The following is a 55,617-nucleotide window of genomic DNA, read 5'->3' on the forward strand; positions in this document are numbered from 1 at the left end:
GGGCGCGGGCCGCGGCGCTGGGCGTTGAGATAGAGCTCGGCCTCGTGCCGGTCCCGCCTCGGCGTCCCGCACAGCTGCCACTCCTGGCCGGTCCACAGCTCGGGCAGCCAGCGCTGCTGGGGCTGGGGGCGGTCCTCCCGCACTCCGTACCGGGAAGGGGTGGGGCCGGTTGTCCTCGGGCGGGCACCGGGCCCGTTGATCTCGGCGCGGCGGGCCGCACGGCGGCGGGTCTCGCACAGCAGGCACAGGTCGGGGGCGTTCTCGTCGACCGGGCCGTTCGGGTGCTCGGCGCAGCGGGTGGTGGGGGCGGCGGCGCTGACGCTGTCCTCCAGCAGGTCCAGGGCCCGCTTCAGGTCGGCCTTCATCTCGTGCAGCTTGGCGTCCGGGGTGTCGCCGGTGAGTGCGTCGCCGTGCTCGCCGAGGAGGCGCAGGGCACGGCCCAGGGCGGTGAGCTGGGCGTGGTTCATGGCTCCAGGGTAGGCACCGGGACGGCACCTCGGAGGCCACGGGCCCTCTCGGACCGCGGGCCTGCTGGAATGAGCCCATGCGTGTCCTGGAGACCCTCGCCCGCCTGAACGCCGCCTATCCCTGGTCGCACAACGCCCACTACCACCCGTGGATCATGCGCCGGCTGCCCCCGCGCTTCGACCGCGCCCTCGACGTCGGCTGCGGTGCCGGGGATCTCGTGCGGCTGCTCGCCACCCGCGCGGCACAGGTGCACGGCATCGACAGCGACAGCCGGATCATCGGTGCGGCGAGGGAGGCGACCGCGGCGGACCTCCCCGTCACCTACGCCGTCGCGGACGGAGGGTCGTACGACCGGGGCGGTCCCTACGACGTCATCACCTGCGTCGCCGTGCTCCACCACCTGCCCCTGGCCGGGACGCTCAGCCACTTCCGGCGGCAGCTCGCGCCCGGGGGAACCCTCGTGGTGGTCGGGTGTGCGCGGGAGGACACCTGGGTGCAGCACCTGCTCGGGCTCGTCTCGGTCCTGCTCAACCCCCTGTTCGGATGGGCCAGGAACCGGGGCCGCAGGGCCGCCGCGCCTCCCCTCGCGATGACCGCCGTGACCCGGCAGCCGGACGTCCCGTACACCGAGCTGGCCCGGGAGGCCCGCCGCATCCTCCCCGGCGCCCGCCTCAGGCGCCGGCTGTTCTGGCGCTACACCCTGGTCTGGCGGGCCTGAGGAGAGGTCACCGGGACCTGGACCTGACGTAGGCGATCACCGAGAGCAGGACGGCGAACAGGACCGCGTCCTCGGCCAGGCCCCCCAGCGCGCGGGTGACGGGATGGGCGAAGACGAGGGCGGGAGTGGCCCCGCGATCCAGTGCGCCGACGAGCCCCGGAAAAAAGTGCGGGGTGGTGTCGATTCCGTCAGGGTTCGAACGACGCACAGGTGACAGGCGACAGGACGGCAGCACCACGAGAGGCGGCGATCATGCCCAAGGTTCGCGTACACAACGTCACGGTCTCCCTGGACGGCTTCATGGCCGGCCCGAACCAGCGGCTGGACGCCCCCTTCGGGGACGGTGTCGGATGGGGGGACGAGCTGCACGGCTGGTTCACCGGCGCCATGGAGGATCTCGCCGCCGGGAAGGGCGGCACCGACGTCGAGTACTTCGTCCGCGGGGACCGGAACATCGGGGCCACGATCATGGGGCGGAACATGTTCGGGCCACAGCGCGGGGCCTGGGAGGACGAGTCCTGGCAGGGCTGGTGGGGGGACAACCCGCCGTACCACCACGACGTCTTCGTGCACACCCACCACCCGCGTCCGACCCTGGAGATGGCCGGCGGGACCACCTTCCACTTCACCGACGAGTCGCCGGAGAAGGTCCTCGGACGTGCCTTCGAGGCCGCGGACGGCAAGGACGTCCGCATCGGCGGCGGTGCGGCGACCATCCGGCAGTACCTGCGCGCCGGCCTGATCGACGAACTCCACCTGGCCGTCGCGCCCATGCTCATCGGGAGAGGGGAGCGGCTCCTCGACGACCTGGGCGCCGGGATCGACGGCTACCGGGTGTCCGAACTGGTCGGCTCCCCGACGGTCACCCACGCCGTGCTGGTGCGCCGGTGAGTCAGAGGGCCGCCGCCAGCGCCGCCCGCAGACGGCCCCCCGACTCCTCCAGCAGACGGGCCGCCGTGGGCCCGTCGACATCGGCCAGGATCGTCAGGATCGCGTTCTTGACCTCGCCGTCCGTGGCGGTCAGGGCCCGCTCGATCTCCGCGTCCCCGGCGCCGGTGGCCAGCGCGACGATCCGGCGCGAGCGGGCGCGCAGCTTGTCGTTGGAGGCGCGGACGTCGACCATCAGGTTCCCGTAGGTCTTGCCGAGACGGATCATCGTGATCGTCGACAGCATGTTGAGGACCAGCTTCTGCGCGGTGCCGGCCTTCAGCCGGGTCGAGCCGGTGAGCAGCTCGGGACCCACGACCACCTCGATGCCGTGGTCGGCGGCCGCCGCGAGCGCGCTGCCCGCGTTGCAGGACAGGCCCACCGTCAACGCCCCCTGTGCGCGGGCGTGTTCCACCGCGCCCACGGCATAAGGGGTACGACCGGACGCCGACACCCCGACCACCGTGTCCAGGGACGTCACCGCGAGCCCGTCCAGGTCGGCCCGGGCCAGCTCGGCCGAGTCCTCGGCGCCCTCGACGGACGTGACCAGCGCCTGCGGGCCACCGGCGATCAGGCCCACGACCCGCGCCGGGTCCGTGTTGAAGGTCGGCGGGCACTCGGAGGCGTCCAGCACGCCGAGGCGTCCGGCGGTGCCCGCGCCGGCGTAGATCAGCCGTCCGCCCCGGGCCATCCGCTCGGCGACGGCGTCGATGGCCGCGGCGATCTGCGGGACCTGCCGGGCCACGGCGGCCGGTACGGAGGCGTCCTCGCCGTTCATCAGGCGGGCGATGTCGAGCGTCGGCAACCGGTCGACGTCGGCGAACTCGGGCCGGAACGCCTCGGTGGTCAGCGACTCCAACTGGGCTCGCAGGTCACGGGGGTGGGAGGGGGAGGTCATGGAGGAACGGTTCTTTCTTCGTGACGGACATCTGGGACGTCTGCCGGGCTCCGGGGTGTCTACCGGCGATGCCGATGCGCCAGCGCCTCGTACGACGCGGCCAGCGCCGGCGCCGCCGTCTCGTACGTCCGCTGGGCCACCCCGACGAACAGGCAGTCCACCACCAGCAGTTGACTCGTCCGGGACGACATCGCCGCCGGTCGCAGCTCGCTCTCGCGGGCCGTGGACGTGGTCAGCACATGGTCGGCGTACTGCGCCACCGCCCCGCCCGGCCGCCCGGTGATGGCGACGGTCGTGGCCCCGTGCTCGAAGGCGACCCGGAGCGGCTCGATGACGTCCCCGGTCGACCCGGAGTGCGTGATGGCGATCGCGACGTCCCCCGAGCGCAGCTGCACCGCGTTGGTCACCGCGAGGTGCGGGTCGCTGTGCGCCTGGGCTATCAGCCCTATCCGCAGCAGTTTCTGCGTGAGGTCCTGGGCGACGAGACCTGAGGCACCCACCCCGTACACGTCGATCCGCCGCGCCGTGGCGGTCGCGGCGACCGCCGCCCCCAGCTGCACGGTGTCGAGCCCCGCCGCCGTGTCCGCGAGGGTCTGCTGCTCGTCGTAGGCGAGCTTGGCGACCACGTCCGCGATCGGGTCGTCCACCGCGATGTCCGTGGTGATCGCGGGCGACCGGCCGGACTGCTGCAGGGCGGCCAGCCCGGCGAGGGCGAGCCGCAGGTCGCGGTAGCCCGGGTAGCCGAGGAGCCGGGCCGTGCGCACGACGGTCGCCTCGCTGGTCCCGGTCCGTTCCGCGAGGCCGGTGACGGTGAGCGCCGCGCAGCCCGCCGGGTCGTTCGCCACGGCCTCGGCGACCCGCTGCATGGAACGCGTCATCGACGGACCCAGCGTGCGCACCTTCGAGGCGAGCGCGCTGCCGAAAATTTCCTTCACTTCCTGGGGCACGTCTGAAAGGTATTTTCGGCGCCGGGTCGTGGTCAAGAGCGCGCACAATGGACGGATGGAGTCCATCGGTCCACTGGAACAGAGCCTGCACACGGCCCGTGCCCTCGTCCTCGCCGACCTCGCGGTGGATGACGTCGGCGCGCCGGACGTGGTGTCGATGGTCGAGGACTCCGTCGTGCAGCGGCGCTGGTGGGTGGAGCAGTGGCCCGAGGGCGCGGACTTCGTGGCGGGACTGGTCGCCCAGGACGTCCAGGACGCGATCCTCGAACGCCACGGCCGCTGGCCCCTGTGCCCGGTCTGCGGCGCGGGCGACCCGCACGCCCTGGAGGTCGAGCCGGAGCTGGGTGCCGACCCGCACTGGGTGTGCCACAAGGCGGGCGTGAAGGTCGCGGCGATCGGCTCGCTGGGTACCGCGACGGGCGGGGCCCCCTCCCCGTGACCGTCTACATCGACCCACCGACCTGGCCGGGCCACGGCCGCATGTGGTCCCACCTCATCAGCGACGTCTCCTTCGACGAACTGCACGCGTTCGCCGAGGCGTTGGGCGTCCCGTCCCGGGCCTTCGAACGTGACCACTACGACATCCCGTCGCACCGGTACGCCGACGTGGTCGCGGCCGGTGCGGTGGAGGTCAGGAGCCGGGACGTGGTGCGGCTGCTGACGGGGGCGGGGTTGCGGCGGCCGAAGGGGCGCAAGGCGGTCTGATCGGGCCGGCCGTACGGCACCACGTACTGCTTGAGAGGCCTCAGGCGGTCGGGCCGGTCAGCACGTACAGCCGAAGCCCCGCATCCTTCTCGCCGTACGCCTGCTCCTCCTCCACGCTCGCCCGCAGGAAGCCGGCGCGGGCGATGACGCGTTGCGAGGGGGCGTTGTCGGGTTCGATGGTGGCGCAGAGGCTGCGGACGTCGTCGCGGGCCAGGGCCCAGTCGCTCAGGGCACGCAGGGCCTCCGTGGCGTGGCCCATGCCGCGGGCGGAGGGGGCCAGGTCGTAGCCGACCTCGGCGCGGCCGTCCTCGTCGGGGGCGCCGTGGAAGCCCATGCCGCCGATCGCGCGGCCGTCCTCCCGCCGTACGAGGACGAAGAGGCCGAACTCCGGGCGGTGGACGCCCGCCTCGTACGCCTTGAGGGTCATGCCGGCGGCCTCGCGGGTGCCCTCGAAGGGGCCGTCCTCGACCCAGTCGAAGCCGCCGTCGCCGCCCGCGGCCAGGTCGGCGGCGGCGGCCGGGGTGACGCCCTGGAGGGTGAGGCGTTCGGCGGGCAGGACGAGGTTGTTGCTCCAGCGCCACTCGGTGCGCCGCGGGCGGCCCGGCAGGTCGCCACGGCCGGTGGCCCACAGGAGGGTGCGCCAGGGGTCGGGGCCCGGCTGGACCTCGGGGAAGATCCGGGTGAGGACGTACTCGGGGAGGTGGGCGGGCGGCTCGTAGGCGAGGTCCAGGCCCCGCGCGACGTCGTACGTGTGCAGCAGGACCTCGGCGATCCCCATCGCGGCGAAGCCCTCGCGGTTCGCGCTGCGGAAGGGGTACGGGTGGAAGGCGCGGGCCTCGCGGGGCGCGGTGCGGACCGCCGCGGCGAGCAGGGCGCCGCCGGTCGCCATGACGTGCAGCAGGCCCGTGTTGTCGGTGCCCTCGTCGAGGGTGATGTCGAAGGGGACGTAGTCGTCCCGGGCGCCTCCGGCAAGGTTCCCGGCGTAGGCGATCAGGCAGCCGCAGATGTGGAAGGCCGTCTCGTGGACGGTCCAGTCCATCCCGGTCGGCTTCACGGCCGTCCAGTCCCGGTCCGCCACCGTCCGCAGCACCGCGACCGCGCCCGCGACGGCCTCCGTCACCCGTTGTCCGCCCACGTCCCCGCCCATGTCTGTCATGGGTGCAGGCTATGACCCAGGACGCATCAGAGCGACAGCATTTCCAGCTCCGAGGTGAGGTTGTAGCGGGCCGTCGCCTCCCATTCCCGTGCCCCGTACGGAGTCCTGAACAGCCGGGGCAGGTCGAGCAGTTGACGCAGGATCGCGGACCGGCCCTCGCGGAAGGCGTCGGTGGGCACGAAGCCGTACTCCTCGCGTACGGCGGCCGTGTAGGCGGCGTACCCGGCGGGCGGGGCGGCGAGGATCGCGAGGTCGGCGTCGCACAGGACCTGGCCGTTGCGGTCGTCGTCGGCGGGGGCGTGGGTGGTGGTGAGGCGGACCAGGCGGGCCACCTCGGCCGTCGCGGCGCCCGGGACGCCGGCTTCGGGGAGCGCGCGTTCGGCGAGGCGGGCGGAGCGGTCCTCGTTCTCCGAACGGTCCGGGAGGTAGACGGCGTCATGGAACCAGGCGGCGAGACGGACCAGGTCCGGGTCGTCCGCGTGGGCTTCCAGCACGTCGACGTGGTCGAGGACCGCGGTGAGGTGCGCGAGCGTGTGGTACCGGCGCTGCGGTTCCTGCCAGCGGTCCAGGAGATTGTCGGCGTACGGCAGCGGGTCGGGGCCGTCGGTGCCCCTCACTGCGTCCAGGGCGGCGGTGAAACGGGCGCGGAGGTCGTCGGGATCGGCCATGGCCTCATTGTCCCCCGGGGCACCCCTGGCAGGTGGGCCGGCGAGATCGTCCGGAACGCACCGGTGAGCGGGATCGGGTGGCGGCGTATTCTTGAATTGGACTAGACCTGTAGCCGCCCAAGACCGTCGACGAATGGGGTCCCATGAGCAAGCGTGCAGTCCTGGAGGTGATCGCCCTCGACGTCGAGGACGCGCTCGCCGCCCGGGCCGGAGGCGCGGACCGGCTGGAACTCGTGACCGACATGGCGGCGGACGGGCTGACGCCGGCGGTCGCGACGGTCGCCGGGATCCGGGACGCGGTGGACCTTCCGCTGCGGGTGATGCTGCGGCTGTCGGACGGGTTCGGCGCCGGGGACGTCCCGCGGGTGGCGCGGTCGGCACGGGAGCTGCGGGACGCCGGGGCCCAGGAGTTCGTGCTGGGGTTCCTGGACGCGCACGGCGAGGTGGACCTGGGGGCCGTGGAGCAGGTCGTCGAGGCGCTGGACGGCTGCCGCTGGACCTTCCACCGGGCGATCGACCACGCCGCCGACCGGGACGCGCTGCGCAAACAGCTCGCCGACCTCCCGGGGCTTGACACCTACCTCACCGCGGGCTCGGCGGCGGGTGTGGACGCCGGGCTCGGCGTGCTGCTCGCGGAGGCGGCGCGGGCCGGGGAACCGGGGTACGAGCAGCAGCTGCTGGTCGGCGGCGGCCTGCGGCTGGAGCATGTGCCGCAGCTCCGGGCCGCCGGGATCGACGCCTTCCACATCGGCGGGGCGGCGCGGCCGCGCGGCTGGGAGACGCCGGTGTCGGCGGAGGCGGTCCGGGAGTGGCGGCGGGCGGTGGACGGGCGCTAGCCCTTCAGCGGGTGCAGGCACAGCGAGGTTCCGCCGTCCTCGCTGTACTCCGGGTAGGCGACGTGGTCCCCGGCCGGGCAGGAGCCGTCCGCCGGGGCGCTGACCCGCAGTTCCGCGTCGGAGGAGTCGCAGGACTCCGGTGCGAGGTCCTGTTCCGGCCAGGTCGCGTCGTTGCGGGCGCACGAGCCGGGCGTGAGCGTCGGGTGGCCGGCGCTCGCCCCGGTCACCAGCCCGACGGCCAGAAGCACCGTGAACGCGAACACCGCAAGGCCCAGCAGACCCATCGGGATCAGCGCCAGGATGCCCGCCGGGCGCCTGAACACCGGTCTGCCGGGGTCGAGCGGCGGCCGGAACCCCGGTGCGACCGGTTCCGGGATGCGGCGGATGCCGGACAGCGCGCCGAGGTTGGCCAGCAGCGTGAACGGCGTGATCAGCACGGACAGCGGGCCCCACCAGCCCAGCACCATGGTGTCCGCCTGCATGTCCCGGAAGCTCGCCAGCGCGCAGGTCCGGCAGAACACCCCCTCGCGCTTCAGGAACCGCATGATCACCAGCATCCCCTGGTGACCGCGGACGGTGACGGCCGCGGCGGGCACGGCCCCGCAGATCTGACAGCCGACCGCCCCCTGCCCACCCGCAGGCCCGGGACCGCCGTACGGCTGCTGGTAGGGCGCGGGGGCGGGTGCCTGGTGGTACGGCTGCGGATACGGCCCGGAGCCCGGCGCCTGCTGGTACGGCCCGGAGCCCGGCGCCTGTTGGTACGGCCCGGAGGGGGGCGCCTGCTGGTACGGATTCGGAGCCGGCGCCTGCGGATATGTCCCCGGAGCCGGCGCCTGCGGATACGCCCCCGGAGCCGGTGTCCCCTGATACGGCCCAGGCACCGGCCCCGGCGTCGGCGGGTACGCGGGATGCGGGGACTGTGGCGTGCTCAACGGGGGCCCTTCCAGGGGGACATGGCGGAACCAGCACCCTACCCGGCGAGCTGCTCCGGCAGCGGGGCCGAGTGCGTCACGATCAGGCCCGACACCGCTCGGGTCAGCGCGACGTACAGCCGTCGAAGGCCGGTCCGTTCGTCCGGTTCGCCGTCGACCACCGCCCGCGGCTCGTCCAGGACGACGTAGTCGTACTCGAGGCCCTTGGCGAGTGAGGCCGGGACCAGGGTCAGGCGGGTCTCGGCCGTGGTCTCCTCACCGGGGGCGAGGTACGGGATGCCGGCCGCCGTCAGCGCGTCCGCCAGCTCCGGGACGCGGGCGTCGGCGGCGATCAGGCCCGTGGAGCCCTCGTTGCGCAGCAACTCCTCGCACGCGGCCACCACTTCACCCGGGCCGGAGGTCTCGCGCAGGTCGAAGAAGCCCGGGTTCTCACGGACCGACGCGACCGGAGTGAGACCCGGCGCGATGTGCGGGAGCAGCCGGGAGGCGTACGTGATGACGTCCGTCGGCACGCGGAAACCCGCCGTCAGCTCCTCGATCACGCCGTCCGACTTGCCGAGGTGGGCCAGCGCCTCGTCCCAACTCCGCGTCGCCCAGGGCGTGGTGCCCTGCGCGAGGTCGCCGAGGACGGTCGCCGAACCCGTCGAGCAGCGGCGGCCGACCGCCCGGTACTGCATGGGGGAGAGGTCCTGCGCCTCGTCGAGGACCACATGCCCGAGCGAGTGCGTGCGCTCCACGATGTCCGTCGTCTCGTCGATCAACACCGCGTCCGCGGCGGACCACTTGGCCGACTTCACCGAGCGGACCGGCTTCGCCCACAGGATCGTCTTCTGCTCGTCCTCGTCGAGGATCCCCTCCGCGTGCGCGGCGAGGAAGTCCGCGTCCGTGAGCAGCCGCAGCACCAGCTTCGCCGGATCCACCGGCGGCCAGATCGCCTTCACCGCCGCCTTCACCGCGGAGTTGCGGGCTACCGCGTCCTGCACCCGGTCGTCCGGCGCCTCCCCCGACCGCTCCATCTGCACCAGCACGGCGTGCGCGATGCGCTGCGGAAGGGCCTCACGGGCGGCGCCGTAGCGGATGCCCCGGTCCAGCAACTCCCGCACGATCTCCTCGATCTCGTACGCCGGGACCCGCCACCTGCGTGAGCCGCGCACCACCATCACCGGCTCGGTGGGCATCGCCACGTGCGCGTACACGGCCCGCCGGAGCACCTCCGCCATCCGCGCGTCACCCTTGAGGACCGCGGCGGGCGCCTCGTCGTTGCCGCGCACCTCCACGCCCTTCGCCACGAGGTCGTCCACGGTCGCCTGCTGGACGCTCAGCTCGCCCAGCGCGGGCAGCACCTGCTCGATGTAGTGCAGGAAGGAGCGGTTCGGTCCGATGACGAGGGTGCCGGTGCGGGCGAGCCGCTCGCGGTGGGCGTAGAGCAGGTACGCGACCCGGTGCAGGCCGACGGCGGTCTTCCCGGTGCCCGGGCCTCCCTGCACACAGACCGTGCCGCCCAGACCGGACCGTACGATCTCGTCCTGTTCGGGCTGGATGGTCGCCACGATGTCGCGCATCGGGCCCACGCGCGGGCGCTCGATCTCCTGCTGGAGCAGCTTGCTGGTCCGGGCCGTCTCGGCCGGGTCGGAGAGGTGCTCGTCCTCGTACGCGGTGATGTCGCCGCGGGTGTAGCCGAAGCGGCGGCGCAGCCCGACGTCCATCGGGTCCTTCTTGGACGCCCGGTAGAACGGCTGCGAGACCGGCGCCCGCCAGTCGATGACCATCGGGTCGCCGTCGTGGTCGTGGACGTGCCGGCGCCCGATGTAGAAGCGCTCGCCTTCCGCGCCCTCGGCCTGCTCGGCACCGGGCGCGTGCAGGTAGTCGAGGCGGCCGAAGAACAGCGGGGTGTCGCTGAGGTCGGCCAGCGCCTTGATCCGCTCGTCGATCTGGCGGGCCAGGACCTCGGCGTTGACCCAGTTCGCGGTGACGTCCTTGATGTCGAGCGACTCGACGTCCTCGCGCATGGACCGCAGCGCGGCGCGGGATTCGGCGAGGTGGGAGCGTTCGCGGAAAAGGGGGTCGTCGGTGGGCAGGGGCGTGGACAAGGGGGTGCCTCCGAAGGGACCTGCGGGACGGGCGCGGGGGATGCCGACCGGTTTCCGTCCGGACGGCGGCACTCCGTGAGGGAGGCGGGCAAGAGCGGAGATTGTAGAGGGGCGGGGTGAGAGGGGGCCAATGAATTTCGCAGGGCCCCCGGCGGCTCCCTCGCGGCCCCTAGGGGACGGCCCCTCCCCACCCTGGGGGAGGCCGCACCCCCGGGCCGTCCTCAGGTAGCACAAGAAGGGGCTACCTGAGACCGATGCCCCCTTTATGCCTGATCGGCCACCATGGAGACATGAGTGCAGCGACCTTCACCCCAGCCCCCGGTCGCCCGTCCGGAGCGACCCCCGTATCGAGTGGCCACACCCACCGTCTCGGCGACGCCCTGCGCGCTGTCCGCGTCTTCGCCGGCGCCGCCTTCGACGTCGTCATACTCGGCCAGTACGGCCAGGAAGCCGGCGTCCGCCACAGGTAGCCGCCGGTCTCCCAGCAGGTAGCCGCCGGTCAGCTCTCCGTGAGCAGTTCGTCCGCGTCCACGATCCGGTAGGCGTACCCCTGCTCGGCCAGGAACCGCTGGCGGTGCGCGGCGAAGTCCTGGTCGATGGTGTCCCTCGCCACCACCGAGTAGAAGTGCGCCTGATGCCCGTCCGCCTTGGGACGCAGCACCCGCCCCAGCCGCTGCGCCTCCTCCTGCCGTGATCCGAACGTGCCCGACACCTGGATGGCGACCGTCGCCTCCGGCAGGTCGATGGAGAAGTTCGCCACCTTCGACACCACCAGCACGCTGATCTCGCCCTGCCGGAAGGCGTCGAAGAGCTTCTCGCGCTGGGCGTTGGAGGTCTCGCCCTTGATCACGGGGGCGTTCAGATGCTCACCGAGCTCGTCGAGCTGGTCGATGTACTGGCCGATCACCAGGATCTGCTGGCCCGCGAAGCGCTTCACGAGCGCCTCCGTGACCTTCCGCTTGGTCGCGGTGGTGGCGCAGAAGCGGTACTTCTCCTCCTGCTCGGCGGTGGCGTAGGCGAGCCGCTCGGAGTCGGTCAGGTTCACCCGTACCTCGACGCAGTCGGCGGGCGCGATGTACCCCTGCGCCTCGATCTCCTTCCACGGCGCGTCGAACCGCTTGGGCCCGATGAGCGAGAAGACGTCCGACTCCCGGCCGTCCTCGCGCACCAGGGTCGCGGTCAGACCCAGCCGCCGCCGGGCCTGGAGATCGGCGGTGAACTTGAAGACGGGCGCGGGCAGCAGGTGCACCTCGTCGTAGACGATCAGCCCCCAGTCCCGCGAGTCGAACAGCTCCAGGTGCGGGTAGACACCCTTCCGCCGGGTCGTCAGAACCTGGTAGGTGGCGATGGTGACGGGCCGGATCTCCTTCTTCGTCCCGCTGTACTCGCCGATCTCCTCCTCCGTCAGCGAGGTCCGCTTCACCAGCTCGTGCTTCCACTGCCGGGCCGAGACGGTGTTGGTGACGAGGATCAGCGTGGTCGACTTGGCCTGCGCCATGGACCCGGCGCCGACGAGGGTCTTGCCCGCACCGCACGGCAGGACGACCACGCCGCTGCCGCCGTGCCAGAAGTTCTCCACGGCCTGCTTCTGGTAGGGCCGCAGCGCCCACCCGTCCTCGGCCAGCTCGATGGGGTGCGCCTCGCCGTCGACGTACCCGGCGAGGTCCTCGGCGGGCCAGCCCAGCTTCAGCAGCGTCTGCTTGATCTGCCCGCGCTCCGAGGGGTGCACGACCACGGTGTCCGGGTCGAGCCGCGCCCCGACCAGCGGGGTGATCCGCTTCGAGCGCAGGATCTCCTCCAGCACCGGCCGGTCGGTCGTGGTGAGCACCAGTCCGTGCGCGGGGTGCTTGCTCAGCGTGAGACGCCCGTACCGGTCCATCGTCTCCGCGACGTCGACGAGCAGGGCGTGCGGCACCGGATAGCGGCTGTACTGCACCAGCGCGTCCACCACCTGCTCGGCGTCGTGCCCGGCGGCGCGCGCGTTCCACAGGCCCAGCGGGGTCACCCGGTAGGTGTGGATGTGCTCCGGCGCCCGCTCCAGCTCCGCGAACGGCGCGATGGCCCGACGGCATGCGTCGGCCTGCTCGTGGTCGACCTCGAGCAGCAGGGTTTTGTCGGACTGGACGATGAGAGGACCGTTCACGTACAGGCATCCTTCCGCACGGGCCAAACGTCCAGTGTGCCTCACCGCGGGACGATCAAGCAGGGGTGATCCTGTGCAACCTCGACCCCGCTTCGGCTGTCTTGCTGGGCGGGAGCGGTGCGGGGAGGGCGTATGGGGATGTCTGCGGGCAGGTGGGCGGCCGGCGGGGGAGCGGTCGTGGTGCTGGTGGCGACGGGGGCGTGGGCGCGGCTGCCCGGGGGCACGGGCGTCGACGCGGGCCTGTGGAGCCGGGTGCGGCCCGCGGTCGAGGCCCGGCTGCTGGAGCAGCCGCGCGGGACCGGTGTCGGGGAACCCGGGGCGCGGTGGTTCTGCCGGGCGGAGGCGGTGGATCTCGCCGAGCGGGACGGTCTGGTGCGGGCCGGTGTCAGCACGTTGTGCGTGGAGTACGGGGTGCGGTCGGGGCGGCTGGTGGAGTGCTCCGGGGCCGAGGTGCCGCAGGTGATACGGCTGCGCCGGGAGGCGGACGGCGACTACGGGGTGGTGTCCCAGGAGACGGCACCCGACGGCGAGGGCAACGCGCAGTGGATCACGTCCCGCTTCGGCCACGTCACGGCCGCCTCGCTCGACGACACGGTGTCGTCCACAGCACTGGAGTCCGCCGCCCGCACCCACTTCAACCTGCCGACCGACACCCCGGTCACCCCGTGCTGACGCCCCTCTAGGGCGTGTTGCGAAAGTCCCGTCGTTCGCCCGAAGGGCGGGCCGCGCGGCGTCAGGTGCGTGCTCTCGGCGTGCCGGGCGGAAGCCCTCGTACTGGATGTACTTGGGCTTTCGCCCGGTGCGGCGAGAGTGCGTGCATGGCGTCGCGAGGCAGGCGGGACTTTCGCAACACGCCCTAGTCCCCCGCCAGCTCCGCCACCCCCGTGATCCGGTGCAGGGGGTAGGTGCGGACCTCGTCCGCGGTGTGGTCGTAGGCCGTCACGAAGCCGCCCTCCACGCGGACGGGGGCGATGACGCGTTGACTGGCGGCGCCCTCGGCGTTGACGTAGCCGATCCACAGGGCCTCGCCGGTGAGGACGGCGGCCTGCATGGTGGCGAGGGTCTCGGCGGCGCCGGTGCGGGGGAGTTCGCCGGTGGACAGCGGCGGCCGGTCGCCCTGCTTGCGGGGCGTGGTGGAGGCGAGGTCGCCCGCACGGACGGCCCGGATCGCGGCCGCGAGGAGCGTCGCGTCGGGGACCGGGGGGCCGTCCGGGACCGGCTCGGGCGCGCTGCGGGGCGGGGTGCGGTGGGCGTGGGCACGGGTGATCAGGACGTCGCCCTCGGCGGACTCGGCGGCCGGGGCGAAGCCCATCGCGCGCAGGCCCTCCAGGAGCGAGGCCGGGTCGGCCTGGGCGGCCAGGACGGTCGGGGCGAGGCGGCGCAGCCGCAGGCCGGCGGCGCGCTTGTCGGCGAGGATCTCGTTCAGCAGGGCGTCGTCGTCGCAGCGGACGTAGGCCGAGGCGGCTCCCACCCGGAGGTGCCCGTGCCGCCGGGCCACGTCGTCGATGAGGTACGTCAGGGGCTGCGGGACCGGGGTCCGGGAGTGCGCGGCGAGAAAGGCGTGCAGGTCGGAGGCGGACTGCCCGGCGTCCAGGGCGCGGCGGACCGAGCCCGGAGTGAAGCGGTACACCGTCGCCCCGCCCTTCGACTCCACGTCCGCCAGGACGTCCAGCACCTCGGCCAGCGGCCGCCGCAGCGGACCGGGGGCCACCGCCGTCAGGTCGGCCTGGAGCAGGACGTGGTCGAGGGGCTCGGGCAGCAGCGGCGCGAGGAGCCGGGCCGCCGTGGCGGAGGCGGTGGCCTGTTCGGCGGGGGAGAGGGGCTCGGCGACGGGGGCGGGCCGGTGGTGCACGGGGAGCTTGTCCCCGGGGCCCTGCGACACGGCGTCCGGTGTCTTCGGCGCGGTGGCGCCCTGCGGCACCCGCCTGTGCCGCTTGTCCCCGGGCTCCTGCGGCACGGCGTCCGGCGACTTCGGGGCGGCCGTGCCCGGCAGCGCCTGCCCGTGCCGCTCGTCCCCGGGACCCCGCGACACGGCGTCCCGCGTCCTCGGCGCGGTCGCGCCCAGCAGCGCCCGGCCGTGGCCCGACAGCGCCCCCCGCCCGGTCACCCCCAGCAGCTCGGCCTCCTGCAGCGTCCACTCGGCGAGGCGCGAGCGCAGGTCCTCCTCACGGCGTTGCGGCCGCTCCCAGCGCAGCCGGGCGAGCACCGACCCGGCCGCCGGCGACGCACCCTCCGGCAGCCCCGCCAGCAGCGTCAGCACCCGGTGCCGTACCTCCGGCGCGGCACCGCGGTCCAGACCCGGGCCCAGCGCCGACAGGGTGCGGTCCTTCGCGTCCCGCCCGCCCACCAGCCCCGAGGTCCGGGTGGCCGTCAGCCAGGCCTCCGCCAGCCGGGCCCAGCGCCGGGCCGGCGGCTGCTCCAGCCACTCGTCGTGGGCCGGGGTCGCGGCATAGCGCTCGTCGGCCTCACCGTCGGAGGCCAGCAGGCCCGCCGCGTAGGCGAGTTCGACCCAGAACGCGGCGACGGGCTCCGAGACGTCCAGCGCGACCGCCGTGCGCTTGAGGTCGCGCACGCTCAGGCCGCCCGCCCGCAGCACCGCCGGCCCGCCCTCGTCCCAGTCCTTCAGCAGCTCCTCGACGGTCGCCAGCGCGGTGTACGCCTGCCCGGCCGCCGTCGCGTCCACAACCTGTGGACGGTGGGTCGCGGCGGGCTCCACCGCCGGCGGCAGCGGCTCCACCTCGCGGTGCGCCCGGCCGCCCCGCAGATGCAGGGCCACCTCGCGGGGGAGGACGACCGTCCCGGGCGCCGTCGGCACCAGCAGCCCGAGGTCCAGCAGACGGCGCAGATGAGCCGCGGGCTCGGAGGTGACCTGCCCGTACGGCGGCCCCCAGACCAGCCGGGACAGCACCGCCCGCGACTCCTCCGGGAGCCCGGCGAGCAGCGCCGACATCCGCTCGCGGTCCGTGAACAGGGCCGTCAGGGACGACACCGCCGACACCGCGTCGTGCGTCGAGTCGAGCCCCGCCGCCGTCACGATCTCCTGGATGCGGCCCGGCGACATCCCGGCCGTGGCCTCCTGCACGGTCGGCCCGAGCCCGGTCGGCGACGGATGCTGCGGCGAGGGCGCGAGCAGCTCACGGGCCGTGCGGACCAGGCGGAGCCGGTCGTCGTCGCCCCACACCAGGGCCTGCTCCCGCAGGGTGCCCAGCGAGCGGGGCAGCGCCGCCGAGACGGCCGGGTCGCCCGCGTCACCGGTCAGCAGCCGCTCCAGTTCGGCGTAGGGCGCCGGGTCCGCCGCCACCGCCAGCGCCTCCGCCGTCCGCAGCGCGAACAGGTCCAGCCGCTCCAGCGCCCGCACCACCGACGCGCGCGTCCCGGCCCGGGTCGCGAGCTGGGTGAGGTCGGTCGGCACGGGGGTGATGAGGTCGGGGCGGGCACGCAGAAGCGCGGCCAGGGAGTCGTCGTCCCTGGCCCGGAGCGCTTCCGCGAGGGAGCGCGGCGGTACGGCCGGGTTGCTCATCCGACCAACGGTAGCGGGTGGCCGGGCCGGGCAGGAGCGCCCACCGGGCCCGGCACGGGCGCCCACCGGGGCGGACCGGATATCGCTGACCTGCGGTCCCCGCTCGGGCCTACAGAGCCCGACCTGCGCTAGTTTCGTCCCACGGGGTATCCAACGCACCCGCCCCGGAGGGGACTTCGTGGGTATCGAGAGCGACCAGGTCGTCTACGAGTATCTGAGCCGCGTCGGCGACGTGGCGCAGCAGCGGCAGTTGCCGTCGTCGACCCGTATGCGGCTGGTCTCCGAGCTGCGCAACGAGATCGACCGGCGGCGCGCCAAGGCCCCGGTGGACTCGCCCGCCGCCGTCCGCCGGATCATCGCCCGGCTGGGCAGCCCCGACGAGGTGGTCACCGCCGCGGGCGGCTCCGCGGCCGCCGCCCCGCAGGCGCCGGCCGTCTCCATGCCCGTCCAGCGGGACCGGGAGTCCCACGATGACGGCGGACAGCGGCGGACCGGGCTGCGCAAGAACGTGCCCCCGCCGCGCCCCGCCGATTCCCCGCCCGCTGAACCGGCCGTCTCCCACGGGCCCCATCTGGCCGGTCTGGACGAGCTCGGCGATCCCGCGACGCAGCCCGACTGGTGGCGGGTGGACAGCAGCCCCTTCGGGGTCGGCGACAGCGTGCCGGGCTTCGTCGGCGGGGTCGAGATCCCGGAGCTGCTCAAGCCCCCGCCGCCCAAGGAGGAGAAGAAGCCCGAGCCAGCCGTCGAGCAGCCCGCGGCGGAGGTGCCCGCGCCCAGCAAACGCACGGCCTGGTGGCGGCCCCGCGGGAAGGCCGCCCCGCCCGTCGTCGAGGCGGCGCCGGTCGCTCGCCGCGGCTTCCTCGGGGCGGGCGCGGGCAGCTGGAGCAACCCGCTCCTGCTGCTGGCCGCCGCCCTCCTCGTCGCCGGCGCGGTGCTTGGCAACCTGCCCGTGCTGATCGTGGGCTGGCTCATCGCCTGGGCCTCGCGCCGCCTCACCGACGCCGAGACGAAGTGGGCCGTGGTGATCCTGCCCGGCCTCTCGCTGACCGCGGGCCTGGTCTGGCTCTGGGGGCGTGACCAGGGCCGTTGGGGCGAGCCCATCGCGCAGGGGCACATGAACGACGCGGTCGCCGAGACCTGGCCGTGGGTGGTGCGGGGCGCGGCCGTGGCGTCGGCACTGTTCCTGGTGTGGCGCTCGCAACGACGCCGCTAGGACCCGGAGACCGCGGTCGGTGGGCCGTGCTGCCGTGGGGGAGCGAGGTCGGTGGGCCGTGCCTCTGCGGGCGAGCGACGTCCGTGGACCGTACCGCCGCGAGCGGCGCCGTCGGGCCCCGCGCCCCGCGCCCCCGGCCTCCCGCGCGGTCGGGCCCCCGCGCCCCCGGGCCGCCCCGCGCCACCAGGCCCCCGGAAACCGCTGTCTCATCGCCCCAAGGTCCGTGGGGCGAACCGCGGCAAGCGGCGCCGTCGCGTCCCGCGCCCCGGCCTCCCGCGCGGTCGGGCCCCCCGCGCCCCCGGGCCCGTGCCCCGGGGCCGCCCCGCGCCACCAGGCCGCCGGAAACCGCTGTCTCAGCGCCCCACGGACGTCCGTGGACCGCACCGCCGCGAGCAGCGCAGTTGGACCCCGCGCCCCGCGCCTCCGGCCTCCCGCCCCGTCGGGCCTCCCGTGCCCCGCGCCCCCGGGCCCCGCGCCCCCGCGCCCCGTGCCCCCACGCCCCCGGCCCCCCCCCACGCCCCCAGGCCGCCGGAAACCCCTGTCTCAGCGCCCCGTCGCCCGGGCACAATGGCCCATATGGCCTCTGCAAGCATCTCCGCCCCCGGTCCCACCGTCGGCTTCGACCTCGACATGACGCTCATCGACTCCCGTCCCGGCATCCACGCCTGCTGGGTGGAGCTGTCCGAGCGGACGGGGACGTACGTCGACGCCGACCTGGTGGTCACGCGGCTCGGGCCTCCGCTGGCCGAGGAGATGGCGTACTGGTTCCCGACCGACCGGATCGCGGAGATGGCGGACCTCTACCGCGAGCTGTACCCGTCGTACGCGATCGCCGGAACCCTGGCGATGCCCGGCGCCCGCGAGGCCATCGGGGCCGTTCAGGCGGCCGGCGGGCGGGCGATCGTCGTGACCGCCAAGTGGGAGCCCAACGCCCTGCTGCACATGGAGCACCTGGGTCTGGAGCCGGACGCGGTGATCGGCAATCTGTGGGCCGAGCAGAAGGGCGAGGCGCTGCGCGACCACAGCGCGAGCGTGTACGTCGGCGACCACACCGGCGATGTGCGCGGGGCGCGGATCGCGAGGGCGACGTCGGTCGCGGTCGCCACCGGGCCGTGCAGCCCCGAGGAACTGACCGAGGCCGGCGCGGAAGTCGTCCTCGGCGATCTCACGGAGTTTCCTGGGTGGTTTTCGGACTACCGCGCGGACTGCCTTCCGGCCCGCGCCTGACGCCTTCCGGCGGCGACCGATTGCAGCACTCCCGCTCCGGCCACCACGAAACCGACGGCCATGAGCATGCTCAATCCGAACATGTACGTCGGAAAAGGCTTCGTTCCGAGCAGGAACGGGGCCACGGTGACGAGAGTGGCCACCGCACCGACGAAGAAGACGACGGCTCCGGTACGGATCAGTCGGTCACCGGGAGCGGCGGAATTCGTTTGGGTTTTGTCACGCACCGGACCAGGGTAGTTCCCAGCGCGAAGGAACAACCGGGCGACGTCTTGTCACCGGCCTGAAGACCATTAGCCTTGGTACCGGCGGGTCCCGACGACCCGCCCCAGTGCTATCAAGAGCCGTTTCAGAAGCAGTTTTCCGACGAGTACGAGGACGAGGACAGACGTGCCTACCGGCAAGGTCAAGTGGTTCAACAGTGAGAAGGGCTTCGGCTTTCTCTCCCGTGACGACGGCGGTGACGTCTTCGTCCATTCCTCGGTCCTCCCTGCCGGAGTCGAGACGCTGAAGCCCGGGCAGCGGGTGGAGTTCGGAGTGGTCGCCGGGCAGCGCGGTGACCAGGCTCTTTCGGTCGCCATCCTCGACCCCACGCCCTCGGTCGCGGCGGCCACCCGCAAGAAGCCCGACGAACTGGCCTCGATCGTCCAGGATTTGACGACCCTCCTGGAGAACATCACCCCGATGCTGGAGCGGGGCCGCTACCCCGACAAGGCGGCGGGCAAGAAGATCGCCGGCCTGCTGCGAGCGGTCGCCGACCAACTCGACGTGTAGTGCACGAGATACGGACCGAGCCGTCCGAGGAGCTGTGGGAGCGCATCCGACGGCAGCGGCGCCACGCCCTGGAGCTGCTGACCGTCTGCGCCGTCGGTCTCGTGCCGTGGACGATCCTGCTGTCCTTCACCCTGCCGAGCGGCTACACCGTCCGCCAGTGGCGGGTCACCTGGGTCGGCTTCGACGTCCTGCTGCTCCTCGCGATGTCTGCGACGGCCTTCCTCGGCTGGCGCCGCCACCGTGCGGTCGTCGTGGCGGCCGTGGCCACGGGTGCCCTGCTGGTCTGCGACGCGTGGTTCGACGTGTCGCTGGCCCTGGGCACCCCGGCCGTGTGGTGGTCGGTGGCGCTGGCGGTATTCGTGGAACTCCCCTTGGCGGCCTTTCTGCTGCGAAAGGTCCTGGCCATGATGTCGCTGGCCCAGTGGTCGATGCCGAGGTGACGCGTCAGCGGAACGACAACGCGTCGGGCCCCAATGCAGGCACAAGTCCCTCGGCCGCCGCCCGGGTCAACAGCCCGCGAATCGCCGCGTATCCGTCTTCTCCCAAGTCCGCGGTGAACTCGTTGACATACAAACCGATGTGCTGATCGGCGACCGCGGGATCCATCTCCTGCGCGTGCGCCATGACATAAGGCCGGGAAACCTCGGGATCGTCCCAAGCGGCCCGCACGGACGCGCGGATGGACTCGGCGAGCCGGGACAGCCGTTCCGTTCCCAGCGAGCGTTTCGCGATGATCGCGCCGAGGGGAATGGGCAGCCCGGTCGTCGACTCCCAGTGCTCGCCCATGTCCGCCAGTTTGTGCAGCCCGTAGTTCTGGTACGTGAACCGGGCCTCGTGGATCACCAGTCCGGCGTCGACCAGTCCGTCCCGGACGGCCGGCATGATCTCGTGGAACGGCATCACCAGGATCTCCCCGACCTTGCCGTCGAGGACGTCCGCCGCCCAGAGCCGGAACAGCAGATATGCCGTGGACCGCTCGGACGGCACCGCGACCCTGCGGCCGGTCAGCTCCAGCCCGGCCTCCCGGGTGAGCACCAGCGGCCCGCACCCCCGCCCCAGCGCACCCCCGCAGGGCAGCAGCGTGTACGCGTCGAGGACGTACGGCAGCACGGCGTACGACACCTTGAGCACATCGAACTCACCGCGCTCCGCCATGCCGTTGGTGACGTCGATGTCCGCGAAGGTCACGTCCAGCGCGGGCGCCCCCGGCACCCGCCCGTGGGCGAGGGCGTCGAAGACGAAGGTGTCGTTCGGGCAGGGCGAGTACGCGATCTGCAAAGGCTGCGAGGACTCAGTCATGCTGCTTCCAACTCTCCAGTACGGGCGCGAGCTTCCCGAACCCCTCCGTCAGGGCCGTGAGCGCGTCGCCGATGCGCCAGGCGGCCCGGTCGCGGGGTCCGACCGGGTTGGAGACGGCGCGGATCTCCAGCACCGGCACTCCGTGCGCCCCGGCCGCCTCGGCGACCCCGAAGCCCTCCATGGCCTCGGCGAGGGCGGAGGGGTGGCGGGCGCGCAGGGCCGCCGCACGCTCGGCCGTACCGGTGACCGTGGAGACGGTGAGCACCGCACCGGCCCGCCCCCCGGTCGCGGCCACGGCGTCCCGTACGAGAGCCGCGGGCGGCCGGTGGGTGACGGCGCCGAAGCCCAGGGCGGTCACCGGCACGAACCCGTCGGCGGTCTCGGCCCCGAGGTCGGCCGCGGTGATCTCGTCGGCGACGACCAGCGACCCGACCGGCGCCTCGGGCAGGAACCCGCCGGCGATCCCGGCGGACACGACGAGGCCGTAGGCGGCGCCCTCCAGGGCGGCCCTGGTGAGCGCGGTGGCGGTGGCGGCGGCGGCGAGCGCGGGCCCGACCCCCACTGCGAGGACGTCCACGGCGGCCGTCGTGCCCTCGAACGCAGGGGCCACCGCGTCCCGTTCGACCGGGACCGCGGTGGCCACGAGGATGCGCATCAGATACGGCTCCGACGGATCAGAAGTCGGCGTTCTCCAGCTTGAAGTTCCACACGCCCTTGTGTTCCTTGCTCTGGCCCGAGGCCGTCTTGTCCTGCTCGACGATGCTGATGTACAGCGTCTTCTGCGGGGCCTGGCCCTGCTGCTGGGCGAAGAGGTCCACGCCGTCGAAGGCGTAGTACGTCTTCTTGTACACGTACGTCATCTGCTGGCCGTTGATCCACAGCGCCCAGCCGGTGTCCGCGACCTTCGGGTCGACGCCGACGCGCAGGGTCTCGCTCTGGTTGACCTTGATCGTCTTGGCGTCGGACTTCTCCAGGGCGCACTTGGTGGCCTTCGCCTGGCCGAGGTCGTTGCCGTCGTCGTAGCAGGTGGCCTCGGAGCTCACCGAGGTCGAACCGACCGTGACGGTGACGCGCGGCGTCGGCTTGTCGCAGGCCGACAGGACGAGCAGTCCGGCGGAAACGAGGCCGGCGGCGGCGACGGCGCGGCGGCGTCGCACAACGGATTGCAGCGTGGTCATGGCGGAAGGCTATCGGGCGGGTACGGCGGTCCCTTTATCCGGGGTGCGGCGAGCCCTGTTCGTTACGCCACTCGCGCCCGGGGCGCGCTGCCGTGCCGGGCCGAGGCGATCAGCCCCTTCGCGGTGGCCAGCCAGCCCACGGCGACCACGGCGGCGGCCACCGAGAGACCGAGGTAGCCGTTCAGGGGCATCACGATGCCGACCGCGCCGCCGAACACCCACGACACCTGGAGCAGGGTTTCGGAGCGGGCGAACGCGGAGGTGCGGACCAGTTCCGGCACGTCCCGCTGGATCAGCGCGTCCAGGGACAGCTTGGACAGGGCCTGCGAGAAACCGGCGACGGCCGCCAGACACGCCACCAGGAACGCCCCGAAGAAGATCGCCGCGGTGATCGCCGCGCCCAGCACGACGGCCACCACCGTCACGATGATGATCTCCGGCGCCTTCGACTTCAGCCAGGCCCCGACCGCCGTACCGAGCGCGTTGCCCGAGCCCGCCGACACCGCCACCAGGCCCAGGGAGACCGCCGCGCTCTCGCCGGTCAGCGGGTGCTCGCGGAGCAGGAAGGCGAGGAAGAAGGTGAGGAAGCCGGAGAGCCAGCGCAGGGCGGCGTTCGCGCCGAGGGCGTGGGTGACGGCGGTGCCGACCGTGCGCAGCCCGGGCCGCTTCACCGGCTTGAGGTGCGGGCCGTGCAGATGCCCCTCGTCGGCGGCGAGCAGCGCCACGTCCTCGCCCTTGGCCGAGTCGACCTTCGGGGGCAGCGAGAACGACAGGAAGGTGCCGGCCACGAAGATCACGAAGGCGCCGTAGAGCGGCCAGCGCGGTCCGACGGCCTGGAGCCCCGCGCCGACGGGCGCCGCGATGCCGGTCGCCAGCAGGCCGCCGAGGGTGACGCGGGAGTTGGCCTTGACGAGGGAGAAGCGGGGCGGGAGCAGACGGGGCACCACCGCGCTTCTGACGACTCCGTACGCCTTCGAGGCCACCAGCACGCCGAGGGCCGCCGGATACAGCTCCAGGCTGCCCGTGGCGACCGCCCCGGAGATGATCAGCGCGAGCAGGGCGCGGGCCAGCATGGCGCCCGCCATGGCCGCGCGGCGGCCGTGCGGCAGGCGGTCCAGGAGGGGGCCGATCACCGGGGCGAGGACCGTGAAGGGGGCCATGGTGATGGCGAGGTAGAGCGCGACGCGACCGCGGGCCTCGTCGGTCGGCACGGAGAAGAACACCGTCGAGGCGAGCGCGACGGTGATCATCACGTCCCCCGCGCCGTTGACGGCGTGCAGTTCGATCAGCTTGCCGAGTCCGGACTCGCCCGCGCCGTGCGCGTGGGTCGCCTTGCGGATCCCGCGGGCCGTGCCGGTGAACGGGAAGTGCAGGGCACGGCCGACGGCACGGACGGACCCGGTCATCCGGCCCGACCCGCCACCGATCCCGGAGGCTCCCTGGGGTGTCCTCGTGGCTGCCACCCCGTCATAGTGCCCCGAGAAACCTGTGAGTAGTGCGGTTACCGCGCGTATGAACGCATATGAAGTGCCACCGCAGACCCACTGGAGGCAACGAACCCTCACGTCGGTGTAGGCCGAGCGGCGGCGAACAGGTAGCGTGCGTAGCGCGCCGTGGCGAATGTTCTCGGCCGCGCGCCTCTCTGACATCACGCAGAATGGATGCGAGCAGGTGCGCCCGAGCGCGTTCGGGCGCGGACGTCGACGCGGCCCTTCGGTCCGCTCCGTCCGCACCCACCGCCTTCAGGCCGGCGCACCCGAGTGACGGCGTAGGAGAGAAGCGATACCTGTGAGCGCAGCGACAACGCGAAGCCGCACCCCCGACCGCCTGTGCGCGGAGGCCGTCGACCTCGCCCGGGCCGCCGCCGAGGAGGCCGCCGCGCCCGGAGTGGTGGGCGAGCACTCGGGCCTGGTCTCCGAGGGCGACCGTGTCGTGACGCACTTCTTCGAGTGCAAGGAACTCGGCTACCGCGGCTGGCGCTGGGCCGTCACGGTGGCGCGGGCCTCCCGGGCGAAGATCGTCACCCTGGACGAGGTCGTCCTGCTGCCCGGCCCGGACGCGCTCCTCGCCCCCGAGTGGGTGCCCTGGAGCGAACGCCTGCGCCCCGGCGACATGGGCCCGGGCGACCTGCTCCCCACCGACGCCGAGGACCTGCGCCTCGAACCCGGCTACACCGGCGAGGACGAGCCGCTGCCGAACGCGCCGGTCTCGGAGGAGATGGCCGAACTGGTCGAGGCGGAGGACGCCGAGGTCACGGGAGGCTCCCCCGCGCACCTCCCGATGACGCCCTCCCGCGGTTCGATCGCCGCGGTCGCCGAGGAACTCGGCATGCGCCGGGCCCGGGTCCTTTCCCGCTACGGCCTCCATGTCGCCGCCGACCGCTGGGAGGACTCCTTCGGCGCGCAGACCCCCATGGCCCAGGCGGCCCCGGCGCCCTGCGTCAGCTGCGGCTTCCTGGTCCCGCTGGGCGGCTCGCTGGGCCAGGCCTTCGGTCTGTGCGCCAACGAGTTCGCCCCGGCGGACGGCCGTGTGGTCTCCCTGTCGTACGGCTGCGGTGGCCACTCGGAGGCCGCGGTCATGCCGAAGCCGCCCCAGCCGGCGGCCCCGGTGATCGACGAGACACGCGTGGACCCCTTCCCGCTGCGCCCCGCCCGCGACTCCGGCTCGGTGCCGGAGACCGCGGACGAGGCGTCGGCGGAACTGGGTCACTCGTAGGGCCTCACGGGCGCTGGAACACCCGGTCGACCACGGCCTGGGCTGTGAGGTGCGACCACTGTTCGTAGGTCTTGCCGCCCGCCGTGCGACGCTCACGTGTCCCGAGGTACTGGTACGACGTCGCGTCGAAGAGCAACATCCGCCCGCTGCCCTGCCAGGGAGTGCCGGACGGGCCCACGTACCGGATGGCGAGCGCCGCGCGCCCGTCGACCTCGGTCCGGCCGGGCAGCACCGTCACCCCGGGAACGGAGGCGAGCGCCTCGAACGCCGCGGAGCGCAGCCCCCTGGGCAGGACGGCGTCGCGGAGCAGACCGGAGAGGAAGAACTGGACCATCGGCCACTCGTCGGCCTTGGTCGGCCGGCCGTAGTCCGGCTTGCCGCCCATGTCGCGCAGGGTGGCCGTCAGCTTCGCCGGGTCGGTGGGCAGCTGCTTCAGCTCCGACCACCGGCTCGGCGGCCAGGTGGACTGCCCCTTCTGGAACGGCGGCACCCACTGCTTGGTGCCCAGTTCGCTGACGTACGACTTCTTGGACCCGTCGACCGAGTTCCAGCTCTCGTCGACGTACGTCTTCGTCGGGCCGCCCGAGACCGGGGTCTCCTCGATGACCTCCTTCGTGTAGATGAACTGGTCGTCGCGCGGGGCGACCGGCTTCTCGGTGCGCAGGGCCTCGGCCGCCGCCCCCCGCAGCACGGTCGTCGCGCTGACCGTGCGGGTGCGGGGTTCGGTCCCCGTGTCCTGGGTGACCACCACGGTCGCGGTGACGGCCGCCGCGGCGACACCGGCCACCGCGATCCGCAGCAGCGGACGGCGGCCGACGCCCGTTACGGCGACGGGGGCGGCGGGTGCCCGCATCGCCTGCTGGAGACGGAGGCGGGCACGGGCGCGGGCGGCGTCCGTGAGAGGGGGCGCGTCGGCGTCCCACTCCCTCAGGAGTTCGATCTCATTCATGGTCGGATTCCTCTCGAAGAGCGGTCGGATCGGATCCGCCCAATGCCTCACGAACCTTTCTGCGAGCCCTGTGCAGCCGTGACCGGACCGTCCCCACCGGCACCCCGAGGGCGGCCGCGGCCTCCTCGTAGCCGAGGTCGGCCCAGGCGACCAGCAGCAGTACGTCCCGGTGCCGGGCGGGCAACCGGGCGAGCGCACCGGCGAGTTCGCCGCGCACCGCCTGCGCGCTGACCCGCGCGGCCACCTGGTCCGCGACCGTCTCCTCGGCCGGCCCGCCGGCCGCGGGGGCGGGCAGCCGGCCCAGTGCCTTCAGGCGCCGGGCCTCGGCACGCCGGTGCCGGCCGATGAGGTTGGTCGCGATGCCGAACAGCCAGGGGCGGGCGTCCGCCGACTCCGTGCGGTACCGGAAGCGCTGCTGGAACGCGGTGGTGAAGGTCTCCGCCATGACGTCCTCGGCGGCCTCCCCGCCGAGCCGGCGGGCCGCGTAGCGGTGCACCGAGTCGGCATGGCGGTCGAAGAGCACGGCGAACGCCTCGGGCTCGTCCCACGACCGTTCGATCACCGAGGCGTCGCTGTCCTGCCCCGCTCTGACGCCCGGTTCCACGGTCATCGGGGCTCCTTTCGTCGCTGTAGCGCTGAAGCTCGGGCTTTCACCGGTACTTCGCCGCTCGCCGGAATCCGGTTCCCGTGCGGACGAGGTGTGAGGGCCAAGGGGACGGAGTCACCGTCCCGCCTCCTCGCGGTACCTTCGACGTCACGCCGATGAGGAGAGTCAACGTGAGCAAGTTCGTGCGGCCCGCCGCCGAGGGTGCCGACCCGTTCGGGACCGCTCGGCTCAGGCGAGGTGTGCTGGACGCCTGGGCCACCAGTCCCGCCCGGTTCCGGGAGGACGCCAACGCCGAGGAGGACCTCGTCCTCGGCGGGTACCGGGACCGGCTGGTCGTCGAGCTCGCGCAGAACGCCGCCGACGCGGCGGCCCGGGCCGGGGTGCCCGGACGGCTCCGGCTCACCCTCCGCGAGGGCGTGCTCTTCGCCGCCAACACCGGCGCCCCGCTGGACGCGGCAGGCGTCGAGTCCCTCTCCACCCTCCGCGCCTCCGCCAAGCGTGAGCCGCAGAACGGACCGGAGAACGGACCGGACGCGACGGACCCGACGGCCGGCGCGGTCGGCGCCGTCGGCCGCTTCGGCGTCGGCTTCGCCGCCGTCCTCGCCGTCACCGACGAGCCCGCCGTCGTCGGCCGGCACGGCGGGGTCCGCTGGTCGCTGGCCGAGGCCCGCGAGCACGCCGCCGAGACCGCCCGCCACAGCCCCGGCCTCGGCGACGAGATCCGCCGCCGCGACGGCCATGTCCCGCTGCTGCGGCTGCCGTTCGCCGCCGAGGGCACCGCGCCCGAGCCCTACGACACCGTCGTCATCCTCCCGCTGCGCGACACCGCCGCAGCCGACCTCGCCGAGCGGCTCCTGCACGCCGTCGACGACGCCCTCCTCCTCGCCCTGCCGGGTCTGGAGGAGGTCGTGATCGAGACGGACACGACCCGCACGATCAGCCGCCGCACCGACGGCGTCCTCACCGTCGTGGAGGACTCGCGCGACGGTACGACCCGGTGGCGCACGGCGTCCGCGCACGGCCCGCTCACCCCCGACCTGCTCGCCGACCGGCCGGTCGAGGAGCGGCTGCGCCCGCACTGGTCGCTGACCTGGGCCGTGCCCGCCGACACCGACGGCAGCCCCGCGCACCCGCGCACCAGCCCGGTCGTGCACGCCCCGACCCCCAGCGACGAGCCGCTCGGCGTGCCCGCGCTGCTCATCGCGTCGTTCCCGCTCGACACCACCCGCCGGCACGCGGCACCCGGCCCCCTCACCGACTTCCTGGTGCAGCGCGCGGCCGACACCTACGCCGAACTCCTCGCCGGCTGGCGGCCGGTGGGCGAGGGCATCATCGGCCTGGTGCCCGGCCCGCTCGCCAAGGGCGAACTGGACGGCGCCCTGCGCCAGGCGATCCTGGAGCGGCTGCCGAAGGTCTCCTTCCTGCCGCCCGCGCTCGAACCCACCGACGACCTCCCGGAGACCCTGCGCCCGCGCGAGGCCGAAGTCGTCGAGGGCGCCGGCGCCGACACCGTGCGGGTCCTCGCCGAGGTGCTGCCCACCCTGCTGCCCGCCGGCCTCGAACGGCGCGTGGAACTGCGCACGCTGGGCGTCGCCCGGGTCCCGCTGACCGACGCGATCGACCGGCTCGCGGGCCTGGAGAAGGAGCCGGAGTGGTGGCAGCGGCTCTACGACTCCCTCGCGGGCGTCGACCCCGACCGCCTCACCGGCCTTCCGGTACCGCTCGCCGACGGCCGTACGACCATCGGGCCCCGGCAGGTGCTGCTGCCCACCTCCGACGGGCCCCTGATCGACGCCGAGCTCCTCGCCCGGCTCGGCCTCAAGGTCGCCCACCCCAGCGCCGCCCACCCGCTCCTGGAGAAGCTGGGCGCGCTGCCCGCCACCCCGCGCGCGGTGCTCACCACGCCCCAGGTGCGGGCCGCGGTCGCCGCCTCCCTCGACGACGACGGCGGTGTGAGCTGGGAGGAGGACACCCCGGACGCCGAGGAGCTGGCCGACACCGTCCTCGCCCTGGTCCGGGACGCGGGCCTGGAGCCCGGTGACGAGCCGTGGCTGGGCGCGCTCGCCCTGCCCGACGAGGAGGGGGAGCTGGCCCCCGCCGGTGAACTCGTCCTCCCCGGCAGCGCGTTCGCGCAGGTCATCCGTGAGGACGAACTCGCCTTCGTGGACGCCGAGCTGGCGCGGAAGTGGGGCGAACAGCCGCTGGCCGCCTGCGGGGTGCTCGCCGACTTCGCCCTGGTCCGGGCCACCGACGTGGTCCTCGACCCCGACGAACTGGAGCCCCGTGAGGGCGACTTCGCCGAACCGGACGACGCCGGCCTGCTCGACGCCGTGGACGTGTGGTGCGAGGACATCCTCGACCGGTTCCCGGACACCCCGGTACCGCCGGTCGCCACCGAGCTGATCGCCGTACGCGATCTCGACCTGGTCGACGAGGACAAGTGGCCCGAGGCCCTGGCCCTGCTGGCGCAGCCCCCGCTGAGGGACGCGCTCACCCAGCAGGTCCGCATCCTGCTGCCGGACGGCACGCACGAGGTCGTACGGCCGTACACCGCCTGGTGGTTGCGCGGGAACCCGGTGCTCGACGGCCGCCGCCCGGCGGGTCTCCTCGCGACCGGCGGGGACCCGCTCCTGCGCGGCCTGTACGACGAGGCCGACGCGACCGGCTTCGACGACGAGCAGGTACTGCGGGCGCTGGGCGTGCGGACGTCGGTGGCCGCGCTGCTGGAGGAACCGGGAGGCGCGGCGGAACTCCTCGACCGCCTGGCCGACCCGTCCCGCCCGGTCACCGGGTCCCAACTGCACGCGCTCTACGGGGCGTTGGCCGATCTCGACCCCGACCAGGTCACCCTCCCCGACGAGCTGCGGGCCGTGACGGACGGCCGGGTGGAGGTCGTGGACGCGGCGGACGCGGTGGTCGTCGACTCGCCCGACCTGCTCCCCTTCACGCAGGGCGTCCCGTTGCTGCCGGTCCGCCCCTCCCGGGCGGCCGAGCTGGCCGAACTCTTCCAGGTCCGCCGCCTGAGCGAGTCCGTCACCGGGTCGGTGGACTCCGAGGGCACGGAACACGAGGTCCCGGAGCCGGTAAGGGTGCTGCTGGGCGCCCGCACCCCCTCCACCTACGTCGAGCACGAGGAACTCGTCGTGGACGGCGTGGAGATCGACTGGCGCCTCACCAACGACGGCGTCCTGCACGCGGCCACCCTGGAGGGCGTGGCAGCGGGCCTCGCCTGGGCGTCCCGCCAGTGGCCCCGCCGCTTCGAGGTGGCAGCCCTCCTGGAGGACCCGACCCGCACGGAGGAACTGGCGAGGGACCGCTGGTTCGACTGAGCGACGGGGGCCGCCCTGAGGGACGGCCCCTGTCTGTTGTGTCAGTCCGCCTCGGTCTCGAGGAAGTACTCGTACTTCTCCAGGTCGAGCGCGATACCGGTCAGCTCCTGTACCCGCTCGGCGTGCTCCTGCGTCAGCGGGTACACGTCGGTCAGCAGCTCGGGCGCCATGCCGAGGAGTTCTCCCCAGGCCTGAGCGCCGACGGCGCTGGTGTCGGTCGAGGAGAGCAACTGGTCGCCGTCCTTGGGATAGCGGGTGACCAGGTAGTACACCGTCACGGCGTCACCTTCCGGGTGGGATTCGCGGGCTTGGTCTGCGCCCCAGTATTGGGGTCGAACTCCCCGAGGTGCTTGCCGCGCTTGTTGTACTTCTCGACCGCACCGTGCTGGGAGTCCCACTCGTAGATCTCTCCCGACTTGGGGTCCTTCCAGCGCTTGCGGAGACCGCCGCCGCCCTGCACAGGCGTCTTGCCCTTGGCCGGAGCAGCCTTGGGGAAGCCCGGCAGGCCGCCCTTCGGCGCAGGCACCGGGCCGGTCTGCACCTTCTGCACGGCGCTGCTCTTGCTCTGCGCCTCGCGCAGCGCCTGGCCCAGGCCGTCGTTGAAGCGGCCGATGCCGTCAGCGCTGGTGAACCCGCCCCCGACGACCAGGGTCGTGCTCGCGGCGATCGCCGGTGCTCCGGCGAGGCAGCCGATGCCGGTGATGCACAGCGCACCGCCGGCGAAATCGCCGCCCGCGCCCGCGCCCATCATCAGGACGCCGGTGCCCGTCTCGGCGAGCCCGCCCCAGACGTCCGGGTTGGTGAGGATCGCCTCGCCGTAGACGAGGACGGTGTCCGCCTTGTCCTCGAGCCAGTCCGGGATCCAGCCGTCGTCCGGCTCCTGCGGGCCCTCCGGGTCCGGAGCGTTGCGCCAGGCCTCCTCCGTCCTGCGGAACTCGGCCTCTTCCTCCAACTGCTTGGAGACCGCGGTCTGGAAGGCCTCCAGCATGGCCTTGCCGGCCGCCGCGGAGTCCTTGCCCGCGGCTGTCGCCGACGCCCGCGCCTCACGGGCGGCGCTCCACGCCTCGTCGGCAGAGCCCTGGGCCCAGTTCGCGGAGAGCTGCGCCTCGGCGGCCGAGGAGATGGCCCGCGCCGCCGCCGCGTGAGCGTCGGCCTCCGCGGCACGCGCGGTACGGGCCGAGGCCGCGGCGTTTGCCGCGGAGGTCTCCGCCTCCTTGGCGGACTTGAGGGCGTCGTCGGCGTAGCCCTTGGCGGCCTTCGCCGAGGCGTCGGCCTGCTTGGCGTACTCGGTGGCCTCGGCCGCGGCCTTGCGGGCCGTGGCGGCGACCTTGCCTGCGTCCGCCGCGTTCTTCTGCGCGGTGGCGGCCACCGAGGCGGCCCCGGAGATCATCTGCTGAAGCAGGGCCACATGGCCGGCGGCGAGCTGGTCCTTGCGCAGCGCCTGGTACTGACCCCGCTGGATGAAGGAGTGCAGCAGCGGGGCCGGACCCTCCAGCGCGATCCGGGCGGCGGACCTGACCTCGGGGCCGCCGCTGTCGATGAGCTGCGCCGCCCGCACCCGCTCGTCCTCGGTGCGCGCCGTGTACTGACCGTCGATGACGAAGGTGCGGTACTTGTTCACTGAGCCGGAGCTCAGCGCCGAGCGCCCGGCGCTCTGGACGCTGGGGCCACCGCTGGAGATCACCTTCGAGACGTAGACGCGCAGGTCGTCGGCCATCGCCTCGTACTGACCGGTCTCCACGAAGGAGCTGACCTCGTCGGTACCGCCGCTCAGAGCCTGCTCGGCCCCGTTGCGGACTGCGGGCGCCGGAGAGTCCAGGGCCAGCGTCTCCACCCGCGACCGTTCGTCGTCCCGCACCGCCTCGACCCGGCCGGTGCGCAGGTACGACACCACGTCGGCGGTGTCACCGGAGAGCGCCTGCCCGGCCGCCGTACGGCTCCAGGGGCCACGGGTCTTCAGCGTGCGCAGGGCGACCTCGCGGCCTTCGACGGCCAGCTTCTGCTGGTCCGCGTCCGGAGCGGAGGCGGCCGTGCTCAGGCGCCGGGCGTCCGCTTCGAGGTCCGCGGAAGCCTGCGCCGCACGGTCCTGCGCCGCCTGCTGCCGCTCTTCCTGTGCTTTGAGCTGCCGGGCCAGCGCCACGGCCTCGTTCGTACGGGCGGTCAGTTCCTCCGCCTCGATCTGACGGGCCAGCGTGAAGACCGACTTGGCCCGGGCCACGGCCGAACTCGACGCATCCGCGGCTTCCTTGGCTGCCTTGGCGTGGGCCGTCGCCTCGGCGGCCGCCTTTCCCGCCTCCACGGCGTGGTCGGCCGCATCGTTGGCCGCCTTGGCGGCGTTCTCCGCGTGCGTGGCGGCCGAGTTGGCCGCGTCACGGGCCTCGTTCGCAGCCGTGGCCGCCTTGCGGGCCAGGCTCTCGGCGGCGTTCGCGGCGCGCGTGGCCTCCGCCGCCTGGGCGCGTGCCGCGGCAGCCGCGGCACTGGCCTCCGCGGAGCTCGCACCGGCCTGGTCGGCGTACCGGCTGGCGTCGCCGGCGGCATCGGCGGCGGCGTTGGCGTTGCTGCCGGCGCTGGTCGCGGCCCGTGCCGCGTCCCCGGCCGCGGTCGCGGCGATACCGGCCTGGTTGGCCGCGTCGGCCGCGAGCCGGGCGCCCTTGGCCGCGGCGTTGGCCTCGTCGGCCGCCTTGCGGGCGGCGCTCGCCTTGCTGTGGTCGGCCGCAGCGTCGGCGGCGGCTCCGCGTGCCCGGCTGGCGGCCTGGGCGGCGCCGGACGCGGCGGCCGCGGCCTGCGTGGCGGCACTGGCCGCCGTACGCGCCGAGTTGTTGGCGGCACGCGCCGCGTCGATGGCCTGCTGCGCTGCCCGGGCCGCCTGGTTGGCGGCGGTGGCCGCACGGGTGGCGGCGGACGCGGCACGCACCGAATCCTTGCGGGCGGCTTCCGTTTCGGCAGCCGCCTTCTGAGCGGCCTCCTTCGCGAGTGCCGAGGCCGCGACCGCTCGCGCCGAGGCGTCCTTGGCCGCCTCGGTCTCCGCACGTGCCTGCCGTCCGGCTTCCTTGGCCTGTGCGGCGAGCTGACCGATCGTCGCGCGTTCCTGGTCCCTGGTCCGCGCCACGAACTGGCCGACCTGGAGGAACTCGCGGATGTCGGCCGCCGTCCCCTCCAGGGCCACCCGGCCCGCTGCCCGGACGTTGGCTCCGCCCGTGCTCACGATCTGCACGAGCTGGACGCGCTCGTCCTCCTCGCGCTGGGTGTACTGGCCGTCGTTCAGGAAGTCGGCCATGTCCTCGGGCGTGCCGGCCAGCGCGGCGCGGCCTGCCGTCTGCACGCCGGGTCCGCCCGCGTCGACGATCTGAGCGATGCGGACGCGCTGGTCCTGCTCCAGCGGTGCCTTCCAGCCGTCCTTGAGGAAGGTGTCCAGGTCCCCCTGGCTGCCGCTCAGCGCCTTGCGGGCCGCCTCCTGGAGGCCACGTCCGCCGAGGCCCGCGATCTGCGCGGTCTGCACCCGGTCGTCCTGGTACGCCGTCTCGGTCGCGACGTCGTTCAGAAAGTGCCGCACGTCGTCGTCGGCACCCGTCAGGGCAGCCTCCGCCGCGGCCCGCAGGCCGGGCCCGCCTGCCTTCCACAGCTCCAGCACCCGGCCGCGGTCCGTGTACGCGCCACTCGCCGGACCGCCGTCGGCAGCGGGGGAATCCGGGGCGGCCACCGCAGGGAAGGCGCCGAGCAGGCCCGCCGCGAGTGCCATGGGCAGCACACCCAGCGCGGTTCCGCGGAGGAGGCGTTTTGATATTCCGGTGGCATCGAACTGGTCAGTTCTTCGATTCACTGGGTACCCGTCTGTAATCGGCGACGACCCCCGAAATGCGAGTCGCCGAATGGTCGACGGGTAAGCATAGCCGCCGTCCTACCGGGCGGTAGGGGATAATTCCAGGACCGGGCATATCGGGCAATGCGGATTTATTGTAAGTGTATTGACGTTGACCGTTGCTATGCATATGCTGTGCCTCGACTTTGCTCCGGGAATGCTCGGCCTGACCAGCTGAGGTTTCACCCGGGCTTGTATCTTCAGGGGGTAGAACGGGGACCGGTGCGCCTGTGCGCGACCGGCTTATCAGGGCATATCTGGCAGCCGTGGGTGGCTGCGGCCCAGTCATGCTTATTTTTCGAAGGGAATTCTCGGTGCCTTTTCGTGCCCGAAATCTCGCTCTTTCCGGAATCGCGATGGCGTGCGCCACGCTCGCCGGAATTTCCGTGGCTTCTGCCGATGACCCACCGCAGTCTCCGTCGACCGAAAAGCCGCCCGCAGCTGTCGAGGACTACGGTTATCCGGGAGCCGACCGAATCCTTGCCGAACAGGGAATCAAGCTGAAGAAGGGTGACGGTCGCATTCTGCTCGCCGAGTGTGCCCCGGCCGCCCAGCAGATTCGAGTGCTGACCCGTAAGGACGACTCCGTGGGCCGGGCCGGCACCTACTGCTTCCGCGCGATCGGGAAGAGCGGCCGTCTCACCCTGGAACTTCCCCAGGTCTTCGCCGTGGAGGCCGCCGACCACCCGATCAGCGCCGACCTGACGGCAGGCGGCAGGACCACCACGGTCGCCGTGCCCCAGGGAGGCTTCGAATCCGTCGGTGAGGCGGCAGGAGGTGCGCCCTCGGTGCTCGTCGAGCTCAGGGTGACGGGCTGACCTGCCCACATCCGCCCTGTACGCGCCCAGCTGACCGCAAAGACTCCGGGATTCGAGGAAACGTGAAAGACGTCCGTCCGCGCAGAACGCGCATGGTGTGGGCCACTGGACTCGCGGCCGCCGGTCTGACGACCGGTCTGCTCGCCGCGGCGCCGGCCCAGTCCGCCATCGGCGACCAGGTCGCCGACAACGCCGACCAGTACACGGTCAAGGTCCATGTAGCCGGCGGCACCGACACCGAACGAGCGTGCTCCGGCACCCTCGTCGACCAGCAGTGGGTTCTGACCGCCGCCAGTTGCTTCGCCGCCGACCCACAGCAGGCGACCGCGCTCACCAGGGGTGTGCCGCCACTGCCTGCCGTGGTGACGGCCGACGGCAACAAACCGACGGCCACCGCGCAGCGCAATCAGAAGGTCCAGGAGATCGTCCCCTACCCGGGCCGCGATCTCGTCCTCGCCCGCTTCAACCCGGTCACCGCCGACGACGCGCTGGGCGGCCCCTTCCCGGACATCCCGTCCGCTGAGGTCAGCGATGCCCCACCGGTCCAGGGCGACCAGCTGAGGGCAGTCGGTTACGGCCGGACCCAGATGGAGTGGACCCCGGAGCACGCCCACACCAGCTCGTTCGGCGTGGACCTGGTGAACCCGACTACCCTTGCGATCTCGCCCGCCGCCGCCGGCGCGGCCCTGTGCAAGGGCGACGCGGGCGGTCCCGTGCTCAACACCGCAGGTCACGTCGTCGGTGTGGTCAGTGCTTCATGGGACGGTGGCTGCCTCAACTCGTCGGAGACCCGTACGGGTGCCGTGGCCACTCGCGTCGACGACATCGCGGACTGGGTCGAGCAGGTCCGGCTGACGAGCCGCCAGAAGCACATCACCAACGCCCTCACCGCTGCCGACTTCGACGGTGACGGGCGTACGGATATCGCGGCGCTCCTCGACAACGGCACCGCGCAGCTCTTCCGGGGCCGCCAGGACGGGACGCTGCAGTTCGGTAACGTCATGGGCGCCCTGGGCCGGCCCACGCAGAAGCAACTCGTCGCGGGGGACTTCCTGGCCGACTCCAAAGGCATGGAAGTCGTCGCCGTCGGCAAGGACGGAAGCCTCTCCCTGGCGAAGCGGCGCCTCCTGTGGGGGCAAGTCCAGCTCCTGAGCTGGGTTCATTCCCCGCTCTGGACCGACGCCACGTGGAAGGACGCCCTTCCGGTCGCCGCCCTGAAGACCGGCACCGCCGGGCGCGACACCCTGCTGTTCCAGTGGCCCGACGGCTCCCTGTACACGTACAAGCGGGACGCGAACGGCGACCTGGTCAACCAGAAGAAATCGATGTGGCCGGACAAGACGTGGAAGAAGAAGCTCATCGCCACGGCCGACTTCACCGGTGACGGGCGGGACGACATCGCCGCGGTCGCCGCGGACGGGGCGCTGCACCTCTACGCGGGCAAAACCGACGGCACCTTCGACAAGGCCCGTTCGATGTGGCCCGACAAGACCTGGGGCAGCATGCGGGTCCTGCTCGGCGGCGACTTCGACGGTGACGGCAAGAGCGATCTCGCCGCCGTGACGACCGCCGGCGATCTGCGCCTGTACGCGGGCGACGGCAAGGGGGCGCTCGCCGCGAGCAAGAGCATGTGGCCGAAGGTCTGACCAAGGGGTCGCAAAAATCAGCCCCGTCTTCTGCAACGCTTCACCCCGGACGCGCATCTGACCCCACGAGCCGCCAGGCTCCACGACCAGCCCCTGGGGGAAGACATGCGCATCCGCACGACCGTGGCCGCCGTTTCCGGCGGTCTCGTCCTCTCCGCCCTCGCCGTCCCGGTCGCCCAGGCCGACGGCGGGGGCGTGCACAAACCCACGGCCGCGGAGCGGTTCGGTGTCTCCAGAGCCGCGATGAGCGCCGCCGACGAGGAGTTGCCCGTCGTCTCCAAGGTGACGGTCAACGGCGGCAAGAACATCGTGGCCGGTACGACGGGGGTGCAGACCTTCACCGTGTCGCTGACCGCCAGCCACTCCGCCGGTATCGAGGACGCGTACATCGACCTGTGGCACGGCAGGGACCGCGCGCACGTTGACGGTGTGTTCCCTCCGAACGAGCAGAACGCCACCTGCACGCCGGTCGACGCCACGACCTCGACCTGCAAGCTCACCGTCACGATCGACGCCTCCCGCGAGCTCTTCGTGAACGCGCTCGCCGGCACCTGGCACGTGACGGCCGCGGCGATCGCCGCAGACGAGGTCGGGAGCGAGTACTGGAACGACTTCTACGGCACCCACCGGCTCCAGCGTGCGTCGAAGCTCACCGCCAACGCCTCTCCCGAGCCGGTGAAGAAGGGCAAGACCATCACCGTCACCGGGAAGCTGACGCGGGCCAACTGGGAGACCAGGAAGTACGCCGGGTACTCGACCCAGCCGGTGAAGTTGCAGTTCCGGAAGAAGGACTCCGACACCTACACCACCGTGAAGACCGTCAAGACCAACAGCAAGGGCGACCTGAAGACCACGGTCAAGGCCACGGTCGACGGGTTCTACCGCTGGAGCTTCGCGGGCACCTCCACCACCCCGGCGGTCAACGCCGCGGGTGACTTCATCGACGTCAAGTAGGTCGAGCCGAGGTAAAGCGTTGCGCATGTGCGAGCCAAATCACGCCCCACGCGTACAACCCGCCCCATGAGTCAGCGATCTACGGAGTGAGTCAGCAGACTCCGAGATCCTTCTCTCCTCATGGGGAACGCACATGCGCATTCGCGCCCTCGTCCTCGCCGCCTCCGGCGCCGTGGCCCTCTCCGCCCTCGCCGTCCCGGCCGCGCAGGCCGCCACCCCGGCCGCCGGGCCCGCCGTCACCTTCTCCCAGCTGAAGGTCAACAGCGGCAAGAACATCGTGGTCGGTCCCACGACCCAGGTCACCGTCTCCGCGACCTACACCGTGACCAAGCCCGCGAGCCTGGACCCGAACTCCTTCGCCACCCTCCCGGTCCTCTACCGTGGCGACACCCTCGGGACGAACTCCGACGACCTGCTCGCCGGCGACGACGTGGGCACGTGCACGGCGTCCTCCTCAACCGTGCTCAAGTGCTCGGCGAAGATCCAGTTCCGCCCGAAGTCCTCCGACCAGGACCTCGATCTGTTCAGCAGCGAGGCGGGCACCTGGAAGCTGGGCGCACTCGCCGGCGACGCCGACGAAGCGACCACCTGGCAGGGCGGCCTCGGCACCACCCACCTCCAGCGCAAGGCCACCCTCACCACCGACGCCTCCCCGGAGCCGGTTGCGAAGGGCAAGACCATCACGGTCACGGGCAAGCTCTCCCGCGCCAACTGGGACACCAACAAGTACGCGGGCTACTCCACCCAGCCGGTGAAGCTCCAGTTCAAGAAGAAGGGCGCGACCACCTGGAGCACCCTGAAGACCATCAAGTCCAGCTCCACGGGCACCTTGAAGACCACGGTGAAGGCCTCGGCGGACGGCTACTTCCGCTACACCTTCGCCGGTACGACGACGACCTCCCCGGTCAACTCGTCGGCCGACTTCGTCGACGTCAGGTAGAACGCGCCCCATAGGGGCGCGGGGAACTGCGCGACCAGCCACGACGGCGCCGCAGACAACACACGACAGACGCGTCCCGGCTGAAGCCCAGCGCTAAGCGGCCCCGCGGCGGTCGACCACCTTCCACAGCACCTCCAGGACGGCCGCCGCCACCACCGCGATCCCCACCGCGATCCACGGCATCGTCACCCCGACCAGCTTCAGCGCGAAGAAGTGCTGGAGCCAGGGCACGGCGAGGACGAGCACGAAGCCGAGGCCCATCGCCGCGACCAGGGCGATCCGCCACCAGGTGTACGGGCGGGCGATGATCGCGAGGACCCACATCGAGATCAGGAACAGCGTCAGGGTCGCCGCGCTGGTCTCCGCGTCCAAGGCGTCCGCGCCCGTGTAGTGGTGACGGGCGATCAGGTACGTGACGAAGGTGGCGATCGCCGCCACCACCCCGCCCGGCACCGAGTACCGCATCACGCGCCGTACGAAGTGCGGTTTCGCGCGCTCCTTGTTGGGCGCGAGGGCCAGGAAGAACGCAGGGACACCGATCGTCAGCGTGGACAGCAGGGTCAGGTGCCGGGGCAGGAAGGGGTATTCGACCTGCCAGCACACCACGAGGACGGCGAGCAGCACCGAGTACACGGTCTTCACCAGGAACAGCGTCGCGACCCGGGTGATGTTGCCGATGACCCGCCGCCCCTCGGCGACCACGGACGGCAGGGTCGCGAAGCTGTTGTCCATCAGCACGATCTGGGCGACCGCCCGGGTGGCCTCGGAACCGGAGCCCATGGACACCCCGATGTCGGCGTCCTTCAGCGCGAGCACGTCGTTGACGCCGTCGCCGGTCATCGCGACCGTGTGTCCGCGGGACTGGAGCGCCCCCACCATGTCCCGCTTCTGCTGCGGGGTGACCCGCCCGAACACCGTGCCCTCGTCGAGCGCCTTCGCCATCCCGTCCTGCTCGGCGGGCAGCCGGCGCGCGTCCACGGTGCTGCCCTCGAGGCCCAGCTTGGCCGCGACCGCCCCGACCGACACCGCGTTGTCCCCGGAGATGACCTTGGCGCGGACGTCCTGTTCGGCGAAGTACCGCAGGGTGTCGGCCGCGTCGGGCCGCAGCCGCTGTTCCAGGACGACCAGGGCGGTCGGGCGCGCTCCCCGGGCCGGCTCGGGATCGTCGAGGTCACGGGTGGCCCGCGCCAGCAGCAGCACCCTGAGCCCCTGCTCGTTGAGGCGACCGGTCTCCCGCAGCGCGGGGTCGTCGTCGGCCAGGAGCACGTCCGGGGCCCCCAGCAGCCACGTACTGGACTCGCCGTCGCCCTCGCTGAACGAGGCCCCGCTGTACTTGCGGGCGGAGGAGAAGGGCAGCGACTCGGTGCAGCGCCACTCGTCGACGTCCGGGAAGGCGTCGATGATCGCCTGGAGGGAGGCGTTGGGCCGCGGGTCCGCCTCGCCCAGGGCGCCCAGCACCTTGCGTACGTACGACGCGTCGGCGCCCTGGAGCGGCCTGACCTCGGTGACGTCCATGCCGCCCTCGGTGAGGGTGCCGGTCTTGTCGAGGCAGACCGTGTCGACGCGGGCCAGGCCCTCGATGGCCGGGAGTTCCTGGACCAGCACCTGTTTCCGGCCGAGCCGGATCACCCCGATCGCGAAGGCCACGGAGGTCAGCAGCACCAACCCCTCCGGGACCATCGGCACGATCCCGCCGACCGTGCGCGCGACGGAGTCCTTGAGGTCGTTGTTCTTCACGAACAGCTGGCTGATGACCAGGCCGATCGCGGTCGGGACCATCATCCACGTCACGTACTTGAGGATCGTGGAGATGCCCGAGCGCAGCTCGGAGTGGACCAGGGTGAACCGGGAGGCCTCCTCGGCGAGCTGGGCGGCGTAGGCCTCGCGGCCGACCTTGGTCGCCCTGAAGGCGCCGCCGCCGGCGACCACGAAGCTGCCGGACATCACCCGGTCGCCGGGCCGCTTCACCACCGGGTCGGCCTCACCGGTGAGCAGCGACTCGTCGATCTCCAGGCCGTCGGCCTCGACGACCTTCCCGTCGACCACGGCCTTGTCGCCGGGCCCGATCTCGATGAGGTCGTCCAGGACGATGTCCGAGGTGCTGATCTCGGTCGTGGTCCCGTCCCGCCGTACCGTCGGGCGGGCCTCCCCGATCACCGCGAGCGAGTCGAGGGTCTTCTTGGCCCGCCACTCCTGGACGATGCCGATGCCGGTGTTGGCGAGGATGACGTACCCGAACAGGCTGTCCTGGAAGGGCGCGACGAACAGCATGATCAGCCAGAGCACACCGATGATCGCGTTGAAGCGGGTGAAGACGTTCGCCCGGACGATCTCGGCCAGGGACCGGCTGCTGCGCACCGGCACGTCGTTGACCTGACCCCGCCCCACCCGTTCGGCCACCTCGGCCGCGGTCAGCCCGGTCACCGCCGGGGACGAGGCCGTCGTGGAGTCGAGTCCGGCGCCCGCGTCGATGTGCGTCATGCATTCGACGGTACGTGCGGTTCTGTGGCTTCACCCGGTGAGTGCCCCGAAGTTACGACCTGGGGAGGAGAGCGGGCCGGGCGGGTGATCCCCTGGTACTAGGGGACGTTCCTCACTCGGCAGCAGGGTCGGCGGCGGCCGCCCTCTTGATGGCCGCGTCCCGCTTGCGCACGTACCAGGTGCCGTAGATCCCCAGCACGCCCCCGGCGAGGCAGGTCCACAGCCACCAGGTGCGGTCGTGGTCCGCGAACCAGCCGTAGAAGGGCAGCTGCACGAGGAAGAGGACGAACCACAGGATGGTGCCGCCGGTGATCGTGGCGACCACGGGGCCTTCCAGGGGTTCCGGTGCCTCGTGCGTGGGTGTCCATTTGGCCATGGGGACAGCTTACGAGGCGATCACATCTACGCGCGGAGATGGCCGTCGCCCGAGTTATACGTTCATACTGAAACGGTTTGTGCCTGTCCACATCTGCTCGTAGGAACATCCAATGACGACCGCCCTCGACCGCTACTTCAAGATCTCCGAGAGGGGCAGCAGCCTGCCTCGTGAGATCCGGGGCGGGTTCGCCACCTTCTTCGCGATGGCCTACATCATCGTGCTGAACCCGATCATCCTCGGCAGCGCCAAGGACATGTACGGCCACCACCTGGACAACGGCCAGCTGGTCACCGCGACCGCCGTGACCGCCGCCTTCACCACGCTCCTCATGGGCGTGGTCGGCAACGTCCCGATCGCCCTGGCCGCCGGACTCGGCGTGAACTCGGTCGTCGCCCTCCAGCTCGCGCCCCGCATGTCCTGGCCGGACGCGATGGGCATGGTGGTCCTCGCGGGCTTCATCGTGATGCTGCTGGTCGCCACCGGTCTGCGCGAGCGGGTGATGAACGCGGTGCCGTTCGGCCTGCGCAAGGCGATCTCCATCGGTATCGGCCTGTTCATCATGCTGATCGGGCTCGTGGACTCCGGCTTCGTCTCCCGCATCCCGGACGCCGCCCAGACCACCGTCCCGCTCCAGCTCGGCGCCGACGGCCACCTCAACGGCTGGCCGGTCCTGGTCTTCATCCTGGGCGCCCTGCTCACCCTCGCGCTGATCGTCCGCAAGGTGCCCGGCGCCATCCTGATCTCGATCGTCACGATGACGGTCCTCGCGGTGGTCATCGAGGCCGTCGCCAAGGTCCCGTCCTGGGGGCTCACGACCCCGAAGTGGCCCGGCAACCCCGTCGCCACCCCCGACTTCGGCCTGATCGGCAAGGTCAGCCTCTTCGGCGGCTTCTCCCACGTGGGCGTGCTGACCGGCATCCTCTTCGTCTTCACGGTCCTGCTGTCGTGCTTCTTCGACGCGATGGGCACGATCATGGGCGTCTCCGACGAGGCCAAGCTCACCGACGCCCAGGGCCAGATGCCCGGCATCAACAAGGTCCTGTTCGTGGACGGCCTCGCGGTCGCGGCCGGCGGTGCCAGCTCCTCCTCGGCCACCACGGCCTTCGTGGAGTCCACGGCCGGTGTCGGCGAGGGCGCCCGCACGGGCTTCGCGAACGTGGTCACCGGCGGTCTCTTCGCCGTGGCCCTCTTCCTGACCCCGGTCGCCACCATGGTCCCGTCCCAGGCCGCGACCCCCGCACTGCTCGCGGTGGGCTTCATGATCCTGGCCAACTCGGTCCGCGACATCGACTGGTCCGACTACACCATCGCGATCCCGGCCTTCGTGACGATGGTGATGATGCCGTTCACCTACTCGATCACCAACGGCATCGGCATGGGCTTCATCACCTTCGTGGTGCTGCGCCTGGCCGCGGGACGGGTCAAGGAGGTCCCGGTCGCGATGTACGTCGTCGCCGCCGTCTTCGCCTTCTACTACCTGATGCCCGCGCTGGGCCTCACGTGAGCCCCGCTCACGTGACCCCGTAGAACTTCTCCGTCTCGTCGACGGCGGTCTGGAACCGCTCGTCGAAGTCGTCTCGAATGAGCGTCCGGATCACATAGTCCTGGACGCTCATTCCCCTTTTGGCCGCATGGTCCCGGAGCCGCTCGAGCAGCTCCCCGTCTATCCGCAGGCTGAGCACGCTGGTCCCCATGAACACGAGGGTCGCCGCCGACGGGGAGTGGCGTTCACTTTCCGCAGTCGACTCACTCGTACGGGTGAAGATCGGGTTTCCGTGGCCGGAGTCACGGGAATCCTGGCGCACCCCAGCTTGTTTAGCGAGAGTAATGAGTTACGCTAAAGAGATGCCGGACCTCACCCATGGCGACGACGCTGCCGCCGTGAACGCCCTACGCTCCGCCGTGATGCGACTGTCCCGTCGGCTCAAGCACCAGAGAGTCGACGAGTCGCTGAGCCCCACCGAGATGTCGGTGCTGGGCACCCTCTCGATCTGCGGCCAGGCCACCCCGGGCGAACTCGCCCGCAAGGAGCACGTCCAGCCGCCGTCGATGACCCGCATCGTGGCACTGCTGGAGGCCAAGGGGCTCGTCCGGCTGGAGCCGCACCCCGAGGACCGGCGCCAGAAGGTCGTCACCAAGACCGAGCAGGCCGAGGCCATGCTCGCGGAGTCCCGCGCCAAGCGGAACGCCTTCCTGGCCACCCTGGTCGACGGCCTCGACGAGGACGAGTGGGCGAAACTGCGCGAAGCCGCCCCCGTGCTGGAGAAACTCGCACACCTGTAAGCCGCGAAGAGGAGGCGAACGCACTTTGAGTACGGGACCCGGAACACCTTCCGCCCCCGCACCGATCCCTTCTACCTCAGTGTCCCGCAAGTCATCCATGTTCAGCTCACTGAAGGTCAGGAACTACCGCCTGTTCTTCCTCGGCCAGGTCGTCTCCAACATCGGCACCTGGATGCAGCGCATCGCCCAGGACTGGCTGGTGCTCAGCCTCACCGGCTCCGCCACCGCCGTCGGCGTCACCACCGCCCTCCAGTTCCTGCCGATGCTGCTCTTCGGCCTCTACGGCGGTGTCCTCGTCGACCGGCTGCCCAAGCGGCGCGCGCTGCTGTTCACGCAGTCCGCGATGGGCGCCACCGGTATCGCGCTCGCCGTCCTGACCCTGACCGGGCAGGTCCACGTCTGGCACGTCTACCTCGCCGCCTTCGCCGTGGGCCTCGCGACCGTGGTCGACAACCCGGCCCGCCAGTCCTTCGTCTCCGAGATGGTCGGCCCCGACCAGCTCCAGAACGCGGTCAGCCTGAACTCCGCGAACTTCCAGTCGGCCCGTCTCGTCGGCCCCGCGGTCGCGGGCGTCATGATCACCGGCGTCGGCACCGGCTGGGCGTTCCTGTTCAACGGCCTGTCCTTCATCGCCCCGCTCGTCGGCCTGGTGCTGATGCGCTCGCGTGAGCTGTACGTCGTCGAGCGCGCCCCGCGTGGCAAGGGACAGCTGCGGGAGGGCCTGCGGTACGTGGCCGGGCGCCCCGAACTGATCTGGACCATCGTCCTGGTCGGGTTCGTCTCCACCTTCGGCTTCAACTTCCCCGTCTACCTCTCCGCCTTCGCCGACGACGTCTTCCATGCCGGCGCCGGCTCCTACAGCCTCTTCAACACCCTGATGGCCGTCGGCTCCCTCGCGGGCGCCCTGCTCGCCGCCCGGCGCGGCACCGCCCGGCTGCGGGTCCTCGTCGTGGGCGCGGTGGCCTTCGGCGCGCTGGAGATGGTGGCCGCGACCGCTCCCTCGCTGTGGCTGTTCGCCCTGCTCATGGCCCCGATCGGGATGTTCGGCATGACGGTCAACGTCACCGCCAACAGCAGCGTCCAGATGAGCACCGACCCGGCCATGCGGGGCCGGGTGATGGCCCTGTACATGATGATCTTCATGGGCGGAGCGCCGGTGGGCGCGCCGATCGCCGGATGGATCACCGACGCCTACGGCGTCCGCGCCGGCCTCGCGGCGGGCGGCGCGATCGCCGCGCTGGCCGCGGTGACGGTCGGCCTGGTCCTGGCCAGGGTCGGCAACCTGCGCCTGTCGGTGGGCTGGAACCGCGGCCACCCGCACGTGCGGTTCGTCCCGCGCGAGGTGCAGGAGCAGCTGGCCGCGGCGGCGTGAGCCCTTCGGCGGCGCCCTGAGGTCTACGGCAGGACGCGCATGGCCAGCACCTGGCCCGGCCAGTCACCGTTCGCCCCGGTGGAGTACGTCTCCGTCGGGGCGAAGCCGTTGGCCTCGTAGTAGGCGACCAGCCTGCGGTCGTCGCCCGCGTAGCAGTCCACCCGCAGCAGCGCCACGCCCGCGCGCCGGGTCTCCTCGGCGGCGTGCGCGAGCAGCGCGCTGCCGATGCCGTGGCCCTTGAAGCGGCGGTCGGAAGCCAGCCAGTGGATGTACCGCTCGGGCTCACCCGGCGGCGGGAGATGGGCGAGGTAGGCGCCGGGCGCGTCGGTGATCGTGAGGGTGGCGGCCGGTACGCCGTCGGCCTCGGCGACGAACACACGGCCCTCGTCGATGTACCGGGCGACGGACTCCACCGTCCTCGGACTCCGCGACAGCGGCTCGGTGCCCCACTGACGCGGGCGCCCCTGCCCGACCAGCCACTCCACACAGCTGTCGAGCATGCCGAGGATCACGGGTATGTCGTCGGGCCCGCCGTCCCTGATGGTGATCTCCATGCCCACATGGTGACAGGCTGACCCGCATGAGACTCTTCGCCGCGGTGCTGCCCCCGCAGGATGTCGCCGACGAACTCGCCCTGCGGGTGGCCGAGTTGAGGAGGCTGCCCGGAGCGTCCTCGCTGCGCTGGACCTTGGCGCCGGGGTGGCACTTCACCCTCGCGTTCTACGGCGAGGTCGACGAGTTCGTCGTGGCGGACCTGTCGGCGCGGCTGGAGCGCGCTGCCCGGCGGACGCCCGCCTTCTCGCTGGCCGTGAGCGGGGGTGGGCAGTTCGGGCACGGACGGGCGCTGTGGGCGGGGGCCTTTGGCGATCTCGCGGAGCTGCGGCTGCTCGCCGAGCGGGCGGAGGCGGCGGGGCGGAAGGCCGGGGCGGAGATGGGGGAGCACCGGCGGTACAAGGCGCATCTGACGGTGGCGCGGAGTCGGGAGGCGGTGGATGTACGGCCGTACCTGTCGGTTCTGGACGGGTTCACCAGTCGTACGTGGACGGTGGACGAGCTGGCGTTGGTGCGGAGCAACCTGCCGGTCTCGGGTGTGCCGGGGGAGCAGCCCCGGTACGAGGTGGTCGGTCGGTGGGCGCTGGGTGGGGCCGGTTAGGCTCGATGCGTGGACCCGAAGACACGGAACCGGATCATGGCCGGTGTGCTGGTGATGATGTTCGTCGTTGTGGCGTTGGCTGCGGCGCTCGGTAGGTAGGGCTGGGGAACTGCGGACAGTTCTTCGGCTGCCGCGCCGTTGTGGCTGGTCGCGCCCGCGGGGCGGAGCCCCAAATCGACTCCGCCCCGCGCCCCTAAAGGGCGCTACCAGGCGAAGGCCTCTGGCGACGGCCCCGGACCCGGGAAGATCTCGTCCAGGTCCGCCAGGAGTTCCTCGGTCAGCTCCAGGTCCATCGCCCTGATCGCCGAGTCGAGCTGTTCTGCCGTGCGCGGGCCGACGATCGGGCCGGTGACGCCGGGGCGGGTCAGCAGCCAGGCCAGGGCCGCCTCGCCGGGCTCCAGGCCGTGCTTCTCCAGCATGTCCTCGTAGGACTGGATCTGGGCGCGCTTGGCCGGGTCCTTGAGGGTGTCGGCGGCCCTGCCGGAGGCGCGGCGGCCGCCCTGGACCTCCTTCTTGATGACCCCGCCGAGGAGACCGCCGTGCAGCGGTGACCAGGGGATCACTCCGAGGCCGTACTCCTGGGCGGCCGGGATGACCTCCATCTCGGCGCGCCGCTCGGCCAGGTTGTAGAGGCACTGCTCGCTGACGAGGCCGATGGTGCCGCCGCGCCGGGCGGCGATCTCGTTGGCCTGGGCGATCTTGTAGCCGGGGAAGTTGGACGACCCGGCGTACAGGATCTTGCCCTGCTGGACCAGGGTGTCGATCGCCTGCCAGATCTCCTCGAAGGGGGTGGCGCGGTCGACGTGGTGGAACTGGTAGATGTCGATGTAGTCGGTCCGCAGGCGCTTGAGCGAGGCGTCGACGGCCCGGCGGATGTTGACCGCGGAGAGCTTGTCGTGGTTGGGCCAGGCCTCGCCGTCCGCGGCCATGTTGCCGTAGACCTTGGTGGCGAGGACGGTCTTGTCGCGGTGAGCGGCGCTCTTCGCGAACCAGCTGCCGATGATCTCCTCGGTACGGCCCTTGTTCTCGCCCCAGCCGTACACGTTGGCGGTGTCGAAGTAGTTGATGCCCGCGTCGAGTGCCGAGTCCATGATCGCGTGGGAGTCGGCCTCATCGGTCTGCGGGCCGAAGTTCATGGTGCCGAGGACGAGTCGGCTGACCTTGAGTCCGGTGCGTCCGAGCTGCGTGTACTTCATGAGCACCCAGCCAACGGCGTGGAGTGCGCTCTAGGCAAGGGTTCTCAGGGAGTGCGCAGGCTTGCGAACACCGTGCGGAGGTCGGTGCCGTTCGAGGCCTTCCAGGTGGTGGAGATCTGGCCGGACGTTCCGTCGGGGGGTGTGGGGGACAGGGTCCGGTGGATGCGGAGGACGGTGCCGTCCGTGAGGAGGAGGTCGGTGCCGTCCTGGTCCTCGGTGATCTCAGCGGGGCCGGTGGGGAGGTGGGTGCCGGTCCAGGAGTGGGCCACCTCGTGGTCCGGGGTGTCGCTGATGCTCTGGGCCATGGCCTGGGTGCGGCCCTCGAACAGGGCGAGGAGTTCGGTGCGCAGCACCGGGTCGTGGACGCCGTCGTAGGCCCAGCGGGGGCCCAGCACGCCGTGTTCCATGGTGCCGACGAGGGCCTGGTCCGCGCCGGGGAGCGGAGCGGCGCGGTAGGTGAGGGGGACGTGGTAGGCGACGGGCTCGGGGCCGGAGGTGTCGAGCGCCACCATGAACTCGATCCCGACCTCGCCCTCCGGGTCGTCCAGCCGGAACCCGCCGGCCTTGGCCAGTTCCGGTGTGCCGGAACCGGCGTACCACGGGCGGGTGGGCAGCCACGTGGTGAGCAGTTCGAGCTTGGTGGGCTTGAGGGTGGTGTTGTGGATGATCGCCATGTGGCGGATTCTGTCACTCAGTCGCGGGGGAACTCATCGGTTTTGAGGGTGAGACCGAGGGGGGTGGCGGTGAGGTCCACGTCCTTGCCGAAGGCCACCTTGGTCTCGACCTCGTAGTCGCTCCCCTTGGGGTCGGTGTAGATGTGGCACCGCCCCTGGTAGGGGTCCGCGATGACGTAGACGGGGACTTCGGCCGTGGCGTAGGCGGCCTTCTTCGGGCCGTAGTCGTTGGCCGCGGTGCCCTTGGAGATCACCTCGGCGACGAACTCGACGTCCTCGTAGGACCAGTGGCCGCTCTCCGTCTTGACGGCGCCTTCGGCCACCACCGTCACATCGGTCGCGAATCCGTTGAGGTGCCCCGGGTAGTCGATGCGCACGTCGGACTTCACGCGCTTCCGCGGGTACTTGGTCCGCAGCTGCTCGACGATGTCCAGGATGATCTCCCAGTGGGTGTCCCGCTGCGGCGACATGTAGACGGTCCCCTCGACAATCTCGACCTTGTATCCCTCGGGGACGGGCATCGTCTCGAGCCGCTCGAACATCTCGTCGAGGGTGCTCGTGTTGTCGCTCTCGGCCATCGCGATCCTGTCTTCAAGGACGGTCAGAGTGCAGCCGCGCAGTACAACGATACGCACGGTGACCGGGACACGGGTTCAGGGCCGGAGCACGATCTTGCCGTGGGTGTGGCCCTGTTCCAGGTCGCGGTAGGCGTCCTGGACCTCCGCCAGCGGGTAGACGCGGGCCACCGGCACTGTCAGCTCCCCGCGTGCGACCAGCCGGGCCAGTTCGCCGACGACGACCGCGCAGGCCGCAGAACCCTCGCCGTACGTGCGCGCGCCTACCTCCGCCGCCGTTCGCCAGTCGCGGATCGTGTTGATGCGCGAGGGCTGGACACCCAGTTCCACGGCGAGTCGTACATACCCCTCGCCGTACGTGTCGATGAAGGCGTCGACCGGTCCGCCCGCGGCCTCCCGGACCCGGTCGGCCACTCCCTCCCCGTACGCGACCGGCACGACGCCCCGTTCCTTCAGCCAGTCGTGGTTGCGCGGGCTCGCCAGTCCGATCACCGTGGCCCCGCGCCGCCGCGCGAGCTGCACCGCGAGCGACCCGACCCCGCCCGCCGCACCGGACACCACGACGGTGTCGCCCGGCGCGGGGTCCACCGCGAACACCGTGGCGTACGCGGTCGTGCCGGCCACGTACAGCGACCCGGCGACCTCCCAGGAGAGCCCGGCCGGGCGCGCGACCAGATTCACGTCGTCGGCGACCACGTACTGCGCGTGGCTGGCCCGTCGGTGGGTGAAGCCCAGCACCTCGTCACCCACCGCGAAGCCCCGCACGTGCGGGCCCGTCTCCACCACCACCCCGGCCAGGTCGCTGCCCTGCCCGGAGGGGAAGGCCGCAGGCCAGCGGTCGTGCCGGGCGCCCTCGCGGATCATCACCTCGCCGGGCTGGATCCCGGCCGCCCGCACCTCCACCAGCACCTGTCCGGCGCCGGGCGAGGGCCGCTCCACCTCCTCGACCCGCAGCACGTCGACACCGCCGTACTCGTGGAACCGGACCGCCTTCATCACGGGCTCACCGCACTTCCTCACGGGGATGGGGCGGCGCCTTCAACGGCCTTGGGGCGGACGGGTATTCCCCCGGTCCGCCGGTCCACCGTCATCCGGCGGTCCGTCAGCCGGCCGTCCGGTACGGCTCGCCGAGGCCCCACGCCTGGTGCATCGCGTCGGCGAAGGCCGCGGCGACCTTGTGCTCGCCGTGTGCGTTCGGGTGGGTGCCGTCGTAGGTGTCGTGACCGATGTCGTACGACGGGGGAGGGGTGGCCCGGAGCAGCGGGGAGCGGGGTTCGTCCAGGTCCGCGATCGTCTTGGCCATGAGTTCGTTGAAGCGGGTGACCTGCTCGGCGAACGGGGGGTCCGTCTGCGCCCGGACGTTGGGGATCACCGGGAGGACCACCATGCGGACCCGGGGGTTCGCGCGGCGGGCCTCGGCGACGAAGGCCCGTACGTTCTCCGTCGTCTGGTCCGCGTTGGTGTAGAAGCCGAGGTCGATCAGGCCCAGGGACACCAGCAGCACGTCGGCCCGCTGACCGCGCACCGCCTCGCCGATCAGCGGCGCCATGTGCTGCCAGCCCTCGCCCCAGCCGGCGAGGTGGGACCGGGGGAAGTCGGGATCGGCGTACGCGTACGACGTGGGCGCGTCGGCCGCCTTGTCGTACAGCGTCTCGCGCGGACCGACGAGGGTGAAGGGACCGCCGTGGGTGTCGCGCAGGTGCTGCCACATCCGGTACCGCCAGGTGTGCTCGCCCGCGCTGCCGATGGTCATGGAGTCGCCGACGGTCATGAATCGCAGCATGCGCCCATCATCGGTGATTCTTACCAGCGGGTAACAGATCTTGACCCCACGAGAACTGTGAACAACCCCACGTGGCCGCTGCGCTGGGCTTGGGCGGGGCGCGTGTGGGGGGTGCCGGGTTCGGTTGTCGGGCGGCTTGAGGTGCGTTGTGGCTGGTCGCGCAGTTCCCCGCGCCCCCGCTGCGCTGGGCTTGAGCCGGGCGCCTATGAGAGTGCCGGGTGCGCTTGTCGGGCGAGTGCGGGTCCGTTGTGGCTGGTCGCGCAGTTCCCCGCGCCCCTTGGGGGGTTGCAGTCCACCTGCGCTATGACGGGACCGTCCGTCCCCGCCGGAGGGTTGGCCGCGTACGGCGTGAAGGGGACGGGGTGGGGGGTGTCCGCCCGCAGCGGCCGGCGTCCGGAACCGAGAACTGAATGAGAGACCGAGGCGCCGGACCGAGGACGGACACCCCCCACCCCGGCACCGACCCATCCACCGGACGGCATGCGCTACGCACGCCCCCACCGAAGCCGGGCGGGCCGCCGCAGGCATTCAGGGGCGCGGGGAACTGCGCAAAACGCCCGCCCCCACCGAACCCGCACCCGAACCCGCACCCGAACCCGCACCCCACCCCGCAACAGCCCGGCGCAGCCGAATGGCAGGCTTGGGGCATGCGCCGACCCTTCGCCCTGCTCGCCGGGATCCTGCTCGTGGGTGTCTTCAGCCTGCCCGCCGCCGAGCCCGCCTCCGCCGACGACGGGGGCGGGGACGGAAAGGGGGACAAGGGATTCACCATCACCGACCCCCGGATCACCGAGTCCAGCGGGCTCGCCGCCTCCCACCAGCACCCCGGCATCTACTGGACCCACAACGACCAGGACACCGGCGCCTACCTCTACGCCGTCGACAGCGCCACCGGCAAGACGGTCGCCCGGATCACCATGACCGGCGTCGGCACCCCGCGGGACGTCGAGGCCATCGCCATAGGGCCCGGCAACGAGATCTGGGTCGGCGACATCGGGGACAACGACGGGGTCACCTGGCCCTACGTGTGGATCTACAAGCTCCCCGAGCCGAAGGACCTCAAGGACCAGACGGTCAAGGCCACGCAGTACGTCGTGAAGTACTCGGACGGATCCCGGGACGCCGAGTCCATGGTCGTCCACCCCAAGACGGGACGCGTCTACATCATCGACAAGCAGGAGGACGGCGGCCACCTGTACGAGGGGCCGGCCGAACTCTCCCCGAAGGGCACCAACCTCTTCCGGCCCACCGCACCGATCGACCTGTGGGCCACCGACGCCGCGTTCTCGCCCAACGGCGAACAGCTCGTCGTACGCGGGTACTTCGGCGGACTCTGGTACGACTGGAACGGCGGCGACCTCAAGAAGCAGGGGCGGCTCAGCGTCCCCCTCGGACAGGGCGAGTCGGTGTCCTACTCGCCCGACGGGACCAAGCTGCTCCTCGGCATGGAGGGCGCCGACAGCGAGGTGGAGGCGCAGGACGCGCCCGGCGGCTCCGGGTCCGACTCGCCCTCGGGAGGCGGGAGTTCCTCGGCCTCGGGAAGCGACGGCGGCGGGGACTCGAACGGCACGATCAAGATCGGCGCCCTCGCCCTGGGAGCCGTAGCCCTCCTCTTCGGCCTCCGGCGGCTGTTCCGGCGCAGCTCCTGAGCCCCTTTCCGCCGGGCGGCCGGCAGGCAGCACCTCCACGCGCCGCCGGCAGTGCGCCCGTTCCGGAAGCCGACCCGTTCCGGAAGCCGAGGACGTGGCGTCCCGCGTCTTGACGTGTCCATGTGACCTGACTTCCATGGGAGGCACAGGGTGATGGGAGCGCTCCCATCGATTCCGGGCCCCTTCGAGAGGAAGCAGCGACATGTTCCGCAGCTTGCGAAGAGTGCTGTGTGCGGCGGCGCTCGTGGTGCCGCTCCTGGCCGGAGCGCAGACGGCGCACGCCGCCGAGACGAAGGCCGACGCCGGTGCCGGCTACTGGCACACCAGCGGCCGGCAGATCCTGGACGCGTCCGGGCAGCCGGTCCGCATCGCCGGGATCAACTGGTTCGGCTTCGAGACCTCCAACCAGGTCGTCCACGGCCTCTGGTCCCGCGACTACAAGTCCATGATCGACCAGATGAAGTCGCTGGGCTACAACACGCTCCGCATCCCGTACAGCGACGACATACTCAAGCCGGGCACGGTCCCCAACAGCATCGACTTCTCCGGCGGCAAGAACGCCGACCTCCAGGGCCTCACCTCCCTCGGCGTCCTGGACAAGCTCGTGTCGTACGCCGGCCAGGACGGCCTCAAGGTCATCCTCGACCGGCACCGCCCGGACTCCGCAGGGCAGTCGGCGCTCTGGTACACGGCCGCGGTCCCGGAGTCGACCTGGATCGCCAACCTCAAGGCGCTGGCCGCGCGTTACCAGGGCCAGGACACGGTCGTAGGCATCGATCTGCACAACGAGCCCCACGATCCCGCCTGTTGGGGATGCGGGGACACCGCCACGGACTGGCGTCTCGCGGCCCAGCGGGCCGGGAACGCGGTGCTCGGGGTCAACCCCAACCTGCTGATCTTCGTCGAGGGCGTCCAGACCGTGGGCGGCGTCTCGGGCTGGTGGGGCGGCAACCTCATGGGGGTCGCCCAGTACCCGGTGCAGCTGAGCGTGGCCAACCGGGTCGTGTACTCGGCCCACGACTACGCGACGAGCGTGGCCCAGCAGAGCTGGTTCAGCGATCCCTCGTTCCCCGCCAACATGCCGGGGATCTGGGACAAGTACTGGGGCTACATCTTCAAGCAGAACATCGCGCCGGTGTGGGTGGGCGAGTTCGGCACCACGCTGACCTCGACCGTCGACCAGAAATGGCTGTCGGCACTGGTGTCGTACCTGCGCCCGACGTCGACGTACGGCGCCGACTCCTTCCACTGGACCTTCTGGTCGTGGAACCCCAACTCCGGTGACACGGGCGGGATCCTGAAGGACGACTGGCAGACCGTGGACACCGTGAAGGACGGCTACCTGGCGAGCGTGAAGGCGCCGGGCTTCCCGGGCTCGGGCGGCGGTCCGGGCGGCCCCGGCGACCCGGGCGGCTCCACGGCCACCTGCACCGCCTCCTACACGGTGAGCAGCGACTGGGGCAGCGGCTTCAACGCCGAGGTCAAGGTGACCAACTCGGGCTCGACGGCACTGTCGTCGTGGAAGGTGACCTGGACCTGGCCGGGTGCGCAGAAGGTCACCTCCATGTGGAACGCGTCGTACACCCAGACCGGCTCGACGGTGACGGCGACGAACGCCTCGCACAACGGGTCGGTCCCGGCGGGCGGTTCGGCGAGCTTCGGGTTCGGGGCAGCGTCGGGGGGCGGGGGTGTGCCGAGTGTGAGCTGCGCGGCTGCGTGAGGGGTGGGAGGCCCGGTGACGGAGGCGCTCGATGAGCTCGGGCGCCTCCGTCACCGGGGAGGTGCAGACTTGGCTTCTGCCCATGAGCCCTCCGGAAGGACGTCATGAAGCTGCTCCTTACCGACTCCGGTGTCACCAACGACAGCATCCGGGACGCGCTCGTGGGCCTTCTGGGCAAGCCGATCGCCGAGGCGGACGCGCTGTGCGTCCCCACCGCCGGGTACGGCGCCCCCGACGCCGATCCGGGCGGGCCGTGGCGGTTCGTCAGCGGGCAGTCGCACTGCCCCATGACCGGGCTGGGCTGGAAGTCGGTGGGCGTCCTGGAACTCACCGCACTGCCCAGCATCGAGAAGGCGCACTGGGTCTCCTGGGTCCGCAGAGCGGACGTCCTGCTGGTCAACGGCGGTGACGCGCTCTACCTGAGCCACTGGATGCGGGAGTCCGGGCTGGCCGAGCTCCTGCCCTCACTGCCCGGCCTGGTCTACGTGGGATTCAGCGCCGGGAGCATGGTGCTGACCCCGCGCATCGGGGACCTGTTCGTGGGCTGGAAGCCGGCCACCGGTGGTGACAGCGCGCTGGGTCTGGTCGACTTCTCCGTCTTCCCGCACCTGGATCACCCGGCCTGCCCCGAGAACACCACGGCCGAGGCGGAACGTTGGGCGGCCGGGATCGGTGGTCCGGCGTACGCGATCGACGACCAGACGGCCATCAAGGTGGTGGACGGCGTCGTGGAGGTGGTCTCCGAAGGGCACTGGAAGGCCTTCTGAATCACAGAAGATTCAAAACTTTCGCACAAACGACTCTTAATCGAGTGTTTCTTCGACAGGATGCCCTCCCATGAGAAGAAGCGCTCTTGTGCTGTGCGGTGCGACCGTCGTCCTGGCGGGGGCCGTCACGGCAGTCCCGGCCGAGGCCGGTACGTCCCTCACCGCCTCCCCCGCCCTCGCGGCGGCGAAGGTCAGCTGGAAGAAGTGCGGCACCGAGAACACCCCGACGCTCCAGTGCGGTTCGGTGAAGGTGCCGCTGGACTACGCCCACCCCAAGGGGCGCCAGATCACCCTGGCCCTGTCCCGGGTGCCGCACACCGCGAAGAAGTACCAGGGCCCGCTGCTGGTCAACCCGGGCGGCCCCGGCGGCAGCGGTCTCGGCCTCGCCGGGTTCGTCGCAGGGAGCCTGCCCAAGGCGGTCGCGTCCCAGTACGACGTCATCGGCTTCGACCCGCGCGGCGTCGGCAAGAGCTCGCCCGCCCTCGACTGCAAGCCGGGCTACTTCAACCCGGTGCGTCCCGCGAGCGTCCCGAAGACGCCCGCGATCGAGAAGGCCAACCTGGAGCGCGCCAAGTCCTTCGCCGCCGCCTGCGGCCGCAAGTACGCGAGCGTGCTGCCGTACATCAACACCATCAACGCCGTGAAGGACATGGACTCGATCCGCAAGTCCCTCGGCGCGAAGAAGATCAACTACTTCGGCTACTCGTACGGCACCTACCTGGGCCAGGTCTACGCCAAGCTCTTCCCGGGCAACGTGCGCCGCCTGGTGCTGGACTCGATCGTCGACCCCGACGGCGTCTGGTACGACGCCAACATCTCGCAGGACTACGCCTTCGACGCCCGCCAGAAGGCCCTGATGGCGTGGATCGCGAAGTACGACTCCACGTACAAGCTCGGCACGAACCCGGCCAGGATCGAGGCCAAGTGGTACGCCATGCAGGCCCAGTTGGCGAAGACGCCGGCCGGCGGCAAGGTGGGCGCGGCCGAGCTGGAGGACACCTTCATCCCGGGCGGCTACTACAACGGCTACTGGCCCGACCTGGCCACGGCGTTCGCCGCGTACGTGAACGACAAGAACGCCGCCCCGCTGGTCGAGGCGTACGAGAACCTCGCCGCGATCGACGCCTCCGGTGACAACGGCTACAGCATCTACACCGCCGTGCAGTGCCGTGACGCCTCCTGGCCGCGCGACTGGAAGCAGTGGCAGAAGGACAACTGGGCCGTGTACAAGAAGGCTCCCTTCATGGCCTGGAGCAACGCCTGGTACAACGCGCCGTGCGCGTTCTGGCCCACGAAGACCCTGAAGCCGGTGAACGTCGCCAACTCCAAGCTCCCGCCGGTGCTCCTGTTCCAGGCGACGAACGACGCGGCCACCCCGTACCAGGGCGGCGTCACCGTCCACCGCCTGCTCAAGCACTCCAGCCTGGTCGTCGAGCAGGGCGGCGGCAACCACGGCATCTCCCTGAGCGGCAACGCCTGCCTCGACAAGTACCTCGCCAAGTACCTGACCGACGGCACGGTCCCGCGCGGCCACGGCACCGCCGACGCGGTCTGCAAGAAGCTCCCCGACCCGCAGCCGTCGGCGGCCCAGCCGGCCACGGCGTCGGCCCTGACCGGCGCCTCCACGCCGGCCACGGCGGCCCAGGGCGGCGACGAGCTGCACCAGCTGCTCGGCTTCCGCGGCTGAGCATGAGCTGACGGACGACGAAGGGCGCCCGGTGTTCGCCGGGCGCCCTTCACTGTCGTACCGAAGTGATCAGAGCTTCTCGATCACGTAGTCGATGCACTTCGTCAGCGCCTCGACGTCCGCCGGGTCGATCGCCGGGAACATCGCGACGCGCAGCTGGTTGCGGCCGAGCTTGCGGTAGGGCTCGGTGTCGACGATGCCGTTGGCGCGCAGGACCTTGGCGATCGCGGCGGCGTCGATCTCGTCGGAGAAGTCGATCGTGCCGATGACCTGGGAGCGCTTGGCCGGGTCGGTGACGAACGGGGTCGCGTGCTTGGACTCCTCCGCCCAGCTGTACAGGCGGGTCGAGGAGTCCTTGGTGCGGGCCGTCGACCAGGCGAGA

54 protein-coding genes (1 of these 54 only partly in view) are annotated in these 55,617 nt (G+C 71.9%); 25 read left to right on the forward strand and 29 right to left on the reverse strand.

Annotation, left to right across the window (positions count from 1 at the left end; translation table 11 throughout):
• The coding region (locus tag H295_RS0136480; protein ID WP_020140298.1) for a hypothetical protein at window positions 1-467 on the reverse strand (467 nt) is incomplete at its 3' end.
• A 77-nt stretch (window positions 468-544) separates the two neighbouring features.
• Between H295_RS0136480 and H295_RS0136485 the strand changes: the two genes are divergently transcribed.
• A complete protein-coding gene (locus H295_RS0136485; protein ID WP_020140299.1) occupies window positions 545-1,186 on the forward strand; it encodes a class I SAM-dependent methyltransferase in 642 nt (213 codons plus the stop codon).
• A gap of 7 nt (window positions 1,187-1,193) precedes the next feature.
• Here H295_RS0136485 and H295_RS0136490 read toward each other — a convergent pair whose 3' ends face one another.
• On the reverse strand, window positions 1,194-1,394 hold the full coding sequence (locus H295_RS0136490; protein WP_020140300.1) for a hypothetical protein: 201 nt from the start codon (window positions 1,392-1,394) through the stop codon (window positions 1,194-1,196).
• Window positions 1,395-1,438: 44 nt separating this feature from the next.
• On the opposite strand from H295_RS0136490, the gene H295_RS0136495 reads away from it, so the two are divergent.
• Entirely contained in the window at window positions 1,439-2,077 is a 639-nt protein-coding gene (locus tag H295_RS0136495) for a dihydrofolate reductase family protein (protein ID WP_020140301.1), read from the forward strand.
• A gap of 1 nt (window position 2,078) precedes the next feature.
• On the opposite strand, the gene murQ is transcribed toward H295_RS0136495, so the two are convergent.
• Together murQ and H295_RS0136505 are read right to left on the reverse strand one after the other, a co-directional pair.
• Window positions 2,079-3,011: an N-acetylmuramic acid 6-phosphate etherase gene (gene murQ / locus H295_RS0136500; protein WP_020140302.1), complete on the reverse strand. Its 933-nt coding sequence runs from the start codon at window positions 3,009-3,011 to the stop codon at window positions 2,079-2,081.
• 59 nt (window positions 3,012-3,070) lie between these two features.
• Window positions 3,071-3,958, reverse strand: coding sequence for a MurR/RpiR family transcriptional regulator (locus tag H295_RS0136505; protein ID WP_420706287.1), 888 nt, complete (start codon window positions 3,956-3,958; stop codon window positions 3,071-3,073).
• 55 nt (window positions 3,959-4,013) lie between these two features.
• On the opposite strand from H295_RS0136505, the gene H295_RS0136510 reads away from it, so the two are divergent.
• Together H295_RS0136510 and H295_RS0136515 are read left to right on the forward strand one after the other, a co-directional pair.
• Window positions 4,014-4,397 carry a hypothetical protein gene (locus tag H295_RS0136510; RefSeq protein ID WP_020140304.1) on the forward strand — a complete coding sequence of 128 codons (384 nt, stop codon included), beginning with the start codon at window positions 4,014-4,016 and terminating at the stop codon, window positions 4,395-4,397.
• Complete coding sequence (locus H295_RS0136515; protein WP_020140305.1) at window positions 4,394-4,663, forward strand: DUF4031 domain-containing protein; 270 nt, start codon at window positions 4,394-4,396, stop codon at window positions 4,661-4,663. Before H295_RS0136510 ends, H295_RS0136515 begins: the two co-directional genes overlap by 4 nt.
• A gap of 40 nt (window positions 4,664-4,703) precedes the next feature.
• Here H295_RS0136515 and H295_RS0136520 read toward each other — a convergent pair whose 3' ends face one another.
• Together H295_RS0136520 and H295_RS0136525 are read right to left on the reverse strand one after the other, a co-directional pair.
• The gene (locus tag H295_RS0136520; protein WP_020140306.1) at window positions 4,704-5,810 is read right to left on the reverse strand and encodes a GNAT family N-acetyltransferase; all 1,107 of its coding nucleotides are present in this window, start codon (window positions 5,808-5,810) and stop codon (window positions 4,704-4,706) included.
• A gap of 35 nt (window positions 5,811-5,845) precedes the next feature.
• The gene (locus H295_RS0136525) at window positions 5,846-6,487 is read right to left on the reverse strand and encodes a hypothetical protein (RefSeq protein WP_020140307.1); all 642 of its coding nucleotides are present in this window, start codon (window positions 6,485-6,487) and stop codon (window positions 5,846-5,848) included.
• Between the two features lie 143 nt (window positions 6,488-6,630).
• Here H295_RS0136525 and H295_RS0136530 point away from each other — a divergent pair, with 143 nt between their 5' ends.
• On the forward strand, window positions 6,631-7,323 hold the full coding sequence (locus tag H295_RS0136530; RefSeq protein ID WP_020140308.1) for a copper homeostasis protein CutC: 693 nt from the start codon (window positions 6,631-6,633) through the stop codon (window positions 7,321-7,323).
• On the opposite strand, the gene H295_RS0136535 is transcribed toward H295_RS0136530, so the two are convergent.
• Window positions 7,320-8,204, reverse strand: coding sequence for an LppU/SCO3897 family protein (locus H295_RS0136535; protein WP_234021762.1), 885 nt, complete (start codon window positions 8,202-8,204; stop codon window positions 7,320-7,322). The genes H295_RS0136530 and H295_RS0136535 overlap by 4 nt on opposite strands.
• A gap of 89 nt (window positions 8,205-8,293) precedes the next feature.
• Window positions 8,294-10,345 (reverse strand): UvrD-helicase domain-containing protein, encoded by a 2,052-nt coding sequence (locus tag H295_RS0136540; RefSeq protein WP_020140310.1) that lies wholly within the window; start codon window positions 10,343-10,345, stop codon window positions 8,294-8,296.
• A gap of 290 nt (window positions 10,346-10,635) precedes the next feature.
• Between H295_RS0136540 and H295_RS46140 the strand changes: the two genes are divergently transcribed.
• Window positions 10,636-10,815 (forward strand): hypothetical protein, encoded by a 180-nt coding sequence (locus H295_RS46140; RefSeq protein WP_199788665.1) that lies wholly within the window; start codon window positions 10,636-10,638, stop codon window positions 10,813-10,815.
• 29 nt (window positions 10,816-10,844) lie between these two features.
• On the opposite strand, the gene H295_RS0136550 is transcribed toward H295_RS46140, so the two are convergent.
• On the reverse strand, window positions 10,845-12,488 hold the full coding sequence (locus H295_RS0136550) for a DNA repair helicase XPB (protein ID WP_020140312.1): 1,644 nt from the start codon (window positions 12,486-12,488) through the stop codon (window positions 10,845-10,847).
• Window positions 12,489-12,626: 138 nt separating this feature from the next.
• On the opposite strand from H295_RS0136550, the gene H295_RS0136555 reads away from it, so the two are divergent.
• Complete coding sequence (locus H295_RS0136555) at window positions 12,627-13,160, forward strand: hypothetical protein (RefSeq protein ID WP_028810077.1); 534 nt, start codon at window positions 12,627-12,629, stop codon at window positions 13,158-13,160.
• 184 nt (window positions 13,161-13,344) lie between these two features.
• Here the strand turns inward: H295_RS0136555 and H295_RS0136560 are convergent, their stop codons facing one another.
• The gene (locus tag H295_RS0136560) at window positions 13,345-16,008 is read right to left on the reverse strand and encodes a helicase C-terminal domain-containing protein (RefSeq protein WP_020140314.1); all 2,664 of its coding nucleotides are present in this window, start codon (window positions 16,006-16,008) and stop codon (window positions 13,345-13,347) included.
• Between the two features lie 178 nt (window positions 16,009-16,186).
• Between H295_RS0136560 and H295_RS0136565 the strand changes: the two genes are divergently transcribed.
• Together H295_RS0136565 and H295_RS0136570 are read left to right on the forward strand one after the other, a co-directional pair.
• Window positions 16,187-17,221 (forward strand): hypothetical protein, encoded by a 1,035-nt coding sequence (locus H295_RS0136565; protein WP_020140315.1) that lies wholly within the window; start codon window positions 16,187-16,189, stop codon window positions 17,219-17,221.
• 576 nt (window positions 17,222-17,797) lie between these two features.
• Window positions 17,798-18,448, forward strand: a complete 651-nt coding sequence (locus H295_RS0136570; RefSeq protein ID WP_020140316.1) for an HAD family hydrolase — start codon at window positions 17,798-17,800, stop codon at window positions 18,446-18,448.
• On the opposite strand, the gene H295_RS48220 is transcribed toward H295_RS0136570, so the two are convergent.
• Window positions 18,415-18,675, reverse strand: a complete 261-nt coding sequence (locus H295_RS48220) for a hypothetical protein (RefSeq protein ID WP_078616859.1) — start codon at window positions 18,673-18,675, stop codon at window positions 18,415-18,417. The two genes, H295_RS0136570 and H295_RS48220, sit on opposite strands and share 34 nt — an antisense overlap.
• Before the next feature lie 163 nt (window positions 18,676-18,838).
• On the opposite strand from H295_RS48220, the gene H295_RS48635 reads away from it, so the two are divergent.
• Together H295_RS48635 and H295_RS0136580 are read left to right on the forward strand one after the other, a co-directional pair.
• Window positions 18,839-19,222, forward strand: a complete 384-nt coding sequence (locus H295_RS48635) for a cold-shock protein (RefSeq protein ID WP_020140317.1) — start codon at window positions 18,839-18,841, stop codon at window positions 19,220-19,222.
• A complete protein-coding gene (locus H295_RS0136580) occupies window positions 19,222-19,662 on the forward strand; it encodes a hypothetical protein (RefSeq protein WP_020140318.1) in 441 nt (146 codons plus the stop codon). The genes H295_RS48635 and H295_RS0136580 overlap by 1 nt, the downstream gene beginning before the upstream one ends.
• 4 nt (window positions 19,663-19,666) lie before the next feature.
• Here H295_RS0136580 and H295_RS0136585 read toward each other — a convergent pair whose 3' ends face one another.
• From H295_RS0136585 to H295_RS0136600, 4 genes are all read right to left on the reverse strand, one after another.
• Window positions 19,667-20,521, reverse strand: coding sequence for a 1,4-dihydroxy-6-naphthoate synthase (locus tag H295_RS0136585; protein ID WP_028810078.1), 855 nt, complete (start codon window positions 20,519-20,521; stop codon window positions 19,667-19,669).
• A complete protein-coding gene (locus H295_RS0136590) occupies window positions 20,514-21,176 on the reverse strand; it encodes a futalosine hydrolase (protein ID WP_020140320.1) in 663 nt (220 codons plus the stop codon). Before H295_RS0136590 ends, H295_RS0136585 begins: the two co-directional genes overlap by 8 nt.
• A 19-nt stretch (window positions 21,177-21,195) precedes the next feature.
• Window positions 21,196-21,699, reverse strand: a complete 504-nt coding sequence (locus tag H295_RS0136595; RefSeq protein WP_020140321.1) for a hypothetical protein — start codon at window positions 21,697-21,699, stop codon at window positions 21,196-21,198.
• 62 nt (window positions 21,700-21,761) lie between these two features.
• Complete coding sequence (locus H295_RS0136600) at window positions 21,762-23,105, reverse strand: MFS transporter (RefSeq protein ID WP_020140322.1); 1,344 nt, start codon at window positions 23,103-23,105, stop codon at window positions 21,762-21,764.
• A 382-nt stretch (window positions 23,106-23,487) separates the two neighbouring features.
• On the opposite strand from H295_RS0136600, the gene H295_RS0136605 reads away from it, so the two are divergent.
• Window positions 23,488-24,414 (forward strand): DUF3027 domain-containing protein, encoded by a 927-nt coding sequence (locus tag H295_RS0136605; protein WP_020140323.1) that lies wholly within the window; start codon window positions 23,488-23,490, stop codon window positions 24,412-24,414.
• Window positions 24,415-24,418: 4 nt separating this feature from the next.
• Here the strand turns inward: H295_RS0136605 and H295_RS0136610 are convergent, their stop codons facing one another.
• Both H295_RS0136610 and H295_RS0136615 read right to left on the reverse strand, forming a co-directional pair.
• Window positions 24,419-25,363 carry a CU044_5270 family protein gene (locus tag H295_RS0136610; protein WP_020140324.1) on the reverse strand — a complete coding sequence of 315 codons (945 nt, stop codon included), beginning with the start codon at window positions 25,361-25,363 and terminating at the stop codon, window positions 24,419-24,421.
• On the reverse strand, window positions 25,356-25,973 hold the full coding sequence (locus H295_RS0136615; RefSeq protein WP_020140325.1) for an RNA polymerase sigma factor: 618 nt from the start codon (window positions 25,971-25,973) through the stop codon (window positions 25,356-25,358). The genes H295_RS0136610 and H295_RS0136615 overlap by 8 nt, the downstream gene beginning before the upstream one ends.
• A gap of 167 nt (window positions 25,974-26,140) precedes the next feature.
• Between H295_RS0136615 and H295_RS0136620 the strand changes: the two genes are divergently transcribed.
• Entirely contained in the window at window positions 26,141-29,299 is a 3,159-nt protein-coding gene (locus H295_RS0136620) for a sacsin N-terminal ATP-binding-like domain-containing protein (protein WP_020140326.1), read from the forward strand.
• 41 nt (window positions 29,300-29,340) lie between these two features.
• Here H295_RS0136620 and H295_RS0136625 read toward each other — a convergent pair whose 3' ends face one another.
• Complete coding sequence (locus H295_RS0136625; protein WP_020140327.1) at window positions 29,341-29,577, reverse strand: DUF7683 domain-containing protein; 237 nt, start codon at window positions 29,575-29,577, stop codon at window positions 29,341-29,343.
• Window positions 29,574-33,038: a colicin E3/pyocin S6 family cytotoxin gene (locus H295_RS0136630; RefSeq protein WP_043218585.1), complete on the reverse strand. Its 3,465-nt coding sequence runs from the start codon at window positions 33,036-33,038 to the stop codon at window positions 29,574-29,576. Before H295_RS0136630 ends, H295_RS0136625 begins: the two co-directional genes overlap by 4 nt.
• A 407-nt stretch (window positions 33,039-33,445) precedes the next feature.
• Here H295_RS0136630 and H295_RS48230 point away from each other — a divergent pair, with 407 nt between their 5' ends.
• The 4 genes from H295_RS48230 (at window position 33,446) to H295_RS0136650 (ending at window position 37,516) form a co-directional block, all read left to right on the forward strand.
• Window positions 33,446-33,976, forward strand: coding sequence for a hypothetical protein (locus H295_RS48230; protein WP_063741205.1), 531 nt, complete (start codon window positions 33,446-33,448; stop codon window positions 33,974-33,976).
• A gap of 62 nt (window positions 33,977-34,038) precedes the next feature.
• A complete protein-coding gene (locus H295_RS0136640) occupies window positions 34,039-35,622 on the forward strand; it encodes an FG-GAP-like repeat-containing protein (protein WP_028810081.1) in 1,584 nt (527 codons plus the stop codon).
• Between the two features lie 105 nt (window positions 35,623-35,727).
• Window positions 35,728-36,576, forward strand: coding sequence for a DUF5707 domain-containing protein (locus H295_RS0136645; protein WP_020140331.1), 849 nt, complete (start codon window positions 35,728-35,730; stop codon window positions 36,574-36,576).
• 133 nt (window positions 36,577-36,709) lie between these two features.
• Window positions 36,710-37,516: a hypothetical protein gene (locus H295_RS0136650; RefSeq protein WP_020140332.1), complete on the forward strand. Its 807-nt coding sequence runs from the start codon at window positions 36,710-36,712 to the stop codon at window positions 37,514-37,516.
• Between the two features lie 93 nt (window positions 37,517-37,609).
• On the opposite strand, the gene H295_RS0136655 is transcribed toward H295_RS0136650, so the two are convergent.
• A complete protein-coding gene (locus H295_RS0136655; protein ID WP_020140333.1) occupies window positions 37,610-39,997 on the reverse strand; it encodes an HAD-IC family P-type ATPase in 2,388 nt (795 codons plus the stop codon).
• A gap of 112 nt (window positions 39,998-40,109) precedes the next feature.
• Window positions 40,110-40,373 carry a DUF2530 domain-containing protein gene (locus tag H295_RS0136660; protein ID WP_028810082.1) on the reverse strand — a complete coding sequence of 88 codons (264 nt, stop codon included), beginning with the start codon at window positions 40,371-40,373 and terminating at the stop codon, window positions 40,110-40,112.
• Between the two features lie 112 nt (window positions 40,374-40,485).
• On the opposite strand from H295_RS0136660, the gene H295_RS0136665 reads away from it, so the two are divergent.
• Complete coding sequence (locus H295_RS0136665) at window positions 40,486-41,880, forward strand: NCS2 family permease (RefSeq protein WP_020140335.1); 1,395 nt, start codon at window positions 40,486-40,488, stop codon at window positions 41,878-41,880.
• Window positions 41,881-41,887: 7 nt separating this feature from the next.
• Here the strand turns inward: H295_RS0136665 and H295_RS0136670 are convergent, their stop codons facing one another.
• Complete coding sequence (locus H295_RS0136670; protein WP_020140336.1) at window positions 41,888-42,076, reverse strand: hypothetical protein; 189 nt, start codon at window positions 42,074-42,076, stop codon at window positions 41,888-41,890.
• Window positions 42,077-42,221: 145 nt separating this feature from the next.
• Between H295_RS0136670 and H295_RS0136675 the strand changes: the two genes are divergently transcribed.
• Together H295_RS0136675 and H295_RS0136680 are read left to right on the forward strand one after the other, a co-directional pair.
• Window positions 42,222-42,659, forward strand: a complete 438-nt coding sequence (locus H295_RS0136675; RefSeq protein ID WP_020140337.1) for a MarR family winged helix-turn-helix transcriptional regulator — start codon at window positions 42,222-42,224, stop codon at window positions 42,657-42,659.
• Window positions 42,660-42,756: 97 nt separating this feature from the next.
• On the forward strand, window positions 42,757-44,031 hold the full coding sequence (locus H295_RS0136680) for an MFS transporter (RefSeq protein WP_020140338.1): 1,275 nt from the start codon (window positions 42,757-42,759) through the stop codon (window positions 44,029-44,031).
• Between the two features lie 23 nt (window positions 44,032-44,054).
• Here H295_RS0136680 and H295_RS0136685 read toward each other — a convergent pair whose 3' ends face one another.
• The gene (locus tag H295_RS0136685; protein WP_020140339.1) at window positions 44,055-44,585 is read right to left on the reverse strand and encodes a GNAT family N-acetyltransferase; all 531 of its coding nucleotides are present in this window, start codon (window positions 44,583-44,585) and stop codon (window positions 44,055-44,057) included.
• 26 nt (window positions 44,586-44,611) lie between these two features.
• On the opposite strand from H295_RS0136685, the gene thpR reads away from it, so the two are divergent.
• Entirely contained in the window at window positions 44,612-45,184 is a 573-nt protein-coding gene (gene thpR, locus H295_RS0136690) for an RNA 2',3'-cyclic phosphodiesterase (RefSeq protein ID WP_020140340.1), read from the forward strand.
• A 203-nt stretch (window positions 45,185-45,387) separates the two neighbouring features.
• Here thpR and H295_RS0136695 read toward each other — a convergent pair whose 3' ends face one another.
• The 5 genes from H295_RS0136695 to H295_RS0136715 form a co-directional block, all read right to left on the reverse strand.
• Window positions 45,388-46,380 carry an aldo/keto reductase gene (locus H295_RS0136695; RefSeq protein WP_020140341.1) on the reverse strand — a complete coding sequence of 331 codons (993 nt, stop codon included), beginning with the start codon at window positions 46,378-46,380 and terminating at the stop codon, window positions 45,388-45,390.
• A 44-nt stretch (window positions 46,381-46,424) separates the two neighbouring features.
• Window positions 46,425-47,054: a maltokinase N-terminal cap-like domain-containing protein gene (locus tag H295_RS0136700; RefSeq protein WP_020140342.1), complete on the reverse strand. Its 630-nt coding sequence runs from the start codon at window positions 47,052-47,054 to the stop codon at window positions 46,425-46,427.
• Between the two features lie 17 nt (window positions 47,055-47,071).
• Window positions 47,072-47,659: a Uma2 family endonuclease gene (locus H295_RS0136705; protein ID WP_028810083.1), complete on the reverse strand. Its 588-nt coding sequence runs from the start codon at window positions 47,657-47,659 to the stop codon at window positions 47,072-47,074.
• Window positions 47,660-47,707: 48 nt separating this feature from the next.
• Complete coding sequence (locus H295_RS0136710) at window positions 47,708-48,625, reverse strand: NADP-dependent oxidoreductase (protein ID WP_020140344.1); 918 nt, start codon at window positions 48,623-48,625, stop codon at window positions 47,708-47,710.
• A 106-nt stretch (window positions 48,626-48,731) separates the two neighbouring features.
• Window positions 48,732-49,412 carry a GDSL-type esterase/lipase family protein gene (locus H295_RS0136715; RefSeq protein WP_020140345.1) on the reverse strand — a complete coding sequence of 227 codons (681 nt, stop codon included), beginning with the start codon at window positions 49,410-49,412 and terminating at the stop codon, window positions 48,732-48,734.
• A 647-nt stretch (window positions 49,413-50,059) separates the two neighbouring features.
• On the opposite strand from H295_RS0136715, the gene H295_RS0136720 reads away from it, so the two are divergent.
• From H295_RS0136720 to H295_RS0136735, 4 genes are all read left to right on the forward strand, one after another.
• Entirely contained in the window at window positions 50,060-51,061 is a 1,002-nt protein-coding gene (locus H295_RS0136720; RefSeq protein WP_020140346.1) for a membrane protein, read from the forward strand.
• Between the two features lie 202 nt (window positions 51,062-51,263).
• The gene (locus H295_RS0136725; RefSeq protein WP_028810085.1) at window positions 51,264-52,781 is read left to right on the forward strand and encodes a cellulase family glycosylhydrolase; all 1,518 of its coding nucleotides are present in this window, start codon (window positions 51,264-51,266) and stop codon (window positions 52,779-52,781) included.
• 104 nt (window positions 52,782-52,885) lie between these two features.
• Window positions 52,886-53,548, forward strand: coding sequence for a Type 1 glutamine amidotransferase-like domain-containing protein (locus tag H295_RS0136730; RefSeq protein ID WP_020140348.1), 663 nt, complete (start codon window positions 52,886-52,888; stop codon window positions 53,546-53,548).
• A 70-nt stretch (window positions 53,549-53,618) separates the two neighbouring features.
• Window positions 53,619-55,235 carry an alpha/beta hydrolase gene (locus H295_RS0136735; protein ID WP_043218580.1) on the forward strand — a complete coding sequence of 539 codons (1,617 nt, stop codon included), beginning with the start codon at window positions 53,619-53,621 and terminating at the stop codon, window positions 55,233-55,235.
• A 69-nt stretch (window positions 55,236-55,304) separates the two neighbouring features.
• Here H295_RS0136735 and serC read toward each other — a convergent pair whose 3' ends face one another.
• Window positions 55,305-55,617, reverse strand: partial view of a phosphoserine transaminase gene (gene serC, locus H295_RS0136740; RefSeq protein WP_020140350.1) — the end only. It continues 806 nt past the right edge of the window; only the last 313 of its 1,119 coding nucleotides appear in the window; the start codon falls outside the window, past its right edge — the gene reads right to left on this strand; the stop codon is at window positions 55,305-55,307.

The organism is Streptomyces sp. 351MFTsu5.1 (assembly GCF_000383655.1).
GTDB lineage: Bacteria > Actinomycetota > Actinomycetes > Streptomycetales > Streptomycetaceae > Streptomyces > Streptomyces griseorubiginosus.

Excerpts from the sequence above, each read along its gene's own strand:
- H295_RS0136710 (WP_020140344.1), bottom strand. The coding sequence starts at position 48,625 with ATGAAGGCGGTCCGGTTCCACGAGTACGGCGGTGTCGACGTGCTGCGG.
- H295_RS0136700 (WP_020140342.1), bottom strand. The coding sequence starts at position 47,054 with ATGGCGATCATCCACAACACCACCCTCAAGCCCACCAAGCTCGAACTG.
- H295_RS0136560 (WP_020140314.1), bottom strand. The coding sequence starts at position 16,008 with ATGAGCAACCCGGCCGTACCGCCGCGCTCCCTCGCGGAAGCGCTCCGG.
- H295_RS0136735 (WP_043218580.1), top strand. The coding sequence starts at position 53,619 with ATGAGAAGAAGCGCTCTTGTGCTGTGCGGTGCGACCGTCGTCCTGGCG.
- H295_RS0136645 (WP_020140331.1), top strand. The coding sequence starts at position 35,728 with ATGCGCATCCGCACGACCGTGGCCGCCGTTTCCGGCGGTCTCGTCCTC.
- H295_RS0136665 (WP_020140335.1), top strand. The coding sequence starts at position 40,486 with ATGACGACCGCCCTCGACCGCTACTTCAAGATCTCCGAGAGGGGCAGC.
- H295_RS0136685 (WP_020140339.1), bottom strand. The coding sequence starts at position 44,585 with ATGGAGATCACCATCAGGGACGGCGGGCCCGACGACATACCCGTGATC.
- H295_RS0136600 (WP_020140322.1), bottom strand. The coding sequence starts at position 23,105 with ATGACCGGGTCCGTCCGTGCCGTCGGCCGTGCCCTGCACTTCCCGTTC.
- H295_RS0136730 (WP_020140348.1), top strand. The coding sequence starts at position 52,886 with ATGAAGCTGCTCCTTACCGACTCCGGTGTCACCAACGACAGCATCCGG.
- H295_RS0136525 (WP_020140307.1), bottom strand. The coding sequence starts at position 6,487 with ATGGCCGATCCCGACGACCTCCGCGCCCGTTTCACCGCCGCCCTGGAC.
- H295_RS0136715 (WP_020140345.1), bottom strand. The coding sequence starts at position 49,412 with ATGCTGCGATTCATGACCGTCGGCGACTCCATGACCATCGGCAGCGCG.
- H295_RS0136725 (WP_028810085.1), top strand. The coding sequence starts at position 51,264 with ATGTTCCGCAGCTTGCGAAGAGTGCTGTGTGCGGCGGCGCTCGTGGTG.
- H295_RS0136660 (WP_028810082.1), bottom strand. The coding sequence starts at position 40,373 with ATGGCCAAATGGACACCCACGCACGAGGCACCGGAACCCCTGGAAGGC.
- H295_RS0136610 (WP_020140324.1), bottom strand. The coding sequence starts at position 25,363 with ATGAATGAGATCGAACTCCTGAGGGAGTGGGACGCCGACGCGCCCCCT.
- H295_RS0136585 (WP_028810078.1), bottom strand. The coding sequence starts at position 20,521 with ATGACTGAGTCCTCGCAGCCTTTGCAGATCGCGTACTCGCCCTGCCCG.
- H295_RS0136675 (WP_020140337.1), top strand. The coding sequence starts at position 42,222 with ATGCCGGACCTCACCCATGGCGACGACGCTGCCGCCGTGAACGCCCTA.
- thpR (WP_020140340.1), top strand. The coding sequence starts at position 44,612 with ATGAGACTCTTCGCCGCGGTGCTGCCCCCGCAGGATGTCGCCGACGAA.
- H295_RS0136650 (WP_020140332.1), top strand. The coding sequence starts at position 36,710 with ATGCGCATTCGCGCCCTCGTCCTCGCCGCCTCCGGCGCCGTGGCCCTC.
- H295_RS0136655 (WP_020140333.1), bottom strand. The coding sequence starts at position 39,997 with ATGACGCACATCGACGCGGGCGCCGGACTCGACTCCACGACGGCCTCG.
- H295_RS0136720 (WP_020140346.1), top strand. The coding sequence starts at position 50,060 with ATGCGCCGACCCTTCGCCCTGCTCGCCGGGATCCTGCTCGTGGGTGTC.
- H295_RS0136520 (WP_020140306.1), bottom strand. The coding sequence starts at position 5,810 with ATGGGCGGGGACGTGGGCGGACAACGGGTGACGGAGGCCGTCGCGGGC.
- H295_RS48230 (WP_063741205.1), top strand. The coding sequence starts at position 33,446 with ATGCTTATTTTTCGAAGGGAATTCTCGGTGCCTTTTCGTGCCCGAAAT.
- H295_RS0136615 (WP_020140325.1), bottom strand. The coding sequence starts at position 25,973 with ATGACCGTGGAACCGGGCGTCAGAGCGGGGCAGGACAGCGACGCCTCG.
- H295_RS0136485 (WP_020140299.1), top strand. The coding sequence starts at position 545 with ATGCGTGTCCTGGAGACCCTCGCCCGCCTGAACGCCGCCTATCCCTGG.
- H295_RS0136530 (WP_020140308.1), top strand. The coding sequence starts at position 6,631 with ATGAGCAAGCGTGCAGTCCTGGAGGTGATCGCCCTCGACGTCGAGGAC.
- H295_RS0136630 (WP_043218585.1), bottom strand. The coding sequence starts at position 33,038 with ATGGCACTCGCGGCGGGCCTGCTCGGCGCCTTCCCTGCGGTGGCCGCC.
- H295_RS0136510 (WP_020140304.1), top strand. The coding sequence starts at position 4,014 with ATGGAGTCCATCGGTCCACTGGAACAGAGCCTGCACACGGCCCGTGCC.
- murQ (WP_020140302.1), bottom strand. The coding sequence starts at position 3,011 with ATGACCTCCCCCTCCCACCCCCGTGACCTGCGAGCCCAGTTGGAGTCG.
- H295_RS0136570 (WP_020140316.1), top strand. The coding sequence starts at position 17,798 with ATGGCCTCTGCAAGCATCTCCGCCCCCGGTCCCACCGTCGGCTTCGAC.
- H295_RS0136595 (WP_020140321.1), bottom strand. The coding sequence starts at position 21,699 with ATGACCACGCTGCAATCCGTTGTGCGACGCCGCCGCGCCGTCGCCGCC.
- H295_RS0136555 (WP_028810077.1), top strand. The coding sequence starts at position 12,627 with ATGTCTGCGGGCAGGTGGGCGGCCGGCGGGGGAGCGGTCGTGGTGCTG.
- H295_RS0136590 (WP_020140320.1), bottom strand. The coding sequence starts at position 21,176 with ATGCGCATCCTCGTGGCCACCGCGGTCCCGGTCGAACGGGACGCGGTG.
- H295_RS0136680 (WP_020140338.1), top strand. The coding sequence starts at position 42,757 with ATGTTCAGCTCACTGAAGGTCAGGAACTACCGCCTGTTCTTCCTCGGC.
- H295_RS0136495 (WP_020140301.1), top strand. The coding sequence starts at position 1,439 with ATGCCCAAGGTTCGCGTACACAACGTCACGGTCTCCCTGGACGGCTTC.
- H295_RS46140 (WP_199788665.1), top strand. The coding sequence starts at position 10,636 with ATGAGTGCAGCGACCTTCACCCCAGCCCCCGGTCGCCCGTCCGGAGCG.
- H295_RS0136695 (WP_020140341.1), bottom strand. The coding sequence starts at position 46,380 with ATGAAGTACACGCAGCTCGGACGCACCGGACTCAAGGTCAGCCGACTC.